This window comes from Erythrobacter sp. F6033 (assembly GCF_023016005.1).
Classification (GTDB): Bacteria; Pseudomonadota; Alphaproteobacteria; order Sphingomonadales; family Sphingomonadaceae; genus Erythrobacter.
The window spans coordinates 113,924-170,809 of the sequence record NZ_JALKAZ010000001.1; the positions used below are offsets into that span (position 1 = coordinate 113,924).

Consider the following 56,886-nt stretch of genomic DNA (forward strand, 5'->3'; position numbering starts at 1 on the left):
CGGTGACGATCGAGCTGATTGTACCGAGGGTAAGGAACAGCGCAGCGCAAATGGCGAGCGATTGGGTCAGAGCATTGGTCATATCGAACTCCTTGATGTGTGATATTGTTTTTCGATAATCACGATCTATGAGCGATTCGGTTTATTGTCAATCAATAATATTGAAAAACAATATGCACCTTATCGTTTTTCAGTTTTCTGGCCGACTTTATGCATAACTCCTGAGGCCAGATTAACTGGTCGGGGTGAATTCGCCTGCTGTGCTTCGCCCTCCTGCGTTGACAAATCCAACATGGCTCTTAAATAGCCCTCACACACCGCCTTCGAGACAGGCCGATTCATACGCGGGGATCGGTTCCAGAATAGAAGCGGCGTTTTGCTACATTCGCGACGATAAAATCAGCTGCACCCTGGCTGCCTTGAAAGGCTGCGCCGAGGCATGCGGCTCTTTTTGCGTCTGAGTGGCAATCATGTTTCGCGTGACGTGAGTTTCATTTTGCACGCGGGCACCTCTGTCTCGTGTGCGTCCAACAAAGAGGCATATCTCTTCCATGGCGACCAAGGCGAAGGCCCTCCGAACCTCGAACAAGCTCCGCAGCCGTAAGGCGCAGGGCACCGCGAAAAAGCGTATCCGGAAAATTTTCGGCGATATCCACGAAGTTGTGGACATGCCGAATCTGATCGAAGTCCAGCGCGAGAGCTACGAACAGTTCCTGCGCTCTGATCCTTCGATCGATTACGTTTCTGGCCTGGAGAAGACGCTGCGCAGCGTCTTCCCGATCCGCGATTTCGCCGGGACCGCTGAACTCGATTTCGTGAATTACGAACTTGAACCGCCGAAATACGACACGACCGAATGTCGCCAGCGCGGTATCACCTATGCTGCTCCGATGAAGGTGACACTTCGTCTGATCGTTTTCGAAGTCGATCAGGAAACCGAAACCCGTTCGGTGCTCGATATTAAAGAGCAAGACGTTTACATGGGCGATATGCCGCTCATGACCGAGAACGGCACCTTCATCATCAACGGCACCGAGCGTGTGATCGTTTCGCAGATGCACCGTTCGCCTGGTGTTCTGTTTGATCACGATCGCGGCAAGACGCACTCGTCTGGCAAGCTTCTGTTTGCTGCACGCGTTATTCCGTATCGCGGTTCATGGCTCGATTTTGAATTTGACGCCAAAGACATCGTCAATGTGCGTATCGATCGTAAGCGTAAATTGCCGGTTACGGCGCTTCTGTACGCCCTTGGCCTCGATAGTGAAGAAATCCTCCACCACTTCTACGACACGGTCACTTGGGAGCGTGCGAAGGATGGTTGGAAAATTCCATTCAACGCCGAGAACTGGCGCGGTCAGAAGCCTGCATTCGCGCTTGTCGACGCAAAGACCGGCGAAGAGATCTTCGCGGCTGGTCAAAAAATCAGCCCGCGTGCCGCCAACAAGGCTGCCAAAGACGGTCTCACCGAGCTGCTGCTGCCGACAGAAGAAGTCGTCAGCCGCTATGCTTCGCGTGATATGATCGATGAAAGCACTGGCCGCATTTATGTTGAAGCTGGTGATGAGCTGACACTCGAGCACATCGAAACTCTCGACGGTGCCGGTATCGACAGCCTTGAGCTGCTCGACATCGACGAAATAAACACCGGTCCTTGGATCCGCAACACGCTGAAGGTCGACAAGGCTGAAAACCGTGATGAAGGTCTTGAGGCCATCTATAAGGTGATGCGTCCGGGCGAGCCGCCTACCAAGGAAACTGCTGACGCGCTGTTCGAAGGTCTGTTCTTCGATGGTGAGCGTTATGACCTTTCTGCGGTTGGCCGTGTAAAGCTCAATATGCGTCTGGAACTCGACGCTGAAGACACCGTGACCACGCTGCGCAAGGAAGACATCCTCGCAGTGGTCAAGGAACTCGTCGGCCTGAAAGACGGCAAAGGCGAAGTCGACGACATCGATAACCTCGGCAACCGCCGTGTCCGTTCGGTTGGTGAACTGCTGGAAAACCAGTACCGCGTCGGCCTGCTCCGCATGGAGCGTGCTGTTAAAGAGCGCATGTCGAGCGTCGATGTTTCGACCGTCATGCCTAACGACCTGATCAATGCGAAGCCGGCTGTTGCTGCTGTTCGTGAATTCTTCGGCTCTTCGCAGCTGTCGCAGTTCATGGACCAAACCAACCCGCTTTCCGAAGTCACCCACAAGCGCCGCGTCTCTGCGCTTGGCCCAGGTGGTCTGACCCGTGAGCGTGCCGGCTTTGAAGTCCGCGACGTTCACCCAACGCACTATGGCCGTATCTGCCCGATTGAAACGCCTGAAGGCCCGAACATCGGTCTGATCAACTCGCTGGCATCATTCAGCCGCGTGAACAAATACGGCTTTATTGAAACGCCGTATCGTAAGGTCGAGGGCAACAGCGTTACCGGCGATGTGATCTATCTTTCCGCAATGGAAGAGCAGAAACACACCGTCGCTCAGGCGTCTGCTGAACTGAACCCGGATGGCACCTTTGTTGAGGAGCTGATCTCGGCGCGTCAGGCTGGCGACAACCTTATGGCGCCAAGCGAAACGGTCACTTTGATGGACGTTTCACCGAAGCAGCTCGTTTCGGTTGCGGCTTCGCTGATCCCGTTCCTGGAAAACGATGATGCCAACCGCGCTCTTATGGGCTCGAACATGCAACGTCAGGCTGTGCCGCTTGTGAAAGCAGAGGCACCTTGGGTCGGAACCGGCATGGAAGAAACCGTGGCGCGCGATTCGGGTGCTGCGATTGCGGCCAAGCGCGGCGGTATCGTCGACCAAGTGGACGCGACCCGTATCGTTATCCGCGCAATCGGCGATGTCGAAGCGGGCCAATCCGGCGTCGACATCTACACCCTTCAGAAATTCCAGCGTTCGAACCAGAACACCTGCATCAACCAGCGTCCGCTGGTAAAAGTTGGTGAGACGATCGAAGCGGGTGACATCATTGCCGATGGTCCTTCGACCGATATCGGTGAACTCGCACTCGGCAAGAACAGCCTCGTCGCGTTTATGCCGTGGAATGGCTACAACTACGAAGATTCGATCCTGATCAGCGAGCGCATCGTGAAAGACGACGTGTTCACCTCGATCCACATCGATGAATTCGAAGTGATGGCTCGTGACACCAAGCTTGGTCCAGAGGACATCACCCGCGATATCCCGAATGTCGGCGAGGAAGCCCTGCGCAACCTCGATGAGGCGGGTATCGTTTATATCGGCGCGGAAGTGCATCCGGGTGATATTCTGGTCGGTAAGATCACGCCAAAGGGTGAAAGCCCGATGACGCCTGAAGAAAAGCTTCTGCGCGCCATCTTTGGTGAGAAAGCTTCGGATGTTCGCGATACGTCGCTGCGTTTGCCACCGGGTGTTGCCGGTACAATCGTCGAGGTTCGCGTGTTTAACCGCCACGGCATCGAGATCGACGATCGTACTCGCGCGATCCAGAACGAGGAAATCGAGCGTCTGCGCAAAGATAGCGCCGATGAACGCAACATCCTCAACCGTGCGACATACAACCGTCTGCGCGACATGTTGCTGGGTCAAACCGCTTCTGCAGCACCTAAGGGTGTCAAGAAGGGCACAGACATCACTGCGGAACTCCTTGAAGGCGTTGAGCGTCACGAATGGTTCAAATTCGCGGTTGCTGACGATGGTCGTCAGGCTCAGCTTGAAGCGATCAAGACGCAGTATGACGAAGCTGTTGCGATGATCGATGCCAAGTTCGCCGACCGTAAGGAAAAGCTCGAGCGTGGTGATGAACTCGCCCCGGGTGTTCTGAAGATGGTCAAAGTCTTTGTCGCCGTGAAGCGCAAGCTTCAGCCTGGCGACAAGATGGCTGGCCGTCACGGCAACAAGGGTGTCATTTCGCGCATTCTGCCCGTCGAAGACATGCCGTTCCTCGAAGATGGCACCGCGGTTGACCTCGTACTCAATCCGCTGGGCGTCCCTTCGCGTATGAACGTCGGCCAGATTTTCGAAACGCACCTTGGCTTCGCTGCGCGTGGTCTCGGTATGGATATCGCGGACAAGCTCGAAGAGTGGAAGCGTGCCAATCCGAATGCCGCCGAAGACTACAAGAACGTAAAGCCACCCGAAGCGGTCGTTGAGCGTCTTAAGGATGTCTATGGAGAGCAGTATTTCGAAGATCTCGAAAGCCGCTCGGCGGAACAGATCGTTGAGCTTGCTGGCAACCTGTCAGCTGGCGTTCCGATGGGTACGCCAGTGTTTGATGGTGCGCGTGAGCCGGATGTGTCGGACATGCTGGTGAAGGCCGGCATCGACAGTTCGGGTCAGTCTACCCTGTTCGACGGCCGCACTGGTGAAGCGTTTGACCGTAAGGTCACTGTGGGCATCATCTACATGCTCAAATTGCACCACCTTGTTGATGACAAAATCCACGCCCGTTCGATCGGTCCATACTCGCTTGTCACTCAGCAGCCGCTGGGTGGTAAAGCGCAGTTCGGTGGACAGCGCTTCGGTGAGATGGAAGTCTGGGCATTGCAGGCATATGGCGCCGCCTACACCTTGCAGGAAATGCTCACCGTCAAATCGGATGACGTTATCGGCCGGACCAAGGTCTACGAAGCGATCGTCAAAGGCGATGACACCTTCGAAGCGGGCATTCCGGAGAGCTTCAATGTTCTCGTGAAGGAAATGCGCTCGCTCGGCATGAACGTCGAACTCAAGTCGTTGTCTGACGGCGAAGAGGGCGACGACGAGTGGCCGGAGGCAGCGGAATAAGGGGAGCGGGCTGAAAAGCCCCTCCCACTTCGCTCCAAGAGATATCACCCCCTGAGGGAACCAAGTCATGAATGAACTGACCAAATTCACCAACCAGCTGGCCAAGCCGGAAACATTCGACCAGATCCAGATCGGTATCGCCTCGCCAGAGCGCATCCGTTCGTGGTCGTTCGGCGAAATCAAAAAGCCGGAAACCATCAACTACCGTACGTTCAAGCCTGAGCGTGACGGCCTGTTCTGTGCCCGCATCTTCGGCCCGGTAAAAGACTACGAATGCCTGTGCGGTAAGTACAAGCGGATGAAGTATAAGGGCGTCGTCTGCGAGAAGTGCGGCGTTGAAGTCACCGTTACCAAAGTGCGCCGTGAGCGCATGGGCCACATCGAACTGGCCGCCCCGGTTGCGCACATCTGGTATCTGAAATCGCTGCCATCGCGCATCGGTCTGCTGCTCGACATTCAGCTGAAACAGCTTGAGCGCATCCTCTATTTCGAAAGCTATGTTGTGATCGAGCCGGGCCTTACCCCGCTTGAGAAATTCCAGCTGCTGACCGAAGACGAATTGCTCGAAGCGCAGGACGAGTATGGCGAAGACGCGTTCAGTGCCGATATCGGCGCTGAGGCGGTCAAAGTCATGCTGATGGACCTCGATCTCGAGCAAGAGCGCGACGATCTAATGGAAGAGCTGGCGACCACCAAGTCGACGCTCAAGCCCAAGAAGATCATCAAGCGCCTTAAGGTCGTTGAAAGCTTCATCGACTCGGGCAACCGCCCTGAGTGGATGATCCTTGAAGTGATCCCTGTGATCCCGCCAGAGCTGCGCCCACTGGTGCCGCTGGATGGTGGCCGTTTCGCGACGTCCGATCTCAACGATCTCTATCGCCGCGTGATCAACCGTAACAACCGTCTGAAGCGCCTGATCGAACTGCGCGCGCCAGACATCATCGTCCGCAACGAGAAGCGTATGCTTCAGGAAGCTGTCGATGCGTTGTTCGACAATGGCCGCCGCGGCCGTGTCATCACTGGTGCGAACAAGCGTCCGCTGAAATCGCTGAGCGACATGCTCAAAGGTAAGCAGGGCCGTTTCCGTCAGAACCTTCTTGGTAAGCGCGTCGACTATTCCGGTCGTTCGGTCATTGTGACCGGTCCGGAATTGAAACTGCACCAGTGCGGTCTTCCAAAGAAGATGGCTCTCGAGCTGTTCAAGCCGTTCATCTACGCCCGCCTCGATGCGAAGGGTCTTTCCATGACCCTCAAGCAGGCGAAAAAGTGGGTTGAGAAAGAGCGCAAGGAAGTCTGGGACATCCTTGACGAAGTGATCCGTGAGCATCCGGTTCTTCTGAACCGTGCGCCGACGCTTCACCGTCTTGGCATCCAGGCGTTCGAGCCGGTTTTGATCGAAGGTAAGGCGATCCAGCTTCACCCGCTCGTTTGTTCTGCGTTCAACGCTGACTTTGATGGCGACCAAATGGCCGTGCACGTTCCGCTGTCGCTCGAAGCGCAGCTGGAAGCGCGCGTTCTGATGATGTCGACCAACAACATTCTCTCGCCAGCCAACGGCAAACCGATCATCGTTCCTTCGCAGGATATGGTCTTGGGTCTCTATTACCTCTCGATGGAACGTCAGGAAAAGACGCCTGAATTCCTCGAGAATGAAGACGGCACCAAAGTCGAGAAACTGCCGCGCTTCGCCGATATGGCCGAAGTGCACCAGGCTCTCGAAACCAAAGCGGTTACGCTCCACACCAAAATCCTAGCCCGCGTTCCGCAGGCGAACGAGGATGGCAAAGTGGAAATGAAGCGCTTTGAAACCACGCCTGGCCGCATGCTGATCGGTGAATGTCTGCCGACTAACCACAAGGTTCCGTTCGACATCATCAACCGTCTGCTGACGAAGAAAGACATCGGTGACGTAATCGACGAAGTCTATCGTCATACTGGTCAGAAAGACACTGTGCTGTTTGCCGATGCCATCATGGTCCTCGGTTTCCGCCATGCGTTCAAGGCTGGTATCTCCTTTGGCAAGGATGACATGATCATTCCTGACTCGAAGGTCGGCATGGTTGAAGAGACCAAGGAACTGGTTGCTGGATATGAGCAGCAGTACCAAGACGGTCTCATCACGCAGCAGGAAAAGTACAACAAGGTCATCGATGCTTGGTCGAAGTGTGGTGATCTTGTTGCTGATGCAATGATGGCCGAGATTAAGTCACAGCCGATCGACAAGGAAGGCCGAGAGGCTGACATCAACTCGATCTACATGATGAGTCACTCCGGTGCGCGTGGTTCGCCAGCGCAGATGAAGCAGCTTGCCGGTATGCGCGGTCTGATGGCGAAACCTTCGGGCGAAATCATCGAAACGCCGATTATCTCGAACTTTAAGGAAGGCCTGTCCGTCCTTGAATACTTCAACTCGACCCACGGCGCGCGTAAAGGTCTTGCCGATACAGCGCTTAAAACGGCGAACTCGGGTTACCTGACCCGCCGCCTGGTTGACGTGTCGCAAGACTGCACCATCGTCATGAACGACTGTAAAACTGAAAACGCGCTGGAAATGCGCGCCATCGTTCAAGGTGGTTCGGTTATCGCATCGCTTGGTGAGCGTATTCTGGGCCGCACCGTGGCCGAGGATATCGTGAACGCTGCGACCGGCGAAGTGATCGTCAAAGCCGGCACGTTGATCGACGAGCCAATGGTGAAGGAAATCGAAGCGGCTGAAACCCAGTCTGCCAAAATCCGCTCACCACTTGTTTGTGAAGCCGACCAAGGCGTTTGTGGCACATGCTATGGCCGTGATCTTGCTCGCGGTACTCCGGTGAATATCGGTGAAGCTGTCGGCGTTATCGCTGCTCAGTCCATCGGTGAACCAGGCACCCAGCTTACGATGCGGACATTCCACATCGGCGGCGCGGCGCAGCTCAACGAAACATCTCACCTTGAGTCCATCTCGACGGGTAAGATCGAATTGCGCGGCATGCCGACCATCACCGATAAGAAGGGCCGCATTTTGTCGCTCGCACGTAGCGGTGAAATCGCCGTTATCGATGCCGAGGGACGTGAGCGTGAAATGCACAAAGTGCCGTATGGTACCGTGCTCATGTTCAAGGATGGCGATAAGGTCAAAGAAGGCGACCGTCTGGCTGAATGGGATCCGTTCACCCTGCCAATCATCACCGAGCAATCGGGTGTTGTGAAGTATCAGGACCTCGTCGAAGGCACTACGCTCGAAGAGCAAACCGATGATGCGACGGGCATTGCCCAGCGCGTCGTGACCGAGAACCGGGCAACCGGTCGCAAGAAGAAAGAGGAGCTGCGTCCGCGCATGACTCTTCTCGGCGAAGGTCAAAGCGAAGACGAAACCGAAGCGCAGCGTTACATGCTGGCTCCGGGTACGACGCTTTCGGTCGAAGACGGTCAAACTGTTGAAGCGGGTGACATTCTTGCGCGTGCATCGCGTGAAGCTGCGAAAACCCGTGACATCACCGGTGGTCTTCCACGTGTCGCCGAACTGTTTGAGGCGCGTCTGCCGAAGGACATGTCGGTCATCGCCAAGATTTCGGGTAAGATCGAATTCGTCCGTGAATACAAAGCGAAACGCAAGATTGCGATCGTTCCCGAGGAAGGTGATGCAGTCGAGTACCTGATCCCGAAAACCAAGGTGATCGACGTGCAGGAAGGCGACTTCGTGAAGAAGGGTGATACCCTGATTTCCGGTTCGCCAAACCCGCATGACATCCTCGAAGTTATGGGCGTCGAAGCTCTGGCAGAATATCTCGTCAACGAGATTCAGGAAGTCTACCGACTGCAGGGCGTGAAAATCAACGACAAGCACATCGAGGTGATTGTTCGCCAGATGCTGCAGAAAGTTGAGATCACCAAGGGCGGCGACACCACATTGCTTCCGGGCGAACAGGTCGATCTGGCTGAAATGCTCGAATACAATGCGAAGCTTGGCAAGGGTAAGGAGCCTGCTGAAGGCACTCCGATCCTGCTCGGCATCACCAAGGCGTCGCTGCAAACCCGCAGCTTTATCTCGGCGGCGTCGTTCCAGGAAACCACCCGCGTTCTTACGCAGGCTTCGGTCGAAGGTAAGAAGGACACTCTGATCGGTCTCAAAGAGAACGTGATCGTGGGCCGTCTTATCCCGGCTGGTACCGGTGCAGGCATGAACCGTATGCGGGTCACCGCATCGAGCCGTGACGCTGCATTGAAAGCTGCTTGGAAGAAGCAACAGGATAAGCTGGCCGCAGCCAATGCCGCTGCAGCTGCCGAACCTGAGCCTGCAGCCGATCCTGTATCGAGCGAAGAGGCTATGAAAGCAGCGATGGGCGGCGGAGACGCACCAGCTGCTGAGTAAGCTTAGCTGACAAACCAATTGGAAAGCCCCGCCGGTGCAGCATGCATCGGCGGGGCTTTTCTTTTGCCGTTCACCATTCAGTTTGCTGCGCGATCATAGTAGTCATTTCACTGAGATTGGGAGGAACTTATGAGAAAATTGATTTTAACTGTCGCGCTTGTTGCGGTTGCCCTGCCTATGCCTGCCATTGCGCAGGATACGATTGTGGTCACTGGATCGCGGCAAGATCGCTCGGTTGGCAATGCATATTTCACCGCCAATAACGGCCCTTCCGCAATAGGCGTGACGCGCAAAGCGGATTATTTTGTTACGCCGCTATATGTCAGTTCGGATTCACGGGATCGAGACGCGCGTTCCGAGGAACTGTTCGCGATGCTGTCAGCCACAATCGACCGTGCTGCCGCTCAGGGGATAACGCTCGTTGCCGGCAATTACGCACTTAAGCCGGTTACACGCGCCAATATGCGCGAACTTCCGGTGAGAGGCGGGAACCGGCCGGATACAAGCCGAGTCCAGATTTACGCGCGTATCCCGCTAAAGGGCGAAACGGCAAGTGTGCGTGCAACAGCCAAAGATATTGCCGAGTTCGTAAAAGGTATCGCCGCGACGGGGCGCTCCTTCATCGACGTTGGTACAACTGGCCTAGCGATTGACGACCCCGAGCAATATCGCGCGGACGTGGTGCGCCATATCGCCAAGGAATCGACCCGCTATGCCGAGATGTTCGGAAGCGGATACGGTGTCGAGATCAACGGCCTAGAAGGCGACCTGTATTGGCAGCAATCAAGCGAGACCGAAGTGTTCCTTTACATCGAGCATGATTTCGCAATTAGGCCGAAATAGTCGTGATCACCCTTCCGGCGGCGGTGTCGATTCTGATAATTCGATGCGTGAGAATGTCGCCTGAGCGTAGTCTCCGTTAGCTTTATCGACTTCCCAGTCACCTGTGCCAGCGCACGCCGCGTACCAATTGCCGCCACCTGATTTCGTGCTGCATTGGTTGTACACGCCGGCTTTGAAATAGAGCGCATCGCCGCCATAGGCGTAAGGGTTATCCTTGTCGTCGGCTCCACGGACGAGGCTTCGGGACTGGACAACTGTCCCGAGCCGCTCGTTGTGAAACGTCAAATACATCGTGTTGCGGTGAACATTGATTTCGTAGCTGAATTCTTCGCCCAACTTGATTCCGTTCTCACCGGGATCTTCCTTTGTTTCCCAGTTGCCGCCGAACACCGGAACGGAAAGGTCATTGCGGTCTGGATCGTCTTTCGCCAAATTTCTTTCGTAGTTCCAGAAAACGACGCCTGATTGATGGCCGGGCTGTTTTTTGAAGTAGATCTTGATCGGCTCATTGCCATAGCCAAAACCGCTGCTTGTACTTTTGAGTTTCGTTGCGTGAATTTGCCCTACCACAACTGAGTAAGCCGCTTTCGCCTCGGGTTCACCAGCATTGAGCGCGACATGATCCACCCTGAGCGTGGCATTCAATTTGCCACCAACGGCACCAAATTTGTCTGAGCCTTTGCGCGCTTCGACCGCGAAGTTGTTGCGCGGATCATGCGTGCCAATCCGCGTGTTCGTGCCTCTGATCATCTGTCGCAGCTCGCTGCGGGTATTGCTGGAATTGGCGGTGGTGGTCGCCTTGTTCGGTGCGGCAAAAACAAGGCGGCCATTCTCATTGAGATAGAAAAAGTCGGGATGATGATACGTTTTGAGTTCGGCAACGGTCTTTTCGTCGACCTTACCATCCTTGTTCGCATCCATAGGAAGTGTGATTTTCCATTGGCTCAAATCAAACTTGCTAGAGGGCGCCGGCACCTCCTCGGCAATCGCCGAGGCGGGCGTTAGCAAGAGCGCAGAAGAAATGAGGGCGAAGCTTGAAGGGAGGAATTTATTAAAAGCCATTGGTCTGCATCGTCTCCGTGAAATTGTCCTACATATTGGTAGGACAATTTCCCTGAACCGCAAATGTCTATCCGAGGATTTATCAAAAACCTTTATTGCTATTGAGACGTATTCGCAATTATAGTAATCTGAAGCTCAATCAGGGATGGAGAAGGTGAATGCGGGAAGAAGCGAGATCGGCGTCAGCGGCCGACTGGGTCGAACAGTTAAAGCGGCCCAAGACAGTTGTGTCCCTTTCTCCGATTGCGGCGCGCTTTGTGTATTCTCTGCGCCTGATTGCCCTCCATGATCGGGTAAGAAAGGATCCGCTGCCCGAACTCGTGGTGCGGCTGGGCAGTGTCGATATCGCGGCCAAGGCTTTGACATTGGCTCAAGTGATTTCTTCGACGTGGCCAGAGCCGATCCATATCTCACGGTTCTGTTGCCACCTTCTTTCGCACGATGAAACCGCGATTGGTCGACTGCTTGATGGTGCAGCGCATTGCGACAGAATTGCATTCGATTCTGCCGTGGAAGGGCTGGTTCGCCCTGACCGGATGCACCGATTGTGGGATCGAACATTGGCGCTCGTTGCGGCGGAATCCCGCACAATATAGGCCACTGAATAGCTTGCCGCCCTGCGCTTGGCTGGCTACCGCACGCGTCATGACAATCACCCGCTTCGCTCCGTCACCTACGGGCCGTCTCCATGTCGGCAATATCCGTACCGCCCTTCACAACTGGATGCTCGCCCAAAAGGCTGGCGGCGAGTTTATTCTGCGCATCGATGATACTGATGCGGCGCGCAGCAAAGAAGAATACGTCGAGGCGATCCGCGCGGACTTGGCGTGGCTTGGAATTGCTGCAGACCGTGAAGAACGACAGTCCCAGCGACTTGACCACTACGAGGCAGCTTTTCAGACATTGCGCGATGCAGGCCGCATCTATCCAGCGTATGAGACACAGCAAGAGCTTGAGTTGAAGCGCAAGGTGTTGCTCGGCCGCGGCCTGCCGCCGATCTATGATCGTGGCGCGCTCGAATTAAGCGATGACGAACGTGCTGCGAAAGAGGCGGATGGAATTGAACCACATTGGCGCTTCAAGCTTGATCATGACGAGCCGATTGAATGGGAAGACGGCGTTCGGGGAATAGCCAAATTCGATCCAAAACTGCTTTCTGACCCTGTAATCCGCCGCGCCGACGGATCGTGGCTTTATATGCTGCCGAGCACGGTCGACGATGTCGATATGGGTGTGACGCAGGTGCTGCGCGGCGAAGACCACGTGTCGAACACGGCGGTCCAAATCCAGATGTTTACTGCGATGGGCGCCGCAGTTCCTGCCTTTGCACATGAGGCATTGCTGGTTGGCAAAGAGGGCAAGCTATCGAAACGGCTTGGCTCACTTGGCTGCGACACATTCCGCGAAAAGGGTATCGAGCCTGAGGCAATTCTCGCGCTGCTCTCGCGTTTGGGCACTTCCTTGCCCGTCGAACCTATCACGGAACGCTCCGTCTTGCTCGACACCTTCGATCTGTCGACTTTTGGCCGTGCCCCGGCGAGGTTTGACGATGCAGATTTGGACCGTATCAACACAGCCATTGTGCATGCGATGCCCTATGACGCCGTGAAGGACAGGTTGCCCGAAGGGATCGACGAAGCTGGCTGGCATGCGGTTCAACCCAATATCGCGACTGTCAACGAAGTTGGCGAATGGTGGCGGTTAGTAACCGGCCCGATCGAGCAACCCGAGTTTTCGGATGAGGACAAAGCCTATCTGGCTGAAGCGGCCCAAACTCTGGTTTGGAGCGATGATCCATGGAGCACTCTGACCGCATCTCTTAAAGATAGCACTGGTCGCAAGGGTAAGGCTCTGTTCCTGCCGCTACGCCAGGCGTTGACGGGTATGAACCATGGCCCTGACATGGGTGAATTGCTCCCACTGATCGGGGAGGCAAGAGCCAAAGAGCGGCTCGACAAGGCTGCTGCATGAGCCACAGCGAACTTGCCCGACAGCTCTTTGATGCATTTCAAGCAGGCGATGCGAACGCTGCTAGAAAAGTCTGTTCAGCTGACATGATAGGCCGGCAGAATGGTGGCCAGAAAATGGATCTGGACACGATCCTGCATTTTGCGGTGGCCGTAAAGAATGCCGCACCGGATTTCCGGTATGAGGACATCGTCTGTTCTGAGACTGAAACCGGCTTCGTCGAGGAGCACCGCGTGCGAGCAAACTTCGGCACACATGGTGAACTTGATCTGCAAGTCTGCATTGTCGCCGACGTTCGCGAAGGCAAAATCGCGGCGATCCGCGAATACTTCGATCCCACTGGTGCAGCGGCTCTGAGCAAGGCGCTTGGTCGTAGCTAGAACTGATGACCGCGCTAGATCGTGATTGCGGTTTCAAACTTCATTCGCGAATAGACGACATGAGACGTGCATCTCTTCACCGCGGCATCACCGATTACATTTTCCCGAATCCAACTCTCAAAAGTTCGCATGTCTGGCATGTGGACGTGAAGTATCAAGTCGGCCTCACCAGTCACGGAATAACACTGCGTCACCTCTGGTGATCGCCGAGCGCGGCGTGCCAAGCGGTCATAGCCGTCAGAATGCTCTTCAATCATTGTGACAAGTACGATGATCTCGATACCATCAATAGCGGGTTCGACGATCGCCACCTCTTTCAGGATCACGCCGCTAGCTCTCAGTCTTTTCAGGCGCCGCCGATAGCTTGATACTGATACGCCTGCCGCTGCAGCGATTTCGTCTGGACTGCGCCGAAGGTTTGTCTGCACTTCGCGTAAGATCCGTCGATCTGTCGCATCCAAGGTTAAGTGAGCATTTCCAATCATTTCATAGATAATTTGACCGAAATCGATCATCAAGCAAGCGAAAAAGAGCGCATCTGATCGTGCTAACCGCCTATCTCTTTGGTCAACAAGGAGAGTGTATATGTTGGCATGGGTCTGGACAGTTTTCGCAGGAATGCTCGGGTTGGAGGCAGACAATCCGCAAGTTGTACCTTCGACGTATGCTGGACCTCAGTTGTTTGCGCCTACCGATTTGAAGCAAGCTGGCAGAATTACCTTTAGCCCAACGTTCAGCGCCGATGGCGAGGTGATCTATTTTCCGCAAGCTCGATGCAAACGGATTTGGCAGTGTCCGCAAGAGCTCATGCGTTCAAACCGAACGGACACTGGCTGGAGTGAGCCTGAATTTGTTGCCCAAACACGCGGTGACCGGGTCGAATGGCCGAGCTTTTCCCCGGACGGCAAGGAATTGTTATTCTCATGGGCGACCGACCGCCCGCGCCATAGAGGCGCAAACGTTGATGTCGACTTCGATCTCTATCGCCTGAACTTAGGCGATCCCAAGGCGATCCCGCAGCCAATCGATGATCCTGATATCAATCGCATTCGAGGAGGAAAGGTTCGTACGCTACGTTTCGTGCACAACGAAACCGGGCCAAGTCTGACCAAGGCGGGCGATTTGTACTTCTGGACCGAGCGTCTCGACGGTGTCGGTCGCCGTGACGTTTACCTAGCGAAGGCTGATGGGAACGGCGGGTTTATGAAAGCGCGCCCGTTATCAGCTCCGATCAACACCGAAGGGAATGACGCGCTCGGTTGGGTGCACCCTGAAGGGCGACTGATGCTTTTGAGTTATGGCGATCGCGGCGGCGAGGGCGGGGGAGACATCTTTGTCTCGACACTCGAAGCCGGCCAATGGAGCGAGCCCCGCAATCTTGGCACTCCTGTGAATTCTTCAGCAGAGGAATTTGCCGCACGTCTGACGCCGGACGGGCGGCATATTGTCTTCACCTCAAGCAGGTATGCTAGACCCGGGGATGATGGCGTTTTCCAAGTATGGCATACGCCAGTCAGCGAGGTGCCAGAGCTGGTTAAAGCACTGCAGCGCGTAGGGTACGACTGGCCCTAAGTCTCGTGCTCGTCCAACTCGTTGCCTGACAGAGTGACGATATGGAGCAAATTGGTGGAGCCGGGTGTTCCAAACGGCACGCCTGCAAGCACAATTTGCTTTGATCCAGCTTTGCCAAAACCGTGACGCAGCGCCATCCGTTTGCCCTTTGCAATCATCTCTTCAAAGCTGCCAATATCCTTCGTGGCGACTGCGTGTGTACCCCAAAGCAATGCTACGCGGCGTGCAGTGCGCATCGACGGGGTCAATACGAGTACAGGAGTGTCAGGTCGCTCTCTGGCTACTCGTCGTGCGGTTGAACCGGAATCGGTAAATACTGTGATTGCGCTAATCGAGACGGTGTCTGCAATTGTCATACAGCTATGCGCTAGCGCGTCAGAAGTCGTCGAATCCGGCGGCGTTTCAAGGAAACGCACGCGTTTCAAATAATCCTCGTCGCCTTCGACCTGGCGCGCAATGCTGTGCATCATCGCAACGGATTCTTGCGGCCAATCACCCGCTGCACTCTCCGCCGAAAGCATGACCGCATCGGCCCCGTCATAGACCGCATTGGCCACGTCGGAGACTTCAGCTCGGGTCGGCATCGGGCTTTCGATCATCGATTCAAGCATCTGTGTCGCGACGATCACCGGCTTACCTGCACGGCGTGATGCGTTGACGATCTTCTTTTGGAGCGGGGGAACTTCATGTGGTTCCAGTTCAACCCCCAGATCACCGCGCGCAACCATGATGCCATCTGACATTTCGATGATTTCGCTTAGACGATTGACCGCCATCGGCTTTTCAATCTTGGCGCACAATGCAACCGATTTCCCGCCATGAGCGGTTACGAGCTTGCGCGCTTCCGCCATATCATCCGGACGCTGAACGAAGCTGAGTGCAATCCAGTCTGCGCCATGCTCGACCGCGAAGGCCAAGTCTTTGCGATCTTTTTCTGTCAATGCGGGAATAGGGACCTCGGCATCGGGCACATTGACGCCCTTACGATCCGAAATGACCCCACCTACTTCTGCCGTGCAGAAAATGCGGTTCTCATCGGCCTCTTTGACTTTCAAACGGATCTTTCCGTCATTGATCAGCAAACGCTGTCCGCGCTCCATGATACCAAAAAGCTCAGGGTGGGGCAGGCATACGCGGTTTTCATCGCCTGGTGTTGGATCACGATCGAGTGTGAAATGCGCCGAGTGTTTGATGACCGCTTTGCCATCCTTGAAAGTCCCGACACGCAATTTTGGACCTTGAAGATCAGCAAGAATAGCAATGGGGCGGAAAAATTCCTTTTCCAACGCCCGGATAGCGGTGATCGCTTTTTCATGATCGGCGTGATCGCCGTGGCTCATGTTTACGCGGAACGCATCGGCACCAGCCTTGAACAACCTTCGCAGCATTTCTGGAGATCGGCTCGCAGGGCCGATCGTAGCCAGAATTTTGACCTTGCGCCCGCGGGGGTCGATCCGTGTATGATCGCTTTTCGTCATTGATCCCGTGTCCCTCTTTGCTGTGATGCTATGACACGGAACTATTGCAACTCAAGGGATAGTCTTATGCAAAGTGATATTGCGGATACGAATGCATCCGATCCACTCGAAGAATTGGACGATGCTGTCGCCGCAGCGGCTTTCCGCCGGTTGGTCCGTCATCTTCGGCATCGCCACGATGCGCAGAACATTGAATTGATGGGGCTCGCAGGGTTTTGTCGGAACTGTCTCGCGGACTGGATTCGTGACGGGGGGTTCGATGGCGACAAATCTGCGGCGAGAGAACTGATTCACGGAATGCCTGCGGATAAATGGAAATCAACGAAGCAATCGCCAGCAACCCAAGCGCAGATTGAGGCGATGGAGGCCAGTTTGGCAAAGAATAAGGCTGGCCTCCTATAATCTTCGATCAATGTGGATTGCACCCTTTCGCAGTCCCGCTGCTGCGCGTATCCGGTGCCCAACTGATTCTCAATTCACCGGAGATTGAATACAATGGCTGAAGCCACCGATGATCGCCTGCGCCTGCTGATTGAGCGCATCGAACGCCTCGAAGAAGAGAAGAAAGGCATCGCTGATGATATTCGCGATGTTTATGCCGAAGCAAAAGCAGTCGGTTATGATGCCAAGATTATGCGCCAGATCGTGCGTCTGCGCAAAATGAAACCCGACGATCGTAGCGAACAAGAGATCATTCTTGAGACCTACAAGGCTGCACTTGGCATGGGCTAACGTCGATTCATATTGAAATTTTCTTTCTGTGTATTATGTTGATAATACAGTAATATAGGGAGAAAATTGATGGCCGGACCTTGGAAAGATTCACGTGGAGTAATTGTTAGCACCACACCGACGCTCGAAGGCATGCCGATTCAGGAATATCTCGGTGTTATCACGGGCGAGGTGATCGTTGGCGCGAACGTGTTCCGCGATTTATTCGCCAGTGTTCGCGACATCGTTGGCGGTCGATCGGGCAGTTACGAGCGCATTCTGGCGGATGCCCGCAATCAGGCAATCGAAGAATTGCAAGCCGAAGCGGCCAGTCGCGGTGGCAATGCGGTTGTCGGGATTGACCTAGATTACGAAGTGATCGGCGCTAACGGTTCGATGCTTATGGTTTCGGCAAGCGGGACTGCAGTGCGAGTTTAACCGCCGTTTTCCGCTGCCATAGCCAGAAACGCGACGCCAATCGCTATCCCGTTATGGATGGCGTGCAGCGCAATAGCGGTCCAAAAACCATAATGCACCCGCAGATAAGCGGCGATGGAACCCAGCACGAATTGCGGCAGGACGAGTGGCAATAGGACCAGAAATGATCCTTCGGTGTAGTTTGCAAAGTGGACCAGTGCGAACGCAACGCTGCTGATCCAGAAGGCGACGGGGAAAATCGTCTTGAACCATCCGGGGGACGTTCGCTTCCACAGCACGATCATCGCAATCGTTGAGGCTAGGACCCCGCCCACCACTGCGAGGCCGACACCAATTTCGGCGGCTTCACCCGTACGCGTGACTCCCATCACCCCTGCTACCGTCCCCGCTATAAGCATTATCGGAATCACGATGAGATAGCGCGGCCGACCGGATAGCCAACTGCGGAAGATTAGCTCTTCGATCAAAGGCGCGGCGATCACGACCAGTATTACCGTGCCTACGTTCATTTCGAGCGAACTGTTCAGGTTTTCGGGCAGCTCGATTCCGATGGCCACCAAGACCAACAACGTGGAAATGAAGAGCAGCAGAAAGATCAGATCGAGGCTGAGCATGCGCAGGGTGGCATGCAGGCCATTGCCAGATCGCGCGGTTTGATCGGGCAGATGGGGACGTTTTAGAAAGCTGAGAAAGGCGCGCCATTCCTCACGTGCGGAATCCGCACTGACAACCTGTGTGCCTGATGCTGAGGTTGGACTTGTGATTTCACCTGTCATGCGGTTAATGGGCCCCTGTTGATTCAACACCGCTATATTCCATAACGGCTTACAAAGAGTTCCCATGGCAGGCCATTCCAAATTTAAGAACATCATGCATCGTAAAGGTGCGCAGGATAAAAAGCGTTCGAACCTCTTTTCGAAGCTATCGCGCGAAATTACTGTCGCAGCGAAAATGGGCACGCCCGACCCGGACATGAATCCGCGCCTCCGGCTCGCGGTGAACACTGCCAAAGGGCAGTCCATGCCAAAGGACAACATCCAGCGCGCTATCGACAAGGCTAGCGCAGGTGATGACGAAAATTACGAAGAAGTTCGCTATGAAGGCTATGGCCCGGGCGGCAGTGCAATCATCGTTGAAACGCTGACGGACAACCGCAATCGCACGGCCACAGCTGTGCGCACCGCATTTAGCAAACATGGCGGCAATCTCGGCACCGAAGGATCGGTTCAGCACGGTTTTGAAAGGCTTGGCTTGATCGAATACTCGGCTGAGGCTGGTGATGAAGACACAGTCCTTGAGGCGGCGATGGAAGCCGGTGCAGAGGATATTGAAAGCTCCGAAGACGGCCACACAATCTGGACCGCAGCTGACGATCTTCATCAAGTCGCTGGCGATCTCGAAAAGTCGCTTGGCGAAGCGTCCAATGTGAAGCTCGCATGGAAGCCCAACATCACTGTTGAAATGGATGAGAAAGGCGCAGGCACTCTTCTCAAGCTTATCGACGTCCTTGATGACGATGACGATGTGCAGACGGTGTGGGGCAACTACGAGATCAGCGACGAAGTGATGGAAAAACTGGACGCGTGAGCTGGCGCGAGTGGCTGTTTGCGGCTGCTCTAGGCCTCGCGTTTCTGACCGCGGCCGTTTGGCGATTGGGGTTTAGGATCGGTTTATGATTATCCTAGGTCTTGATCCTTCGCTTTCCTGCACGGGTTGGGGCCTGATCCGCAGCGAAGGTTCCCGCATCACTCACATTGCGAATGGGCAGATTAAGACCGATGCCAAAGCGCCTATGGCGGATCGTTTGCACCATATTCACGACGCGGTATGCGCGGTGATAGGCGCGAATTCACCAGATAGAGCCGCTTGTGAAGAAGTTTTCGTCAACAAGAACCCGCAATCCACACTGAAACTCGCGCAGGCTCGTGGAGTTGTGCTTGCGGGTTGCGGAGCGGCTGGTTTGACTGTGAACGAGCATTCCGCTCGATTGGTAAAAAAGGCGGCGGTTGGAACTGGTGCGGCTGACAAAGCGCAAGTGCAGGCCATGCTCAAAGTCCTACTACCTGGAGCCGATATCGCAGGCGCTGATGCAGCTGATGCGTTGGCGGTTGCAATCGCAGATGCTCATCTTAGCAAACGGTTTTAAGACCAGATCAAAGGGTTCAAGACGTGATCCAACTTTACGGCATTCCCAATTGCGACACTGTCAAAAAAGCGCGGAAGTGGCTCGATGCGAACGGCATCGACTACGCATTCCATGACTACAAGAAAGAAGGCGCCGAGGCATCCAAACTCAAAGGATGGATCGATGAAAAGGGCGTCGAAGTCATTCTGAACAAGCGCGGCACGACTTACCGCAAATTATCCGATGCCGAAAAAGCGGATGCTGAAGACGGTAATAAAGCCGTAGCGCTTTTGGTTCAGCACACTTCAATGATCAAACGGCCAGTGGTCGAGCATCCGCAAGGCGTTCTTGTGGGTTTTAAGGAAGACGAATGGTCCGCAGTATTGTCCTAAGCGCATGCGCGTTTGCTCTCACACTTCCGGGAACTGTTATGGCCGCTGATGATCTGCTTGTTATTGCGCATCGCGGCGCAAGCGGCGAAAGGCCCGAACACACGCTCGCGGCATATGAGCTCGCGATCGAGCTTGGCGCGGATTACATCGAACCCGATTTGGTTGTGACCAAAGATCTCGTCCTGGTTTCAAGGCACGAGAATGAACTGTCGGGGACAACGGATGTCGCCAGCCGTGAGGAGTTTGAAGATCGCCGCCGCGACAAGACTATTGATGGACAGCGCGTCGCAGGCTGGTTCGCAGAGGATTTCACTCTCGAGGAATTACGCACGCTCCGCGCGAAGGAGCGTGTGCCGGGCTCGCGGCCCGATAACACGCGTTATGATGGCTTGTATCAGGTTCCGACGTTCGCTGAGATCGTTCAGCTCGTTCGTGCGAAAGAGGAGGAGACCGGGCGCCGGATTGGTCTCTATCCGGAATTAAAGCATCCTACCTTTTTGCTGGAAGATGCGGGCATCGACATTGTTGATCTTGTGCTCATCGAACTGCGCAACCTCGATCTTGATGCCGACGATCCGATCTATATCCAAAGCTTTGAGGTTGGCGTGCTTCAGCGTCTAAACAAACGCAGCGATTACAAGCTCGTGCAACTGCTTCATCCCGAAGGCGGGCCAGCTGACGAGCCGGATATGCGATATTCGGAAATGGTGAGCGCGACCGGCCTATCTGAAATTGCTTTGTATGCGGACGGCGTTGGTCCTTGGCTTGGCTACGTCCTTGATCCGGCGACTATGAATGAAACCACCTTCGTCTCGGACGCTCATGCTCTTGGCCTAAAGGTTCATCCTTGGACCCTGCGCAAAGAAAACGGTTTTCTTCCCGCTGCACTTCAAAACGAAGGCGGTCCTTCAGCCAATGGCAAGTTCGAAGAGATTTGGACGAAGGCCATTGCTAGCGGAGCCGATGGTTTTTTCACGGACAATGTTCGTGAATTTGTCGAGCTAAAGGGCGAATGAGCAAAGCCGAAGTCGATCAGGAGCACCCCATCCCGGACGTTCCGGTGATAGTGTTTGATGGCATGTGCGTTCTATGTTCGGCTAACGCACAATTTGTGCTCAAATTTGATCGCAACCGCGTTTTTCATCTCGCGGCGATGCAGGATAGCGTTGGCGCTGATTTGATGCGCCGCGCGGGGCTTGATCCGTCCGATCCCATGAGCCTGGTTGTGTTTGACGATGGCCGGATTTGGCGCGACAGCGATGCTGTCATTCGCATTTATGACCAGATGGGCTGGCCCTGGCGTATTGCTAGTGTCGGTCGTCTTATCCCGCGTGCGCTGCGCGATCCGCTTTATCATCTCATTGCGCGAAATCGGTACCGGATATTCGGCAAGCGCGAGACGTGCTGGGTGCCGACCCCTGAGCAGGCGAGCCGCATACTCTAATCCTTGCGCCGTGCGCTTAGAATGTAGTTCAGTGCTTCATTGTCCGACAGGTGGAGGCCTTTTCCGATGCCGTAGGCAATGCCGCGACGCTGAGTGACTTCTAGTCCGACATCTGTGAGCAGGTCTTCAAACTCTTCCGGCGTGATAAAATCACTCCAATGATGCGTGCCTTTGGGGACATAACCAACCGCTTCGGCTGCACCGACCAAAAGTACTCGGCTGGCAGCCGTTTTGTTGGGAGTCGACATGACAAGAAGAGCGCCGGGCGCGAGGCGGGCGGCAACATCAGCCAGAAACGCGCGCTTGTCTGCGACGTGCTCTATCACTTCAAGGCATGTGACCAGATCGAATTGGCCGATATCAAGGCCACCGACTTCGCCAGCCATGTACCGGATATCCAAACCGCTTGCCTCTGCATGCGTCGCGGCGACGGAGACGTTTTCTGCCGATGCATCGACACCGGTTACATCCGCGCCTAGCCGAGCAAGCGGTTCGCAAACCAGCCCGGCACCGCAACCGATATCGAGCGCTGTCTTTCCGGATAGCGCCTTGATTGAGCGCGAATCGCCGCCCCAGTGGTCATCAATAGCGGCGCGGATGAACTCCATCCTCACTGGGTTCACCTGATGCAAAGAGGCCATCTTGCCTTTGGGATTCCACCAGTCGCGAGCCAAACCAGAGAAGAATTCTGCCTCTTCCGGACGGATAGTAACATTTGATACGTTTGCGTTTCCCATTGAGGCTCCTTAACAGCGCGCGGACGCACTAACCAGCGGGAGCTTGGGCTTTGGCCAAGGGCAAACAACGTATTGTGATGAAGTTTGGTGGCACCTCGATGGCCGGGACGGAGCGAATCCGCCGGGTGGCCAACATCGTGCGCGCGCAAGCAGCCGAGAATGCAGACGGCATTTCAAGCGAAGTCGCGGTCGTCGTTAGCGCGATGGCTGGCGAAACTGATCGGCTCATCAACTTTTGTCGCGAAGCAAATGCGCTTTACGATCCGGCGGAATATGATGCCGTCGTCGCGAGTGGTGAGCAAGTCACCAGCGGTTTGTTGTCCCTGACGCTGCAATCTTTGGGCTGTAAAGCCCGCAGCTGGCTCGGCTGGCAAATACCGGTCAAGACCGTCGGAGCGCACGCGAAAGCGCGGATCGAAACAATCGACGCGCCAGAAATGGTTGCGAGTATGGAAGCCGGTGAAGTCGCAGTAGTGCCCGGTTTCCAAGGCGTATCTGATGAAGGGCGCATTGCAACGCTGGGGCGGGGTGGCTCTGACACATCTGCCGTTGCTGTTGCCGCTGCTGTTGGCGCGGATCGCTGCGACATCTACACCGATGTCGACGGAGTCTATACAACCGACCCCCGCATCGTCGCCAAGGCGCGAAAGCTAAAGGCGGTCACTTATGAAGAGATGCTCGAACTGGCGAGCGTCGGTGCAAAAGTGCTGCAAACCCGTTCGGTCGGCCTCGCGATGAAAGAAGGAGTGCGCTTGCAAGTGCTTTCCAGCTTTGTCGGTGATGACGCCGTGTCAGCGGATGAACTGCCCGGGACGATGATCGTGTCGGACGAAGAAATGGATGAATTGGTGGAGAAGGGCCTGATGGAACGCCAGCTTGTAACCGGGATCGCTCACGACAAGAACGAAGCGAAAATCATCCTGACCCGCGTGCCTGATAAGCCAGGTGCGGTGGCGCATATTTTTGAACCGCTCGCCGATGCCAGCATCAATGTTGATATGATCATTCAAAACGTCGGCCGCGACAAAGGCGAGACTGACGTCACGTTTACCGTGCCACAAGCGGACCTAGCACGCGCTCAGGCCTTGCTTGAAGACAAAGCGGACCTGATCGGATTTAACCGGATTATCACGGACAGCCATATCGCAAAGATTAGCGTTGTCGGTGTCGGTATGAAGAGTCATGCTGGTGTCGCCAGCACAATGTTCCGCGCGCTGTCAGATCGCGGTATCAACATTCAGGCTATTTCGACATCCGAAATCAAGGTCAGCGTGCTGATCGACGAGGACGAGACCGAATTGGCCGTGCGTGTCCTACACACCGCCTACGGGCTGGATGCCAACGACTAAATGCGTCATTGTCCTCCTAACGATGGGAGAGATTATGAAACGCTTTTGTACCGTATTGGCCGGCGCGACTATCGTGGCCGCGTGCCAGCCGCAAGCTGACACCGCAGAACCAGCGCCTGAACACGAAGCGGTCGACTTGCCCGATCCGGCTGAAGTTACGCTTGGCAATGGCGACGAAAATTCGATCGCCGTTGCAGGGATCACGCGTACAGGTTCGACCTTTACCGTGCCAGAAGTGGTTATCGAGCGCGCTGGTTGGTTGGTCATGCACCCCTTTCGCGATGGTGCACCTGTGCGGAATGAGTATGTTGGAGCAACACTGCTGCCAGCGGGCGCAAACACTGATGTAGTGATTGATGTTGGCGACGTGCCAGCTGCAGGCGATATGTTCATTATCATGTTGCACGGTGATATGAATGAGGATGGGATCTTCGATTTCGGCGATGGCGAAACGGTCCCTGATGCTCCGATCTTCGAAGGCAATTTGATGATCGCGCATCCAATTCCTGCGCCTGCGGAAGCTTGATCGGTTAATAGCGGGCAACTCGTCGCTTTATCAGCGACGTTTGGTCGCCATTAACCATAATCGGTAGCATCTGTTTAAGACTGCTAACCGGACTTTATGCGCTCTTTTCAGGAGTCGCATGAATATGGTTCTCAAAGCTCACCTTGATCCAGTCGCAGCCGTGTTTGACGAACGGCGCGATGCTCGTCGCGCAATGCAGTTGGAAACCAGCGGGGTTCTACCAAGCGGCGGCGAAGCCAATGTCACAGTTCACAACCTTTCCGCCGTTGGGCTCTTGCTTGAAACCGATCTGGCTTTGAATGTCGGCGAGGTGCTTTCCATCGAGTTGCCAGACATTGGTCCTGTCGATGCAGCAATCGTTTGGCAGAGTGAGCATCTGTTTGGGTGCGCCTTTACCGATGCGCTGTCTGAAGGCGCGCTGGCTGCTGTGCAGCTGCAGAGCTTGATGGATCACAACGAACCAGCTGGCCGCTCTCCGCTCATATCGCCGCCTTCGGAGCCCTTCGGCGTGCGGCTCAATCGATTGCGGCGGGAGCGCGGTCTGACGCTCGCCAATGTCGCAGACTCTCTTGAAGTGAGTAAGCCAACGGTCTGGGCTTGGGAAAAGGGCAAGGCGAGGCCGCTGCCCGAACGGATTGAAGCAATCGCTGCGGCCTTAGGCGTTTCAATAGACGAGCTTTCGGAAAGCCGTGATGGCGATAAAGGGCGCAGCGTAATTGAGGATGCCCGACTGCGTATCGCCACAGCTTATGGAGCAGACCCTAGCAGCATTCGCATCATGATCGAGGTTTAGAGCATTCTGTTTCAGGGTTTTACAATTAGAAAAAGTAGAAAAATCGGATTTTATGGTAAACAAAATTCATCGCTGATTCGTTTTTTAGTCAATAAGATTCAATAAACTAACAGACAATATTGAAATTGTGAGAAAATAGGGGGTTTCACAATTTGAATAAGTCAAGTGTTAGCTAATTTGTTATTTGACGATTGATGAAGATGCGCGAGTTTGGTCGCTAACGCCGGGGGCATTTCGGCATGAAATTTGGTTTGAGTGATGTGGAGGGCCGTGTGCTGCACGGTCTGGTTGAAGAGGTCTCGGGCGACATAGTCGTCAGACTGGATGCCAATGGCTTCATTGTATTTGCGTCAGAGAATGTGGCTCATCTGGGCCATGATCTTTCGGCAATGCTGGTGATGCCGCACGTATCCGATCTTGCAGAGGGAGAGGATGGGTCTGCGCTTTCAGTGTTTGTGCAGCAGGTTATGATTGGAGAGGCGCCGCGTGGATGGTTTGAATTCCCGGTTGCCGTGCGGGATACCGAATTTGATCTTGGCGCGGTCGACTATCGCCGCTGGTATGCGCTGAGCCTGCGCCGGATCGATAATGACCAGGGAGAAGCCCAAGGCGCTCTCGGATTAATTCGTTCGGTACAACACAAGCGGATTTTGGAAGGTGAACTGCACAGCCGTGCAGTCACTGACCCTCTAACGGGGTTATCCAATCGGCATGCGTTTTGTGAAAGCTTGCGCCGACGGCTTGCAGTGGGTGGAGCCGAAAATGTGGTTGTGTTTGCTGTGGATCGGATGCGGTCCATATTTATGCAATACGGTCAGCGTACGGCGGATGAAATAATGTGGGGCTTTGCCAAGTTCCTAGAGGCAATGACTCTGCCTGATTACGAGATTGCTCAACTTGATAATGAACGGCTGGCGGTAGTCGTCCCAGAAATGTGCACGGCATCTACCCGTCTTTGGGCGAACGATGTCCTCAAGACATTTGGAGAACTTGCTCTACCGGCTTCCTCTCGCGCTCCTAAGCTCTCTGCCAGTGCCGGGCTCGCCCGACTTGAATGTACGGTCGATTGGACTTTGCGTCAGGCAGAATTGGCGTTGGTCATGGCGCGGGCCGGAGGTGGTATGCAAGTTGGCGAATGTGGCTACCGGGGGAACAGCGGTTATCATGGAGCCAGCAACGATAGGGCAAGTAGCGTAAGCCCTGTTGGAGTTGCCGCTGCGTCACGCTAAGCAACCGCGCCATGGCGCATATTGCAACGATTCTTCTGCTTGGCTCCGGTGAACTGGGCCGCGAATTTGTGATTTCCGCGAAACGGCTCGGCGCGCGAGTGATCGCTTGCGATGCATATGACGATGCTCCGGCGATGCAGATGGCGGACAAGCGCGAAGTGTTTTCGATGCTCGATGGGGATGCTCTCCGCGCTGCTGTGCTTAAGCACCAACCGGATTACATTGTCCCTGAGGTCGAGGCCATTCGCACCGAAGTTCTGGCCGAACTGGAAGCGGATGGGTTCAACATTGTCCCTTCGGCGCGGGCCACACAGCTCACTATGAATCGCGACGCGATCCGCGATCTCGCTGCGAAAGAGCTTGGCTTGGTTACTTCGCGGTATCGCTATGCGGAAAGCCTTGATGAAGTGCGTGATGGCGCAAAGCACACGGGCTTTCCATGCGTGATCAAGCCGGTCATGTCGTCTTCCGGCAAAGGCCAAAGCAAAGTGGAAGACGCAGGCGGCCTTGAGGCTGCTTGGAATTACGCGGTCGATAATATGCGCGGTGACAGGGCGCGTGTGATCGTGGAAGAATTCATCGCCTTCAACTACGAAATCACGTTGCTGACGGTCCGGCATAAGAATGGGATCAATTTTTGCCCGCCGATTGGCCACCGACAAGAACGCGGCGACTATCGAGAAAGCTGGCAACCTGCTGCGATGAGCGCCGGGGCACTCAGCAAAGCAAAGGATATGGCCACAACAGTTGTGGAGGCGTTGCAAGGCGGCGGCCGCGGCTGGGGGCTTTACGGTGTTGAATTTTTTGTTCGAGGCGACGATGTAATCTTTTCAGAGCTCTCACCGCGCCCGCATGATACCGGCATGGTGACGCTAACCTCCCAAGACCTCTCAGAATTTGATCTTCATGCCCGCGCCATTCTGGGGCTTCCTTTGTTTGGCGATGAGCAAGCGATCCCGGCTGCTTCCGCAGTCATTTTGGCTGACCGGGACGGCGATGATTTTGGTTTTGAAGGCGTTTCAGATGCGCTTGGACTTGGCCCCAATGTCGATGTCCGCATTTTCGGAAAACCGGTCACGCGGCCCTATCGGCGAATGGGTGTGACGCTCGCTATTGGGGAAGACACAGACGATGCGCGCGATTTGGCGGCAGAGGCGGCGAGCAAAGTGCGCATTGCCTATCGCGACTGAGCAGACTAATCGCAGTCGTCATGACTAGCTTCCCAAAGAGCGCGGCCATGATGCAGCGCGGTATCGATTTTCTTGGCTGCGAAACTGCAATCCTTTGTGGTGCGATGAGTTGGGTTTCCGAGCGCAATCTTGTTTCGGCAATCTCCAATGCCGGTGGATTTGGTGTGATCGCTTGCGGAGCGATGACGCCTGAGTTGCTCGATGGTGAGATCGCCGCGACCAAGGCCATGACTGATAAGCCGTTCGGTGTGAATCTGATCACGATGCATCCGCAGATTTTCGATCTTATCGAGGTTTGCAAGAAGCACGGTATTGCTCATGTTGTGCTGGCTGGCGGGATCCCGCCAAAGGGTAGCGTTGAGGCGATCAAGGAATTCGGCGCAAAGGTAATTGTCTTTGCTCCCACACTGGCTTTGGCCAAAAAGCTTTTGCGATCCGGCGGCGACGCGCTGGTTATCGAAGGTATGGAGGCGGGCGGCCATATCGGGCCTGTATCGACCAGCGTTCTGGCGCAAGAATTTCTTCCCGAGCTTGCCAAAGATCATATCGTCTTCGTTGCCGGTGGGATTGGCCGGGGCGAGGCGATTGCAAGCTATCTCGAAATGGGCGCTTGCGGCGTTCAGCTTGGCACTCGGTTCGCCTGTGCCTCCGAAAGCATTGCTCATGAGAATTTCAAAAAGGCGTTCTTCCGCGCCAAAGCACGCGACGCCGAAGCAAGCGTTCAAGTCGATCCTCGTCTGCCCGTGATCCCGGTGCGTGCACTGAAGAACAAAGGCACTGAAGAGTTTACCGCAAAACAGATCGAGGTCGCAGGACTGCTTGACCGCGAAGAGGTCGATATGGGCGAAGCCCAGCTGCAGATCGAGCACTACTGGGCCGGTGCATTGCGCCGCGCAGTGATCGACGGCGATGTGGAAAATGGCTCTCTTATGGCTGGCCAGAGCGTCGGCATGGTCAAGACCGAAGAGCCGGTCGCTGACATTATCGCCGAACTCATGCAGCAATGCGAAGCAGCTCTAACTGGCCGTTAGCATGGCCAGCACTTTGATCCTTACCCTCAGCTGCGAAGATCGACCTGGAATTACCGCTCGGGTCACGGGATTCTTGTTTGAGCGCGGCTGCAATATACTGGACGCGCAGCAGTTCAACGATCGGTCAGATGCCGGTTCGATTGACCGTTTCTTCATGCGCGTAGCATTCGATCCGACTGGTACGAGTGCGGATAGTCTTCGCGCTGCTTTCACGAAATTTGCAGCCGAATACGCAATGGTTTGGAAGATCGCGGCACAGGATCGTCCTCGAAGAACGATTATCATGGTGAGCAAATTCGATCATTGTCTGGTCGATCTTTTGTATCGCTGGCGGACTGGCGAGCTGAGTATCGATCCTGTCGCGATCATTTCCAACCATCCGCTAGACGCGATCACCGATATCGATCTAAGCGGCATTCCTTTTCATCATCTCCCGGTCACCAGAGAGACTAAGGCAGATCAGGAAGCGCAAGTGCGCCGGATTGCGGAAGACACCAATGCCGAGCTCGTTGTGCTTGCGCGCTACATGCAGATTTTCTCGGATGAACAATCGACGCACTTTTCCGGTCGATGCATCAATATTCATCACAGCTTTTTGCCTGGTTTCAAGGGGGCGAAGCCATACCACCAAGCACACGAGCGCGGCGTCAAGATCATCGGCGCGACTGCCCATTTCGTGACGTGCGATCTTGATGAGGGGCCTATCATCCATCAGGACGTTGAGCGGATTACTCATGCTGACAGTGCCGGAGATCTGGTGCGCAAAGGACGCGATATCGAACGCCGTGTCCTCGCCGAAGCGGTGCGGCTCTTTGTCGAAGAGCGTGTGCTCATGAACGGCAATCGAACTGTGATTTTCCGCGACTAGGGATAGAGCCATGATTGTCGAACGACTTGACCATGTGAACATCATCACTGACCGTCTGTCGGAGACGGCCACCTTTTACGCCGACTTGCTCGATTTAGAGGAACGAGACGGTCCGCCACATATGAAGCCGGATCAGGTGCGTTGGATGTATGATCAGAACGGGATTGCCATTCTGCATCTCAATTCAGTCGATTTCCCGCGCAAGTATGATCGGAATGTTGATTCCGGAGCAGAGACTGGCGCGATCCATCATGTCGCTCTGCGCTGCACCGGATTTGAGGAAGTGACATCGCGGCTGGATGCGCGCGGCGCCGACTACAAGATCAACGACATGCCATCGTCGGGTCTGAGGCAAATATTCACTTCAGACCCAAACAATGTCCTGCTCGAGCTCAATTTCTTTGGCGAGTAACCCTGCTGATTATCGCCGGGCTACCTTTTCGGGCTCTTCCATCACTTTGTCCTGATTGGCGCGGAAGATGACATATTCGCGGATCGCCTGAATCTCTTCCTTGCTGAGCGATTCAGCGAAAGAGACCATGCCGTTATCTTTCAGGATACCGCCATGGACGACCGCCTCCCATGCGCCTGCATTGCCAAGCGAACCCGCGCGTCGCAGATCAGGCAGCACGGTCGAGCCGACTGCCGCTGGCGCATGGCACACAGCGCAATAGCGGGCGTATTTCTCGGCCCCGAGAGCAATCGTTTCTGCGCTTGCACGGCTAGGCGGTGGATCAAGCGGCAGTTTGGCCAGCTCTACTTCGGCAGGCAGTTCACCGTCCGCTCCAAGCTTGAACACCAACAGACGGCTCACATTGCGCACAGGCGCTTTCGTGTTCAGCAATTCACCATCGACGGTAATCGCATAGGCGCCGCCCCAGCCGGCCAGAACAGCCACATATTGCTCGCCATCGACCGTATAGGTGATGGGTGGTGCAACAACGCCGGTTTGCGCGCCAAAGCTCCAGAGTTTTTCACCTGAGCCCGCGGCGTAGGCGTTAAACTCGCTGCCTGCGGTGCCTTGGAACACAAGGCCTCCTCCGGTTGCCAGCAAGCCGCCGTTCCATGGGCCGGGATGCTCGACAGTCCATTTTGCTTCTTGAGCGACCGGGTCCCAAGCGACCAGCATTCCTCGCAGCGTTCCTGCAACTTCGCGGCGTATGCCCATGTCAGGGGGAAGATCGCCCGCGCCCAGATTGAAGCCGACATTGAAGCCGCGTGCACGGTCTGGCTTCCAGTTTTCTTCCGGAGCATAAACCATGCCTGCTTCGAAAGCGGGAATGTAGACGAGGTTTTCGTCAGGATGATACGCCATCGGGTGCCAGTTGTGGCCGCCCAATGCGCCCGGTGTCACGATGGCGGGCTGACCAGTCTTATCGATCCGGGTTTCCGGATTTTCGATCGGCCGTCCATTCTCATCAATGCCAGTCGCCCAATTGACGGCCACATATGGCTCGCCGCTGATGAATTCTCCGGTTGCCCGGTCGATCACATAAAAGAACCCGTTCTTCGGTGCCTGCATCAATACCTGACGCTCTTCGCCGTCGACCTCCATGTCTGCGAGCACGATGTGTTGGGTCGCTGTGTAGTCCCACGTCTCGCCTGGAGTTGTCTGATAATGCCAGACATACTCGCCGGTATCGGGACGGATCGCCACTATGCTCGAGAGATAGAGGTTGTCCCCTTCACCGGTGCCGTCTTCACCCGGAGAGCGGTATGCACGGTTCCAAGGTGACCCGTTGCCAACGCCAATATACAGCAGATTGAGATCAGGGTCGTAAGCCATGGAATCCCAAACCGTGCCGCCGCCGCCAATCGCGTCATTTCCGGCCAGCACTTCGGTGTTCCATGTCTCGGCCGCGTCTTGAAGGTATTGCGGGCTTTCCCCGCCTTCATTGCCATCCGGCACAGTGTAGAAACGCCAGAGTTCGCTGCCATCATTGGCGTCATAGGCCGCGATATAGCCGCGCACGCCAAACTCAGCGCCGCCATTGCCGATGATGACTTTGCCATCGATAACGCGCGGCGCTCCTGTCACTGTGTAGCTTTGGGTCTGGTCGACGGTGACGGTTTCCCATTTTACCGCTCCTGTATCACGATCAAGCGCAACCAAGCGTCCGTCCAGTGTCCCGAGGAACAGGCTGTCACCCCATGCGGCAAGACCGCGATTGACGGTGTCACAGCATGCCTTGACGGCAGTCTCTCCGGGCACCTCTGGGTCATAGTCCCATAGCGGCTCACCCGTGGCCGCGTTGAAGGCTTTCACCTTGCTCCACGCGGTCGTCACATACAGCTTACCATCCATGACGAGCGGAGTGGCTTCCTGACCACGCGCCGTATCCATATCGGAGAACCAGGCCAGACCAAGATCGCCAACATTTTCGGCGTTGATCTGATCGAGCGGGGAAAATCTTTGTTCGGAATAATTGCGGCCATGCGTGATCCAGTTTGCATGATCACTATCCGCACCAACCAACATTGCAGCTGTGATACCGCCTTCGGTCTCTGCCTCGAAAATTTCGTTGCAAGCGGCCACAGACAGCGCGCCAAGCGCGAGTACAGGCAGCGCCCATTTCCTCATCGACATGTGATTGTTCTCCCTCTCGGCACGCATGGTGCCGCTTCAGTCACCACTTGTCCATCGGTAAGCGCGCAGCCTATGCTGACATCCAAAGCAAACTGCAGGAGCGACGAGCATGTGTGATGAGGCGAAACTCAAAAATTGGGCAAAAGACACTCTCAGCCGGAGACAATTCGGAGCGCTTGCCGGAGCCGCCGCCGTCGTGGCTTGCACGCCAGCAACCGGCGGAGAAGGCGAAGAGCTTCCTAGCCAACTTTCTATGTTCAGCGACGCAGTCTCTTTCCCGACCGAAGACGGCACGATGGATGGGTTTCTGATCTATCCCGAAGAGGGCGAAGAATATCCGGCGGCGATCCTTTGGCCTGATATCGCAGGCGTCAGACAATCCAAGGTTGAAATGGCAATGCGCCTCGCAAGCGAAGGCTATGCGGTGCTGGTGGTGAACCCGTATTACCGTGATGTTGCAGGTGAGCAATTTGCCGACTTCGCAAGCTTCATCGCAGCAGAAGGTTTTTCCAAAGTGCGTCCGTGGCGTGAAAAGCTGGATGCAGAAGCCATTCAGCGTGATGCCAAGAGCATAGTTGCATGGCTCGATGCTCAGGAGCAGGTCGACACATCACGAGGCATCGGTACACAAGGCTATTGCATGGGCGGGCCATTCACTGTGTGGAGCGCAGCCGCGGTGCCAAGCCGTATCAAAGCGGCAGCGAGCTTCCATGGCGGAGGATTAGTGCGCCAAGACTATCCGTTTAGCCCGCATAGAGTGCTGAGCAATGCGGAGGCGGCTTTCCTTATTGCGGTCGCACAAGATGACGATGCTGAAGCGCCAACTGAGAAAACAGAATTCGCGAGTGCTGCCGAAGCGGCTGGCCGAACTGCCAAAGTCGAAGTCTATGCTGGGGATCACGGCTGGACTGTGCCAGACAGCCCGGCATATGCAGAACCGGCCGCTGAGAAGGCTTACGCCGACCTGCTGACGCTCTATTCGGAAAATCTCTGAGGCGTTGACCGCGCCGACTTAACCAGCCGCGCGGTTTTTCGCGCGCTCGTTGCTTCGTCCGAAACGGCCAAATTTGCGGTAGCGGGTCATCCACTTGTCGAGGAACAGGCCGAGCGGACGCGGCTCAATGCCAAGGTCCGCGAAAGTCCGGTGCTCGCCGGAAACTGTGCTGCCCGGTTTTAGCAATGCCCATTGGTCCTTGCTCATTGGCGTGCCCGGCAGACTGGCGAACAGCGAGGACATTCCATCGGGCATGGCGATAAAGCGGCGGCTGCGCCCTTGTGCTTCGGCAATCCGCTCGTTGATTTGCATCATCGTAAGCGCTTCGGGGCCGCCCAGTTCATAGATGGCACCGCCATACTTTTCCGGGTCTTCCAAAGCGACCGCAATGGCTTCTGCAACATCATCTGCAAAAACCAGCTGTAGTTTCGCATCGGGGCCGAACACCGGAAGAACCGGCATCATCTCGATCATTTGGCCAAACATGTTGAGGAAGTTATCGTCTTTGCCGAAGACAATTGAGGGACGCATGATTGTCGCATTGGAGAAGGCAGCAAAGACGTTGGTCTCGCCTTTGGCTTTGCCGCGTGCATAGGCCGCGCTCGAGTTCTCATCTGGACCAATCGAACTGACATGGACGAAGCCTTTTACGCCATTCTCAGCAGCGATCTTGGCCATGTCTCCGGGCGCTTCACCCATCAATTTTTCAAGATCACCGGTAAAATCACCGACGAGGTTGACCACATAGTCTGCACCGTGGAGCGCCGCTGCTACGCTTTCCTCGTTCGTGATATCGCACCGCGCGAATTGCAACTGGCCAAGATTGGCGAGCGGTTGCAGCGAATGCGCCTTTTCCGGATTGCGGCTGGCAATCCGCAAGCGCGCGCCGCGCTCTAGCAGGCTTTGCGCGACGTAGTTTCCGATATAGCCGCTGCCACCAAAGACAGTGACGAGCTTTTCAGCGAGAGGCGAAGTGTTGGTCATGATCGTATGATCCCGTGCGTTCATGCAATTCGTATCGAAGTGCCAATGCTTCAATGTGGCTCGGCTAGCAAGCGTTCCCGCGCTCAAATCGCAAAATGTCGATTTGATTGTCTGAGTAACAGCGACGCTGCTGCTGCGCTTGTCTCTCTAACAGGCTTCATCAGTAAAGGTGACCCATTGCGCTGCGGCGTCTTGATTTCGCGATGCTAGCACCGGAGTTACATCATTGAGAGTCCTACAAGAGAATTCGGCTCCGCGTGCTTCTGCATCGCGGGTGATCGCAACAAATGCCGCTGCCGGCAAAACTCTAGCCCCCCGTCTCAGGAAAGTATCGGGCCAGCGGTCGCTGCCACTCAATATCTCTATAAGAGTTTGCGCCGCAGGATCCGCCACGCTCTCAAACAAAGTGCTGCCAATCTCTATCAGCAGCTCATCCTTTGTCCCGCTTTGCAGGAACAGCGCTGTGTATCGTTTCGCGGCCTCCGCTTCGTCACCGGCGGCAATCGCGAGGCGAAGCATTGCCTCTTGAGCAACCGGATCCCGCCAGCCACGCTTGGCTGCAATCTGAATTGTCAGGAAACCTTGCTCGTTCTGACCTGCTGCGAATTGCGCCTGAGCCAACAATCGTAACGATTCTGCTGGTATCGGTCGGCTTCGCACAAGGAATCCAGCTTCTTCAACCGCACGTTGAGGATCGCTGGATTGCAGCGCGCTCGCCGCTAGTTGTGACTGAGCAAAACCGCGTGCGGGAGCAGGGACCGTTCCTGCCAATTGCGGCGCAAGCGCAGATTGCCTGTCCAGCTGCAGGGCAAATGTCGCGATGCCGATTGCCAGCAGGCAGACGTACCAGATCAACCTGCCAATCATGGTTTGCCCTCTGCGGATCTGCTCCCGATTCTCGCAAGCAAAAGGAAGGCAAAGCTTGCGACAGCCAGCATGGATTGATTGCGGAGAGGATAGTCGGTGATAGACTGCAAAGCGACAGCGATTAGGATTGCGCCTCCGGCCCAAGCAGCCCAACGCGTTTTTGAAAATTGAGCCTGCCATGCGAACCAAAGCACGGCGAGCAGCCAGAAGGCGATTAGGGCAATGCCTGCAATTCCTGCTTCAATAGCTACTTCGAGAAAATCGTTATGCGCACGTCCGGCGCGCCTTTCTGTCGCATTCTCTAACGATTCATCGACCTGAATAACTTCGTCAAAAGCACCCATGCCCGCGCCAACTGGCCAATACCTCGATGCGGCATAGCCTGAATCCTCCCAGATATGTGTCCGCGCATCGCTGGTCGCATCGAAACGCTCGATGGTGTCACCAACTCTGCCCGGCGCAACCACGACAATTGCGGCCATGACCCCTAGGCCGAGTGCTAGTGGTCCAAAGACAACGAGACTGGTTTGGATTGATGGACTTGCTCGGTTTTGCTTGTTTCTATGATGCCACCAAAGAGCGCGGAACGTTGTAAGTAGGGCCGGAATTGCAACGAGCACCAGCGCGGTGCGAGAACGCGTCAGAAGGATGGCGACAAACAACAACGCGCATATCGCCAAGCGAATTGGCAATGCGGCAGAATGCGGCTTCGGCGTTGGCAGGATCGCTGCGAAGGAAAGCGCTGCGACCAGAAAAAGGCCGGTCGAATTCCGGTTTGCGAAAGTGCCGTAAAGGATACCGTCTGGCCCGGGCTCTGGAAATATTTCGAAGCTAAGTCCGCCTTGCAGTGCTTGCGGTATTCCAATCACAACATTGATCATACCGAGCGCGACTATCAGCCAACCCAGTTTCAATAGCTGAGCGCGCGTCAAAGCCCAGCCGACCATGATTACCGTGAGAGGTACGATCATGCCTGTGAGGGCCACCGCCGTGCGGACGGGGTCGACGCTCATTGGAGCCCAACCGCTTTTCCCGGTCAGCGCGAACGATTGCTGTACGAGGTCGCGCCCTGGCAGACTCTTCCAAAGACTTTCAGGCAGCGGTACGAGCTGAACGGTCGGAAGCAAGACCGAAATCGTAATTAGAATTCTTAGCGACAACGGTGCGGTTTTCCAGAAATCGGTGACCGCTGCCGTGTTCAATGCCAGTATAATGAGGGCGCCAATCTGGACCACCAGATTGGCGAGCCCATACCTTACACCGCCGCCGCCGAATGCCACCGCAAGGCAGATTAGAACGCCAACAGCAATTAGAGGTGATCGGTCTTTGCGGTTGTCCCGGGCCATATCAGGATAGCCGTCGGCAAAACGTAAGAGAATTCGCCGAAAGCAACGCGAAGCTGTGTTTATGCGCCGCGGGACTGATTGGGGGCTCTATCGGTTCCAGATCCACCGGACAGCAACACAAGGACCAAAGACGCGGCGAGAATACCGCCAATAATCTCAACCCAAGCGCCAGCGATCTTCTCTTCATCATCATAGACGGCGCCGAAAATCGCACCAGCAGTCGAAGCTTCGGCTCCGTAAACGGTTCCATTATCTCCGGCACGCGTATTGGCTTGGGCGGCAACCGGCGCGACCGCTAGGCTTGCGGTGGCAACGATCAAGGCAAGGCGAGATGCTGTTTTGATCATGGTGTGTGTCCATCTGGCGTAAGGTCTGCAAAGATAGAGTAGTATCTCGAATAACTCAACGGAACCATAACGGTGCGGGATTTGCCGCTCGGGGTATCAGGGCTTATTTCGGTGTAGTGGCGACTTCAGACCTCAATGTGAAGGAACGGGCGAAAACAGCATGACTGGTATTGCAGCCATCTTTGCAGAAGCTCCTTCGACCGCGAAGTTGGGATCAATGATCCAGGTTTTGGCGCACAATCCGCACGACACGTCTGACAATTGGTCGAGCGGCAAGATGGCGCTCGCGGCGTGCAGATTGCCGACTAGTGCCGAAGCATTGGAAGCCAGTCAGCCCTATCGTTCGACAGCCCCCGGATTGGGTTTGGTGTTTGATGGTTTTTTGACGAACTGTGAGGAATTGCGACGCGATCTAAAGAGCCGCGGTGTTCAATTGCGAAACCGTTCTGACGAAGAATTGGTGATACGATCCTATGAGCAATGGGGGGAGGAATGCGCATCACGAATAGAGGGTGAATTCGCTTTTGTTGTCGCCGATTGTCGCCGCCAGACCATGTTCTGCGCGCGCGATCATCAGGGGTTGCGTCCGTTGTTCTACAGCATGCAGGATGGTGGCTTCATCGCCGGCTCAAGCGTCGCCGTTGTATTAGCCGCGCTCGGTAAACAACCGGACTACGACTACGATTTCCTAGCCGAGGCTATGGTTGGTGAAATCCATTCCGTTGATCGCACACCATGGGATGGGATCAAACGCGTCCCATCTGCCCATTCTTTGTCATTCTCCCCTGAACGCACCAGAATACAGCGATACTATTCCCTCCCGGCATCGCCCGTTATTCGTGCGCGATCGGATAGAGATTTTATCGAAGAATATCGGGAGGTTTTGCGTGATGCTGTACGCCGGACGTCTCGGACAAATTTGCCGCTCGCAATCGAAGTCAGCGGCGGCCTTGATTCCTCTGCGGTCTATTGCCTCGCCGTAGAAATGGCGCGCGACCACAAGCTCCTAGCACCGGAGATCAGGGCGTTCACATTGCGCGGTGAAGCACGATCTGTGTCAGACGAAGTCCGTTATGCGAGGGCGGTCACGGAATTCACAAACACCGACCTCCGCGAATATGAATTGTTTCGGCCTGACCTCGATTGGTTCGAGGCAGAGGGTGAAAAAGCCGAGGACCTCCCAACCTATACTAATGCAGCGCAATCGATCCTAATGGCGCAGTCTATGGTCGCGAATGGCTCGCGGGTATTCCTCAATGGAGTGGGAGGGGATCAGTGGCTGGACGGCAGCCACAGATACTTTGCCCAAGCCATCCAGTCGCGCGATGCAAAGCGATTTCTGAGCCATTTGCGGCGAGATATTGAGGCCTATGGCGTTCGCTGGTCGGTACCCTTTGCTCTTAAGGAATTGTTGTTCGCGGCTCTGCCAACGTCTGCTCGTTTGTCGCTAAAGAAACGGCGCGGCGACTTTGGAAAGCTAGTGGCCGATCCTGTGCAATTTCTAGATGCTGGGTTTGCCGATAGAGTGGGGGCGGCAAAGCTCGATTATTTTTCATCCCTGCCAAACGATGACACGGGCAATGCGAATGCCAGAAAGCTTGATGCTTGCGTCAGTCAAAGTGCCTTTGATCTGATGGCTCGGCAACATGCGCGCCTTGGGCTGGAATCGCGCAGTCCGATGCTTACTCGGCAATTTATCGAGTTTACAGCAAGTGTGCCTGAAGATTTGAAGCTTCGAGGTGGTCAGACAAAGTGGCTGCACCGCGAAGCAATGCGCGGACTTATGCCAGATTGTGTTGTGGACCGTGAGGACAAGGCTTCTTTTCCCGAAAGGAAGCATGACCGCGAAATACGTATCATGTGCGAGCCGGAGCGGAATGGCGTCTTACAACCGCTAGTTGATCCGGACGCCTTCCGTGCATTTTGCGCGCAGCGTGAGGAGGACGACATTGATGATCTGTGGGGCTGGCAGTATTGGGGGATATTCCGCACAGTAAGCTTTTTGCGAAATGCGGGCGTAACCTTGGATGCAGGTCGGAACTGAATTGAACGATTTTTTACGCTGTAGGGTTGCAGATCTTGCGCAAAAGCCATTGCGGCTTGGGCCGAACGCAGGATGAGCGATGCCCTGTTTGAACATGTCAGCTATTTGAGTCTGCCGAACCGCAGCGACCTTTATCGTTCTGCCATTTCGACGTGCGTTGCCTCTGGCAGTTCGGTTGCTGATCTAGGGTGCGGTGTCGGAGTTCTAGGCATTTTTTGCCTTGAGGCTGGAGCCAGTCATGTCTGGGGCATCGACAACAGCGACGCGATTCATCTGGCGAACGAGACTATCAAGAACAACGGATTGGAGGCCGAATACACCTGCATAGCTAGCAGTACGTTCCACGCTCAGTTGCCCGATCCAGTCGACGCTCTAATTTGTGATCATGTGGGTTATTTCGGGATCGATTACGGCATCATCGATATGATCCGCGATGCGGCAAAACGGATGTTGAAGCCCGGCGGAACCATCATTCCCGAAAGCCTTACATTGCATGTTGCCGGAGTGAATTCTGACCATTGCCGCGACAAAGCAAGCGCGTGGTCGAAAGATATCATACCTGAGCGTTTTCGTTGGATTGATGAGCAAGCCCGCAACACGACATATTCGCACGATTTTTCACCGGAAGAACTATGCAGTTCTCCAGCAAAATTGGGTTCGGTCAAGTTGGATGCAGACACGCCCGACTACTTTTCATTCGAAGCGGAAATTCTCGTTACGGAAACCGGTCGTTTCGATGGTTTCGCGGGTTGGTTCAACGCTCACCTCGGCGGCGGTGTCTGGATGACCAATTCGCCGCTGGATCCGGAAAGCATAAAGCGCTCGCAAGCCTTTTTCCCGGTTGTTGAGCCTTTCGAAGTGAACGAAGGTGACGTGGTCGCAGTTACCCTGCGAATAAGGCCCGATGGCAATCTGTATGCATGGAATGTTGCGCCTCCGGATGGAGCAACAACACTCAAACAATCGAACTGGGGCAGCACGATATTGACGGAGGGAGATCGCGCTATTGGTGGAAGTGACCCTGTAGTTCTCAATGATCGTGTGAAGGCGCAGCTCTATATCCTTTCCCTTGTCGACGGGAAACGGTCGGGCAAAGAGATTGAAGAGATCGTGGTCCGCGAAAACCCGGATCTATTGCCCAGCCTTGAAGCAACGCGCGATCTAGTCAGGGACGTTCTTCGGCGCAGCGCTGTGTCCTGATGAAGTTGATTGTTCATGAAGTCAGGCACCAAGAGCCGCTCTTAACCGATCCGTATGATCGCTGGCTGGCACCTACTGGTGAGTGCGTGTGTGAATTTCATCGCACACTGTCCGAGTTCGTTCTCAGATTTCCGGACCAAGTCGACTTTCTCGTCAATCTTCAAGCGAGTTCTGTTCAGGCTTGGCCCGCATCCGGCGGTAGCGTTGAAATCGCGAGAAAGTTGTTCGAGAATTCCATTCTTCCGTTGATCGGCAACCACGACGGTGGCTTATTTCTCCATGGGAGCGCTGTCCGGGCCCAGTCGGGCGCTATCGGTTTCTTAGGCTACTCGCGCAGCGGCAAGACGACTTTGGCGGGGGCATTCGCGAAGGCTGGCTGGCCATACATGTCAGAGGACGTGGTTGATCTTCAATCGACGGACGAAGGCTTTTTACTCCGCCCAAAGCGCTCTGCTTTGCGGCTCTTCAAAGACAGTGCCAGCCACCTGCTTGGCCTTGCTCTGGATGGAGTCCAGGGCGATGGAAAACAGAGCGTTGATAGCTCGGATGCAATCCCGTTTTCCGACAAACCCGCCCGCCTTGCTGCGCTCTTCATTTTGGGAGAGGACCATGAAGCTGCGTTATCGATTGAACCGCTGCATGCGTCGGCTGCCTTGCCTCTCTTGATGAAGCATTGTTTCGTGCTGGATGTAGAAGACCGAGGACGCCTGAAATCGCATTTTGGCCGCCTCGCCGATCTTGCAGACAAGGTTCCTGTGTTCCAGCTACACTACCCACGCGAATATCCGATTTTGCCTGAGGTCTGCAATGCAGTGGCTCGTATCGAACAAGGATTGGACCGAGATGAAGCTGAATGATCGATATGCCGCATCTGAAGATGTCGTTGCCCGAGAAGTGAGCGGTGAGACAGTGCTGCTCGATTTGAAAAGCGGCCAGTACTTCGGATTGGATGCGGTCGGCGGCCGGATTTGGGCGCTCCTCACTGATAGGCCGCACAAGCTGGTTGAGTTGTGCGATGCTATCGAGACGGAATTCGAGGCCGCGCGCGATGTGATCGAAAAAGATATGCTCGCGCTCGCGAAAGATCTCGCCCACCGCGAGCTGATTATCGCTCAGTCAGATTGATCCCGTCACGTCGGTCACCGTGTTCGCAGAAACCTTCAAGACGCGATCGGCCAGTGCGAGGCTAGCGGGGCGGTGTGTGATGAGGATGACTGTACGATCTTTCAAAGCATCGATGCAGTCTTCGACAAATGCCGCCTCACTATCGAGATCGTACATGCTTGTCGCTTCATCCAGGATGTAGATCGGCGGATCACGGAACAAGGCGCGCGCTAAAGCCACACGTTGGCCTTGCCCGCCCGATAGGCGGACGCCGTTATCGCCAATTTCGGTTTCAAGCCCTCTAGGCAGTTCAGCGATGAAGCTCTCTGCTTGGGCCAATCCAGCGGCCCGCGCGATCGCGTCTCGGGATTGATCGCTCTCGACCGTCGATTGGCCGAACGCGATGTTGCTTGCGATTGTCCCGTTGAACAGCAGCGGGCGTTGGGGAACATATCCGAATTGGCGGCGCAATTCTTGGACCTGAAACTGTGCGATGTCCTTTCCATCTAACGTTATCTGGCCAGCATCGGGCTGATAATAACGGAGCAACAGTTTCACGAGGGTGGATTTACCGACGCCGTTATCGCCGGTTAGGGCTACGATTTCTCCACGCCTGATCGAGAGGTCAATGCCAGACAGAACTTGTGGCCTAGCAGGGTAAGCAAATTGGACATTCTTGAATTCGATGTCGCCATCCGCTCGCGCCAATCGCTCCCCTTGATCATGACCGGGCTCTGGCTCCATTTCGAGCACAGCTTCCAGCCTTGCCAGTGTTCCCCGAGAGATTTGATAGCTGCCATAGATGTCAGCCAATCCTCCGACCGGCCGCGTTAGCAATGCGGCGTAGAGCAGGAATGCAAACAGTTCGCCCGGTGTCTGGTTGCCGCTATTCAAAGCATCGCTGCCCAGGATGAGGACTGCAATCGCAGCGAGTGCAGCAATCAGCGCGACAAGCGGGGCAATGAAAGCACGTATTCGGACCTGCCGGAATGCGACCTGCTGCGATCGACCAACGGCGTCAGAATAGAAATCACGATGATATTGCTCGACTGCGAAGGACTTTATCGCAGGAACCAACGCAAGATCGTTTTCAGCTGCTGCAAAGACCTCAACTTCGGCCCTTCGCGCTTTGCGGGCTAGTACTCTCAACCTTCTCCCGACCAGTTTCATTGCGATAAAGAATGCAGGGATCAGGATTGGCATCAAGATCGCGACTGTCGGGTCGATAAGGAACAGGAGGATCACTGCACCCGCAGCGGTAACAAGCATTGAAGGAACATTGGTGATCGTTGAGGCAAGAAAGCTGCTTAGATTGCCGACTTCGTAGGTCATCAATGCGAGCACATCACCGCTGCGACGTTTGTCATGAAACGACATCGGCATAAGGTTGACGTGATTGTAGACCTCTTGGCGCAGTTGCGCGAGAATTCTGAGTGAAGCCGCCGACGACGCAATCGTCGCGGCGATGTTCAGCGCAGTAGTCGCGACCAGCGCAGCAACCAACAGAACGATGATGGTCTGCAAGTCTTGCTGAGCGCCCGAGACTATGCTGCCAAGCAATTGACCAGCGAGCCAAGGAATCGCGAGTGTCGCAAGCGCGCTCAACAGCGCCAGACCGCTAATTGTAAGCAACTCTCCGCGAAATTGCTTTGCGCGCTGCCATAGGAATGCAAGCTTCATAGTCGGCGGCCCAGCAACATTTTGAACGTTCCGTCAAGCAAACGGCGAATTTGCAGCGCAAACAATGGCCAATGTCCGTGATCGGGATACCGGCTTTGCATGAAGTGGCGACCGGGCAGAATGTGTTCTGACACAATGCTCAACTTTGAATGCCAATTCTGCGCGGCATGAAGGTCTTGCGACAGGCGTTCTAGCGCGGGCGCGCCATAATAGGATGAAATACGATCGAAACTGCCTTGGCCCATCTCCAATGCTTGCCTTGTTTCCGCAGATATCTGCAAACCCACAGCGCTTTTCGCAAAATCTATAGCTGAGAGCACAGGCTTCGTCGCACTCCAATCATCCGCGATTGCTATCAATGTTCGCCAGTCATGGTCGGAAAAACCAGCCGCCAAATTATGCAGGTCGAGCGCCCAAATAAGCCTGTTGCCGTCGTGAATTTTCTCGCCCTCGACCAGATAGCCGAATGCCTCGTGCCCGTTACGGTTGATGCAAATCTGGATAAAACTATCAAGCGGACCAGCAGCGCGGGCGTTTGGAGACAGTGCAGGCAAATCAATCGCTCGGTCTCGGGGATGATTGCACGAAATCTCCTTGGCGACGGCCATGCTGGAGCTGGTAGCCCAGTGCAGGTCGATCTGGTGTGCAAAACCAGCTTGTGATTGCAGCACCCACGCTTCCTGCAGAAAACGGCGATCAGTGCTCGGTTGGAAACCACTTTGGCGCAGAACTTGGCGAACGAGGTCACGATTGCTGGTTTCGACAAGCAAATCGGTATCCCCTCGTCGTCTCATACCGGGTTCGGAATATACGGAGTAGGCGAGCGCCGTGCCTTTCATCACTAGCGATGGAATTTCAGCTTGATGGAGCCGCTCAATCAGAAGAGCTGTGGCTTTCGCATGATCGGCCTCCCAAACGGCTTGAAGCCTCGCCTCGGTCTTTAGCGCTTCTGCCAACTCTGGCGGCCATCCGTCCAACGTCGCAGCGCTATGGGCAAGAAAAGATGCAATTCCGTGAAACTCTAGGCGGCGGATCGCGCCCGGCACACTTTCGCCCAATTCTTCGGGCCATTGGGGCGCAGTCATCGACCTGAGAATGCTGCGAACACTTTCAGAAAGAAATCGGTCTATGGCTTCGGTGTCTTTCATAGTCTGCCATGTTGCTGCGCGGTCCGAAGCGGAGCATCCAACTATGCGGGACTAAGCTCAATTTGGCCAGCGCAGGCTTTGGCGGCTCTCTGCCGGGATATAACTGTGACAGACCTTGACCGCCCATTCGCCTGCTGCAATGAAATTTGCCTGAAAGTGGCGATCTCTGAAGGGACCAATTGGGATGACATCCGGCCGCAAAGGCATCATTCTGGCGGGTGGTTCCGGCACACGCTTGTATCCGCTGACGCGCGGTGTCTCGAAGCAATTGATGCCGATCTATGACAAGCCAATGATCTACTATCCCCTAAGCACACTGATGCTTGCGGGAATTCAGGACATCCTGATCATCACGACACCTGAAGATGCCGATCAGTTTCAGCGCGTGTTGGGCGATGGCTCAGATTTCGGTGTGGCTCTAAGCTATGCGGTGCAACCCAAGCCGGAAGGGCTTGCTCAAGCATTCCATATCGGCGCTGACTTTGTTTCCGGTCGGCCAAGCGCTCTGATCCTTGGTGACAACATATTCTACGGTCATGGCCTGCCGGATTTGCTGAACGCAGCCGACATGCGGTCAAGCGGTGCAAGCGTGTTTGCGTATCGCGTTACCGATCCAGAAAGCTTCGGCGTGGTCGAGTTTGATAGCGAAGGCAGAGCGATCTCGATTGAGGAAAAGCCGAAAGAGCCGAAGTCGAACTATGCTCTGACGGGCCTCTATTTCTACGATGATACAGTCGCCGAGCGCGCCAGAGGCCTAAAGCCTTCGAAGCGCGGGGAATTGGAAATCACCGATCTCAACCGGCTCTATCTCGATGACGAGGCACTTGCGGTTGAAATAATGGGCCGGGGTTTTGCATGGCTTGATACAGGGACGCATTCGTCTCTGCTTGATGCAGCAAGCTATGTGAGGATCACCGAAGAACGACAGGGTCTCAAGATCGCTTGTCCGGAAGAAATCGCCTGGCGCAAAGGCTTCATCAATGATGCAGAGCTTGCACGGATCGCAGAGCCGCTGCGCAAATCAGGCTATGGCGAGTATTTGCTCCGGCTCTTGGAAGAACCGGTGTTTTTGTGATTTTCCGATCCTGCGACATACCCGGTCCGCTGATCATTGAGCCGCGCGTTTTTGGAGATGAACGCGGTTTCTTTATGGAGACATGGAGCGAAAGCCAGTTTGCGGATGCTGGGCTCGATTTGAAGTTCGTACAGGACAACCACTCCCGTTCGCAAAAAGGCGTGCTGCGAGGCCTCCATTTTCAGAACCCTGGTGCACAGGGTAAACTGGTTCGCGTGACGAGCGGTTCGGTGTTCGACGTCGTCGTCGATCTTCGACGATCATCGGCGCATTTTGGCAAATGGATTGGAGCCGAACTTTCTGCTTCAAACAAACGGATGATCTGGGTGCCAGAAGGTTTTGCTCATGGGTTTTTGACCCTCGAAGATGACACCGATTTTCTATACAAATGCACCGCGCCATACCGTCCTGAAGCAGAGCATACGCTTGCTTGGGATGATAGCACTGTTGCAGTGGATTGGCCGCTGAACGGTATCACGCCAATCATTTCGGACAAAGATCGCCGGGGTCAAACTCTGAGCGATGTTGCGGTATTCCCATGAAAGTCCTGATCACGGGAGCCTCTGGCCAGGTGGGCGGTGCGTTACAGCGCACTGCCCCTGAAGGAGTCCGGATCAGCGCAATTGACGCGGCCCACTGTGATCTGGCCGACCGCGAAGCGCTTCGAACGGTCATTGCCTCTGAACGACCCGATATATTGATCAACGCTGCTGCCTACACTGCGGTCGACAAGGCGGAAAGCGAAGAGGTTTTGGCCCGCGCCGTTAACGCCGATGCAGTCGGAGTGATGGTTGAAGAATTGGGCAGGGTTGGCGGAAAGCTGGTCCACATCTCAACCGACTTCGTTTTTGATGGCTCGTCATCGCGTGCATACCGACCGGAAGATAAGCGGGCACCGGTTTCGGCATATGGACGGACAAAAGCGGAAGGCGAGGACCATCTTCGCGCATCAGATCTGCTGGTGCGAACGGCATGGGTTTATGAGGCCGGCGGCGCAAACTTTGTGCGCAGCATGATCCGATTGATGAATGAGCGGGATGAGCTTGGGATAGTTGCTGATCAAATCGGATCTCCAACTCTTGCCACCGGATTGGCGCGGACAATTTGGGCGCTTGTCGAGCGCGATGCCGATGGCGTGTTTCATCACAGTGATGCCGGTGTGGCGAGCTGGTATGACTTCGCGGTCGCGATCAGCGAGGAGGCGCACGCGCTCGGGGTGATCCAAACCCAGCCGCGCGTGAAGCCAATTACCACTTCAGAATATCCAACCCCCGCACGCAGGCCTGCTTTTTCGCTGCTTGATTGCAGCAAGACACGTGAATTTTTGGCGGATAATCCTGTACACTGGCGGACCAACCTTCGCGTCATGCTCAAAGAGGAAAAAGCTCTTGGCTAATTTGCTTGTTACTGGCGGTGCTGGATTTATCGGCGGCAATTTCGTTCACTATTGGAACGCCAAGCACCCAGATGATGCAATTATTGTCTTGGATGCACTGACCTATGCGGGGAATCGCTCCACGCTCGAGGGTGCCCCGCATTGCGATCTTGTAGTTGGTGACATTCGTGACACGGCGCTCGTGGAGAAAATCCTGCGTGAGCGAGACTGCGATACGATTGTCCACTTTGCAGCAGAGAGTCATGTAGACCGCTCAATCGAAGGACCAGATGCCTTCATCGACACCAACATTCTTGGCACCAATAGCTTGCTTAAGGCTGCTCGTGCGGTTTGGTTGGGCGGTTCTGGCAAAGACCATCGGTTCCATCACATATCAACCGACGAGGTCTTCGGATCTTTGGAGATGAATGATCCTGCGTTCAGTGAGACAACCCAATACGCACCTAACTCACCCTATTCTGCGTCAAAGGCAGCATCAGATCACCTCGTCAGGGCATACCATCACACTTACGAGCTTGAAGTCACCACCAGCAATTGTTCCAACAATTACGGCCCATTCCAGCATCCGGAAAAGTTGATCCCGCTATTCCTGCTCAACGCGCTTTTCGGCAAAAACCTTCCAATCTACGGTGACGGCATGAATGTGCGTGATTGGCTGCACGTGGAAGACCATTGCCGTGGGATTGAGGCGTGCCTTCAAAACGGGAAGCCGGGCGAGACTTACAACATCGGCGGAGGTGCAGAGCTTGCCAATATGGCGGTGATTGATGCGATTTGCCGCGAGGTTGATCTCGCGTTTCAAGAGGTTGAAAGTCTGGATAGTCGATATCCCGACGCACCTGCTGCTAAGGGCGGAAAAAGTAATAGCCTCAAGTCGTTCGTGAAAGACAGGGCAGGGCACGATCGTCGATATGCTATCGATGAGACAAAGGCCCGCCGCGATCTTAGCTATCAGGCGCAACATGGTTTTGATGAAGGTTTGCGCCAAACACTGCGTTGGTATCTTGAGCATGAAAGCTGGTGGGAACCGCTTCTAGCCCGCTAGGAAGATGAAAATCAGCGGCTGATCGCGGATGCAGGGTGTGAAAAGGAAAGGAGACAAAAGATGAGCTTTAGCCTCAGCAGGCTCTCTTTCTTGCGCCGACTTCTCACTGGAGCTCGGCTCAAATTCTTTCGATCGGTCATGAAGATGGACATTCATCCGAGCGTGGAAATGTCGCTGAGCGCGAAGCCTGACGCGACCTTTCCGCGCGGCGTTCACATCGATGAGTGCACCTATGTTGCGTTCAATGCGCGTATTATGACCCACGACCGGACTAGAGGGCTCTATGTCCATACCAGGATTGGAAAGAACTGCTTCATCGGCGGAGAGAGTTTGATCTTGCCCGGTGTTGTGATTGGCGACAATTGCGTGGTTGGCGCCGGAAGTGTGGTTACGAGAAATGTTCCTGAACGCTCCATTGTCGCGGGCAATCCAGCAAAGATCATCCAGAGCGATATCGAAGTCGGCGCTTACGGTCGCTTTATCGCTGCGGATGTTACCGAACGAGAATTGCGTGAAAGCGACCCCGCAGCTGGCGCCTTGCCTGATCGAATGAAGCGTTAAGGATCTTATGCAGCGAAAGCCGCTTCATATCGGTTTGCTTTGGCACTCCTGTTTCAATGAAAACCTCGGTGTTGGCGCACTTACCGTAGCCAATGCCAACCTCATTGGCGCAGCGGTTGAAAAGGCCGGAATGCAACCTGTTTTTCATTGCCTCGGTGTGCGCGGGACATTCGATTACAGCCATGAGGTCGGATACCAATGTGACTTCACCAATGTCGGCTACAAGGCGCTGGCGAACCCGTTTTCGGACCTGCATCGAGCTATTCGGCGATGCGACATCGTTTTCGATATTGGGGGCGGAGATAGTTTCTCGGATATCTATTCTGCGCGCCGGTTCCAGCTGATAATCGCGTCAAAGTTTGCGGTAAGACTACACGGTGTCCCGTTGGTGCTTAGCCCGCAAACGATCGGGCCATTTCACACACGGACCGCCCGGCTAGAGTCTGCTTTGGCTCTAAAGCCTGCCAAGCATGTGTTCGCCCGCGACGAACCATCTTTTCGAGTTTTAGCTGAACTGGGGCTAAAGGACCGGGCGTCTATCACTACCGATGTGGCGTTCGCACTGCCTTTTGAGGCCTCTCTGCAAAAGGGTGAGCGCGACCTAGCGGATGGACCGATCAAAGTCGGCCTCAATGTGTCCGCGTTGCTCTACCGCCGCGACATCGCGAAAGGTGACCGGATCAGCCTCTCGGCCGACTATCCAGCTCTTATTGATGCGATGATCGACCGGATTCTGCGTGCCCCGCGTATCGAGTTGCACTTGGTCCCACATGTCCTGGCTGAAGCAGCCCCGCACGAAGATGACTATGCGCTAGCCGAGGCGCTGGCGGAGCGTTTCCCGCAGGCTATTTTGCCGCCGCGCTTTTCCGGCCCATCCGAGGCGAAATCGTATATTGCTGCGCTCGACCTTTTCGCGGGTAGCCGCATGCACGCGACGATCGCGGCTCTATCTTCAAACACAGCAGTATTGCCTCTGGGGTATAGCCGGAAGTTTAGCGGACTATTTGGTTCGCTCGGCTATGATTGGAATTCGGACCTGACCACCGAGGCCAACGAGACCGTTTTGTCACGGCTGGATGGCGCACTTTCCGACCTCCCATCCTTACGCAATGAAGCGATGGTGGCGAATTTGGAGGCCCATCGGAGGCTGAAGTCGTACACCGGATACCTCGACAAGGTGTTTACCGAGCTGGCGGCAGAGCGTGTTTGATATTGAGCAGATCAAAGCATCGGGGTTGTGCTCAGGGTGCGGTTTATGCGCCGGGATTGGTAATCAGGATCAACCCGGCATCGAGATGGGCCTTTCAGAGCAGGGGTATCGGCGTCCAAAACGCATCGGGGATGTCAGCGCGGATCACGCAAGGAAGATCGATCAAGTTTGCCCGGGTGTAAACATCCGACATGAACCCGAAAGCTTCGAGGCGACATACAGTCCGACTTGGGGGCCTGTGATCAAGGCGCGGCTTGGTTGGAGCAGCGATGAAGCTCTGCGGTATAAAGCGTCTTCGGGAGGAGGGCTTTCGGCAATCCTGCTTCATCTGATTGAATCAGGTGAGATCGACTATGTTCTGCAGACCTCCGTTGCTGCTGATTCTCCGATCCGCAACGCCATCACAGTTAGCTCGGACCGAGAAGGCGTTATGCTTGCGGCGGGTTCGCGATATGCACCGTCTTCACCTTTGGAAGACATCGGATCAAGGCTGGATGAGCCAAGGCGCTTCGCATTTGTGGGCAAACCGTGCGACGTCGCGGGCCTCCGGCAGCTTGCGAGGCACGATCCTCGCGTCGATGAAAAAGTGCCCTTCATGATTTCATTCATGTGCGCAGGCGTGCCAAGCTACAGTGGTACATCCGATTTGCTTGAGCAGATGGGCGTATCGGATGAAAGCGAAGTCGAAGCTTTCCGTTATCGCGGAGAGGGCTGGCCAGGCAATGCGACTGCAAAGATGAAGGATGGCAGCACGCGGTCGATGGATTACGACACGAGCTGGGGGCGCATCCTGAACCGCCATCTTCAATTCCGCTGCAAGATATGCGCGGACGGGATCGGAGAATTTGCCGATATCGTGTGCGCTGATGGCTGGTATTGCGATGCGGATGGCAATCCGATGTTCGACGAAAACCATGGACGCAGCATCGTGTTGACGCGCACCAACCGCGGCGAAGCGCTGGTTGCGCGTGCTATCAAGGCTGGCAAGTTAGTCGCGGAGCCTGTCGAGTTGGAAGAAATCATCAAGATGCAACCATACCAGTCCCTCAGAAAGGGATTGGTCTTCTTTCGATTGGCAGCGTTGGCTCTATTGAGAAAACCGCGCCCGCGTTATGAGAAACTTGAGATGCTGTCAGGCGCGCGCGCGTTTGGAGTGGTGGCAGGGCTACGCAATTTCTTTGGTATGCTGCGCAGATCGCTTAGTGATCGTGGGCCGGCCAAATGATCAAAGCGGCGGGCTTGGCACCGCCACTATGCCGAATGGCTTCACAGGACCGGGCTCTTCCAAACGCTTATCTTTGAGCAACTGCGTGGACGTCCTGTGCGTATGCTGGTTGCGGCACTGACAGGCTCTAGTTGCCGGCAAAACCCCTCAAGATGAGCAGAAGTGGATCTCCGATAAGCCCGCATGCAGCTCTGAAAGCTGGCCATAGATGCCTGAGACTATCGAATACAAATCAGGACGATGGAAAGACCATCCTGGTTTCTTTCGGATGCCGTCGTTTTGGAAAAGGGCTGCGATCAAGCCTTGGCCACCCCGAGACCAATTCCCAGCCTCCATCGGACCAGGCAAAACGCCGCAACATATCGTCCGACCAGAGCCACAGCGATGCAGATCGTCAACCCGATCAAGCCGCCGTACAGAGCCGAGAGCGGTGCCGCGATGAGCAACAGACCTGTGGCTACTATCGAGAGTGCGAGATTGGCTCGCTCGTTCCCTGACATGGCAAGTACAATTCCATATGGCCCGATCAACACGGCGAGAAGGTTCGCAACGACCATGATCGAGATGACCCGCTGAGCGGCAACAAATTCTGGCCCTATCTGCGCCAGAATGAACTCGCCGCCAAAGAGAATGAGAATGGTCATTGGAACAGCGACAACAGCTCCAGCCTTGACCGATGAGCGAGCAAGGCGTGCCACTTCTTTGGTGTCATCCGCATGAAAGGCCGCGCTGATCTGAGTGGAATACACCGACCAGATTGTGGCTGACATCATCAGCAGGATACCAGAGAGCTGAAAGCTTACCCGATACAAGCCAGCATCGGCTGCGCTCAACACCCGTGCCGCAACAGCGAGGCCGTACCATTCAGACATTGCCAGCGCGAGACCTGCCCCCCATAGCGGCAGCGCGGAAGTGATGATTGAACGCATCGGCACCGAAGTCGCATTTGCGGCACGCGAAACATTCATCCGCAAAAGCGCAAGCCCTGTTCCAACAGACATGAGCCCCCCAATAGCTGCAGCCCAAAGGGCTGTCTTGATGCTATCCGCAAGTCCAGTCGCAAGAGCAACGGCGCTGGCTGCGGGGACAAATACTGTTGCTACTGCAAGGCCGAGAGTGAACTGGTGCTGTGAACGCAATAGCCCTCCAAGCAATTGGCCTCCGCCCCTTCCGATCAACAGCAGGCAGAGGACGAGCAGGAAGTCTGCGGTCAGCACATCCCCGAAAAAGAACTTCCAGTTGCTCGATGCTCCGACTGCGAAGACCAACGTCAGCAGGAATATCATTCCAAAGCCAAGGGAGAGAAACCGAAGCATGAATGAGAGCGCCAGCGGCTTGTTGTCGGAGGCTGTCCTAGAAGCATGGCGCACTATGCTGACGTCCAAACCCAAGAGGCCTGCGGTAGCGAGAAGCATCGCCGTTTGAGTCGCGAGCGCGTATCGCCCTGTTGCAGCCGCTCCGAAATTGTTGCCGATCAAATATGTTACGGCAAAGCCAGCGAGCACGCCCGCACCGCGAACAGCAAGAGCGCCGAAAAGCGAGCGTCGTTGGCTAACGGTTCCGCCAAAAAATGCGGAAAGCTTGGCGGCAAAGCCCGTATTCGGATTTCTTGGAGTGCCTTGCCCGGTCATCGCGGCAGCTTGCAACAAAACCCTCAACAGTGCGACCGATTTGTACCTTTGCTCATATTCATGGATGCGATTGATTGGCCGCTCTTCAGCCTAAAAAGGTCCGCCTCTGTGCCACGGATCGTTGTTTGAATTCGTGGCAATATTGCCGATGGATTTATGGAGAGTATCGTCAAAGTCGACTTCCAAATCGGCGATCTCAGTTGCGCTGGGTACAGCGTTTCCGCCTGCGCTTGTTGCCAGGAAAGACACCTCTCTCGTAGCTTGAAACACGCCATTGCCTTTTGATGCAAATGGAGTGATCGTAGCCGAACCATTGACGGTCACGGTCGTTTGTTTGGTAACCTGGTTCACGTCACACTCGATATCGAGCCATTCGCCGGCAATGATCGTCGCAAGAGGTGCTACCTCAGCATTGTTGAGCATTTTAGCTCCGGTGCCGTCTTCGATCACAGCATTGATACTGCCGTCAGATTGCAGCACGAAATCGCATGCGGTGCTCTCCTGCGCGAAGAGCTTGGCCCCCGCCAGTGAAGCGCCAGCGGGAAACTTGAATTTTCCTCGGAATGTGATGCGCGTCGTTTGAGGTGGGACATTGGCCGGATCGACAAAGTATCCGGCAGGTTCGCCCTGAGTGAGGTATTCGCCAGGTGTGGCCGCTACAGTCGGCGCGGAATATGCTTCCCGTGCTACGGGCCATTCGGAAGCAAACGGCCCAACTCCTGGGTTCGCGGGGTCCCATACCTTGCCATTTGCGTCACGGCGGAGGTTCTCAGCTGGAAACCAGCTCTCAAGCGTAGAGATGATCGCAGTGACGTTTTCGCCAACGGCGGTGTTCAGAGGCGATCCAACTCGAGAGCGCCAGTCGAAATTCGGAGCATTTGCATGTACTGCGTTTTCGCCATCCGCCTTGGCCAGCACTTCGCTGGCATCGCCAACTGTGCTCGAATTGGTGAGGATATTGCCTTTGCGTTCAACAATTCCGCCCGTGTTGACGATGGCGGGCGTGACGCAATTGTATATGGCCCATGGCATAATATCGCGACCAACCGTGATGCCGCCATTGCCCGTTGCTCCGCGCCTATCGGGCATGTCAGGGATCCAGCAGTTTATAAGGCCCCCGCCTTCACCGATATTGGGTTGATCGGTGCCACCGGAATTGGATTGGTCAACGTATCCGCGCCCGTCAGTCGCCGGGCTGAAGGTGCTGTGCAGAAAGTAAATGTTCGAGGATCGTTGATTGGTACCGTACCCTTCATAAAGGCGGTCGCGAGCACGCACGCCTCCTTGAAAATTGAGCACCACGCATTTGTCGCAACCGTTATAGAAATTGATCGCATTCGCGTGCCCACCGCCGCTTGTTCGCAGCGCGCGAATATCTGTCATTACGCAGTTACGCACTCCAAACATGCGGAAACCTGTTTGTGACAGGTCCTGCGCCAGACAGTTGCGAACACGATAGTCAAAGAGGGGCTTGTCGGTGGCTGCGATCGTTTGCAGCCCAAATCCAACTCCGTCGCGGAACGTGACATTCTCGATCTCGACGCCTTGTTCCTGAAATTTCAGCTCCAACCCTTTTTCGCCTGCAAACAAACGGATTTGGCAGTGTTTGATCGTTGCTGTGTTGCCGGTGAGATCGCTCAGGCCGTCGATTCCAAGGGGAAGGCCGCCATTCTCCTCTCCGGCGAACATCTCAAAGTTGATCCCTTCGATAGTGCATAGAGTGTTTGAAAGGGCGCGATAGATACGCATGCCGCGTGTTCGCACGGCAATTTCCATGCGATCTATCAGGTTCTGTGGGTCGCGCGGCCACGCATAGAAAGTGACAGTACCGTCACCATTTTCACGGTAGCCCCATTGGCCTTTTTGCATTGATGGTAAGACATTGAGCAATGCATAGGCGCCATTTACGCCCGTAGAATTGGGACGGTAGTCGCGGGGTTCGAGTTGCAGGACTTGGCCCGATACATCCGTGATTTCCTGGAAATACGCGATATTGGGAAACGCATAGAGCACTGCGGTGGTTTGGCGCAGTTGAGCGTCGGTGAATGGACCAAGCATCGAAGGGTGCGTGATCGTGTCGTAATACGTCGCATCGCGAAGACCGAATGCCAAGTCAGCGTGATCTGCTTCGCTAACGGTCTGATCGATATTGTCGAAAAAGAAATCAGGAATAGAGCGCTCGCCTCGGCGCAGTCCGCAAATGTTCAATGCTGAACCAGCTTCCGACAATAGCGTCCGCCAATATTTCGGTGCTGGAAAGTCGGCGGAATTCACAGTGACTTTGTGAATCTCCGACCAATTGGCGCCCACTGCGTCGGCGTCACTAATGTCGCAGTTCGTCCAGCCTGTCAGCCGCTCCGCTCCGGATATGACTGGTCGGTCCGTTCCAAATGCTTTGATTGCAAGGCTCGACGGCCCTGTACCATTCCAGATGTAGTCGACCTCTTCGCGATAGCGGACACCGTGTCCCATGATGTGGATCGTTTGATCCCCACCCGATGCGTCAGCGGCGGAAAGGGCGGCTCCAATTGTGGCGAAGGGCGCGCTGCTCGACATGCCTGAATTGGTATCCTTGCCACTCACTCCATTGACAAACCAGTCGCCATCAATGCCGGCATCAAAGCTTGCTGATTGGCCATAGGATATGCCGGAAAACAAAGTGCCAAGACTGCCCGCACGGGCGTTTTTGTGGGCTTGTTGAACAAGAGAGCGGCCAATCATTACGCGCAGGCTACGATGTCTGTTGCAGTTGTTCCGCTTGCGCGGACAAATTGCGCTCGCACATACAGGTAACCGCCATCAGGAACATTGATGAATGTGACGTCAGACGAGGCATCCATCGTCCGCAGCGCGACCGCGCCGCCTGTGCCAACGTAAAGATATTTGGGCACTGATTGTAGGGCGGTGAGGTCATCTGGCACGACAGCAAACGCGTGCTCGCTAGGGGTCAGAGACGATTGAGCGAGGGAATCGAATTCATCAGACATGGAGGATCCTTTGGTTGAAAGATTTCAAGCCGATGAACCATATTGGTTAGTTGTAGGAAAATGGTTTTTCTGAAATTTGCTCGAGACCGCTTAGGTCGAGAAGGTGCTTTAAACTCGTTCAAAAGGCGATTACTCTCGCAGCGTGCAGCCCACGTCCCGATCAGTGGCTTTTAAGCCCCCTTCAGTGCTTTTAGAGCGCTGGAAGGCTGCCGAATTGCTACCGGTTACGTTGCTTTCGGTGCTGGTTTACACGCTCCTCATCCCGGCGCAGTTCAACGTCACAATCAGTAGTATCTATCTCTCGCCATTCCGGATTTTCCTTATTGCGTCGACGGGGGTTTTGATCGTTCGTGCAGCGCAGGGACGTATCCAATTCGCGCTTCCTGATCTGTTCATTATTCTTGCCGCGGCTTGGATTTGGATTGCTTCCTATATGACGAGCGGCTCGATGCTTACATCAGCGGTGCAAGGCGGTGCGCATACCGTTGATATGGCGGTTGCCTACTTTCTCGCACGAACGAGTATTCAATCGCCGCGCGACTTCAGGATCTTTTTGATCCTAATTGCTCCCGGAATTGCGTTCACAAGTGCAATCGTTGTCGCAGAATCGATCACGCATACGCGAATTTTGCAGCCACTCGCCTCTGCGTTGACGGGCGTTCCTAACACGCTACGAGATGAAGTGCGTTTGGGCCTGATGCGCGGCGCGGCGTCGTTTCCTCATCCCATTTTGGCTGGGATTTTTCTGGCCAGCTTCCTGCCGCTTTACCTGATGGCCGGGCTGCGTGGTTGGCCAAAATATGTAGGAATTGGAGCCTCGCTGGGCGGGATATTCACGATGAGTTCGGCGGCTCTTCTCGGCCTTATTGTCGGTGGATTTCTGAGGGCATATGATTGGCTGTCGACCAAGATTTTGAATTTCAGCTGGCAGGTATTCCTGTTCTTTGCTGGTCTGGCCTATGCCATCGTTGAGTTGACCAGCAACACCGGATTTTTCGGCCTGTTGGTGCGCTATGCGTCGCTCAACACCGTTTCAGCTTACAACCGCGTCTTGATCTGGGAGTACGGCACAGACAACATAGCGCGCAATCCATGGTTCGGGATCGGTTATGGCGATTGGGACCGCCCATCTTGGATGCATTCTGATTCTTTCGATCACTTTTGGCTGATCATGGCATTGCGGTTCGGATTGCCCGAGGCGATCTTGTTGATTTGCGCGACGCTGATCGCGATAATTATGGTCGCGTTGAGATCACGGAATATGGCCCCAGGAGACGCGCAATTGATGCGCGGGATGGCGATCTCTCTTGCGGTACTTGCCTTGGGCGTGAACTCGGTTTCACTGTGGCTTTCAGCGCTTGTTTGGTTTTTCGTCTTGTTGGGCATCGCCGTGACGTTAGGCCAATATTCGCCAAATCGCAGGTAACCAGAGTACGGACTGCCGACTAGACACTTGATGCGACAATCTGCTTGAGCTTTCTGAAGACGCGGCCTGGGTTCATCAACGCCAGTTTCGCTCGGTGAACGTGATCGCGAAAATCGCCAAATTGGTTAATGGGAATATCGAGCAATTCCGGCCATTGGCGGAGAATCAGGGTTTCGATGATCCCATCCTTCCTTTTCAATGCGGGCGCGACCGAAAGCAATCGAGCGTATTGACGGTACGAGATCAGAGGATGGATTGAGCGCGGCGAGGATTTTGCCCGCGGTTGGGCAAAGGCCCATGGCCCCATTCTTAACTCTAGATATGCAAGATCTAGAGTCTGAAATGCGTCCAGCCCATCAGGCAGACCTTCAATCCAGCGCGTCGTCGCTTCCATATTTGCTTGATTTCGAGGCAGCTTTAGCCGCGCCAGCACAAACCCTGCGTCGATATGGCTTTCAGCGACGAGATCATCGGGCCAGAGAAATCCTCGCCCAAATTCTCCACCAAGTCCGCCGATAAGGTACTTTTCAGAAAGCGAGAGGATCGATGGGAAAAAGTCTTTGTTGGCACCTGCCATGGCGTGTCCTGCGCCGATCAGCCAAGTTTGTTTGTCCTGATGATTGGCCTCAACTCTTGGGATGATTGCATGCTCAAGGTTGGCGGTCGCGGCGAGTTTCGCAGCGAGATGACCGTCCAGCGAATTCGGATAGTCGATCGTAACGAATGTGTGCGCGCCTGCCGATGTCTTTAGGGCGGCCAAAAGTGCGCGCGTTTCCTTTCCT

General features: G+C 55.1%; 53 protein-coding genes (2 of these 53 only partly in view). 36 read left to right on the plus strand and 17 right to left on the minus strand.

Annotation, left to right across the window (positions count from 1 at the left end; translation table 11 throughout):
* A protein-coding gene (locus MWU39_RS00570; protein WP_247158037.1) for a hypothetical protein crosses the window boundary here: on the minus strand, nt 1–82 show its 5' portion. It extends 59 nt beyond the left edge of the window; only the first 82 of its 141 coding nucleotides appear in the window; the start codon lies at nt 80–82; its stop codon lies beyond the left edge, outside the window.
* Between the two features lie 469 nt (nt 83–551).
* Here MWU39_RS00570 and rpoB point away from each other — a divergent pair, with 469 nt between their 5' ends.
* From rpoB to MWU39_RS00585, 3 genes are all read left to right on the plus strand, one after another.
* Nucleotides 552–4,757 (plus strand): DNA-directed RNA polymerase subunit beta, encoded by a 4,206-nt coding sequence (gene rpoB / locus MWU39_RS00575; RefSeq protein ID WP_247158038.1) that lies wholly within the window; start codon nt 552–554, stop codon nt 4,755–4,757.
* 67 nt (nt 4,758–4,824) lie between these two features.
* Complete coding sequence (gene rpoC / locus MWU39_RS00580) at nt 4,825–9,111, plus strand: DNA-directed RNA polymerase subunit beta' (protein ID WP_247158039.1); 4,287 nt, start codon at nt 4,825–4,827, stop codon at nt 9,109–9,111.
* Between the two features lie 129 nt (nt 9,112–9,240).
* Nucleotides 9,241–9,954: a hypothetical protein gene (locus tag MWU39_RS00585; RefSeq protein ID WP_247158040.1), complete on the plus strand. Its 714-nt coding sequence runs from the start codon at nt 9,241–9,243 to the stop codon at nt 9,952–9,954.
* A gap of 6 nt (nt 9,955–9,960) precedes the next feature.
* Here the strand turns inward: MWU39_RS00585 and MWU39_RS00590 are convergent, their stop codons facing one another.
* Nucleotides 9,961–10,902 (minus strand): polysaccharide lyase family 7 protein, encoded by a 942-nt coding sequence (locus tag MWU39_RS00590; protein WP_247158041.1) that lies wholly within the window; start codon nt 10,900–10,902, stop codon nt 9,961–9,963.
* 272 nt (nt 10,903–11,174) lie between these two features.
* Between MWU39_RS00590 and MWU39_RS00595 the strand changes: the two genes are divergently transcribed.
* The 3 genes from MWU39_RS00595 to MWU39_RS00605 are packed head-to-tail and all read left to right on the plus strand — an operon-like array spanning nt 11,175 to nt 13,364.
* Nucleotides 11,175–11,612, plus strand: coding sequence for a DNA-directed RNA polymerase subunit beta' (locus MWU39_RS00595; RefSeq protein ID WP_247158042.1), 438 nt, complete (start codon nt 11,175–11,177; stop codon nt 11,610–11,612).
* A 49-nt stretch (nt 11,613–11,661) separates the two neighbouring features.
* Entirely contained in the window at nt 11,662–12,987 is a 1,326-nt protein-coding gene (gltX, locus tag MWU39_RS00600) for a glutamate--tRNA ligase (protein ID WP_247158043.1), read from the plus strand.
* Nucleotides 12,984–13,364: a nuclear transport factor 2 family protein gene (locus MWU39_RS00605; RefSeq protein WP_247158044.1), complete on the plus strand. Its 381-nt coding sequence runs from the start codon at nt 12,984–12,986 to the stop codon at nt 13,362–13,364. The genes gltX and MWU39_RS00605 overlap by 4 nt, the downstream gene beginning before the upstream one ends.
* Nucleotides 13,365–13,378: 14 nt before the next feature.
* On the opposite strand, the gene MWU39_RS00610 is transcribed toward MWU39_RS00605, so the two are convergent.
* Nucleotides 13,379–13,879, minus strand: coding sequence for an Lrp/AsnC family transcriptional regulator (locus MWU39_RS00610; protein WP_247158045.1), 501 nt, complete (start codon nt 13,877–13,879; stop codon nt 13,379–13,381).
* A gap of 70 nt (nt 13,880–13,949) precedes the next feature.
* On the opposite strand from MWU39_RS00610, the gene MWU39_RS00615 reads away from it, so the two are divergent.
* Complete coding sequence (locus tag MWU39_RS00615; protein WP_247158046.1) at nt 13,950–14,936, plus strand: hypothetical protein; 987 nt, start codon at nt 13,950–13,952, stop codon at nt 14,934–14,936.
* Here the strand turns inward: MWU39_RS00615 and pyk are convergent.
* Complete coding sequence (gene pyk / locus MWU39_RS00620; RefSeq protein ID WP_247158047.1) at nt 14,933–16,414, minus strand: pyruvate kinase; 1,482 nt, start codon at nt 16,412–16,414, stop codon at nt 14,933–14,935. The two genes, MWU39_RS00615 and pyk, sit on opposite strands and share 4 nt — an antisense overlap.
* Nucleotides 16,415–16,480: 66 nt before the next feature.
* Here pyk and MWU39_RS00625 point away from each other — a divergent pair, with 66 nt between their 5' ends.
* From MWU39_RS00625 to MWU39_RS00635, 3 genes are all read left to right on the plus strand, one after another.
* The gene (locus tag MWU39_RS00625) at nt 16,481–16,816 is read left to right on the plus strand and encodes a DUF1244 domain-containing protein (protein WP_247158048.1); all 336 of its coding nucleotides are present in this window, start codon (nt 16,481–16,483) and stop codon (nt 16,814–16,816) included.
* 93 nt (nt 16,817–16,909) lie between these two features.
* Nucleotides 16,910–17,146: a DUF2312 domain-containing protein gene (locus MWU39_RS00630; RefSeq protein ID WP_142787856.1), complete on the plus strand. Its 237-nt coding sequence runs from the start codon at nt 16,910–16,912 to the stop codon at nt 17,144–17,146.
* A 69-nt stretch (nt 17,147–17,215) separates the two neighbouring features.
* A complete protein-coding gene (locus MWU39_RS00635; RefSeq protein WP_247158049.1) occupies nt 17,216–17,563 on the plus strand; it encodes a heavy metal-binding domain-containing protein in 348 nt (115 codons plus the stop codon).
* Here MWU39_RS00635 and MWU39_RS00640 read toward each other — a convergent pair.
* Nucleotides 17,560–18,339, minus strand: a complete 780-nt coding sequence (locus MWU39_RS00640) for a CPBP family intramembrane glutamic endopeptidase (protein ID WP_247158050.1) — start codon at nt 18,337–18,339, stop codon at nt 17,560–17,562. The genes MWU39_RS00635 and MWU39_RS00640 overlap by 4 nt on opposite strands.
* A gap of 64 nt (nt 18,340–18,403) precedes the next feature.
* Here MWU39_RS00640 and MWU39_RS00645 point away from each other — a divergent pair, with 64 nt between their 5' ends.
* The 5 genes from MWU39_RS00645 (at nt 18,404) to MWU39_RS00665 (ending at nt 21,524) form a co-directional block, all read left to right on the plus strand.
* Nucleotides 18,404–19,150, plus strand: a complete 747-nt coding sequence (locus MWU39_RS00645; RefSeq protein WP_247158051.1) for a YebC/PmpR family DNA-binding transcriptional regulator — start codon at nt 18,404–18,406, stop codon at nt 19,148–19,150.
* A gap of 85 nt (nt 19,151–19,235) precedes the next feature.
* On the plus strand, nt 19,236–19,709 hold the full coding sequence (gene ruvC, locus MWU39_RS00650; protein WP_247158052.1) for a crossover junction endodeoxyribonuclease RuvC: 474 nt from the start codon (nt 19,236–19,238) through the stop codon (nt 19,707–19,709).
* Between the two features lie 23 nt (nt 19,710–19,732).
* Complete coding sequence (locus MWU39_RS00655; protein ID WP_247158053.1) at nt 19,733–20,080, plus strand: ArsC family reductase; 348 nt, start codon at nt 19,733–19,735, stop codon at nt 20,078–20,080.
* A gap of 38 nt (nt 20,081–20,118) precedes the next feature.
* A complete protein-coding gene (locus tag MWU39_RS00660) occupies nt 20,119–21,096 on the plus strand; it encodes a glycerophosphodiester phosphodiesterase family protein (RefSeq protein WP_247160270.1) in 978 nt (325 codons plus the stop codon).
* Nucleotides 21,093–21,524, plus strand: a complete 432-nt coding sequence (locus MWU39_RS00665; RefSeq protein ID WP_247158054.1) for a thiol-disulfide oxidoreductase DCC family protein — start codon at nt 21,093–21,095, stop codon at nt 21,522–21,524. Before MWU39_RS00660 ends, MWU39_RS00665 begins: the two co-directional genes overlap by 4 nt.
* Here MWU39_RS00665 and ubiG read toward each other — a convergent pair.
* On the minus strand, nt 21,521–22,261 hold the full coding sequence (gene ubiG, locus MWU39_RS00670) for a bifunctional 2-polyprenyl-6-hydroxyphenol methylase/3-demethylubiquinol 3-O-methyltransferase UbiG (RefSeq protein ID WP_247158055.1): 741 nt from the start codon (nt 22,259–22,261) through the stop codon (nt 21,521–21,523). The genes MWU39_RS00665 and ubiG overlap by 4 nt on opposite strands.
* Before the next feature lie 77 nt (nt 22,262–22,338).
* Here ubiG and MWU39_RS00675 point away from each other — a divergent pair, with 77 nt between their 5' ends.
* The 8 genes from MWU39_RS00675 (at nt 22,339) to MWU39_RS00710 (ending at nt 29,659) form a co-directional block, all read left to right on the plus strand.
* Nucleotides 22,339–23,610, plus strand: a complete 1,272-nt coding sequence (locus MWU39_RS00675; protein ID WP_247160271.1) for an aspartate kinase — start codon at nt 22,339–22,341, stop codon at nt 23,608–23,610.
* A gap of 34 nt (nt 23,611–23,644) precedes the next feature.
* Nucleotides 23,645–24,136, plus strand: a complete 492-nt coding sequence (locus MWU39_RS00680) for a hypothetical protein (protein ID WP_247158056.1) — start codon at nt 23,645–23,647, stop codon at nt 24,134–24,136.
* Nucleotides 24,137–24,254: 118 nt separating this feature from the next.
* Entirely contained in the window at nt 24,255–24,929 is a 675-nt protein-coding gene (locus tag MWU39_RS00685; protein ID WP_247158057.1) for a helix-turn-helix domain-containing protein, read from the plus strand.
* Between the two features lie 239 nt (nt 24,930–25,168).
* A complete protein-coding gene (locus tag MWU39_RS00690) occupies nt 25,169–26,158 on the plus strand; it encodes a diguanylate cyclase (RefSeq protein WP_247158058.1) in 990 nt (329 codons plus the stop codon).
* A gap of 11 nt (nt 26,159–26,169) precedes the next feature.
* Nucleotides 26,170–27,348 carry a formate-dependent phosphoribosylglycinamide formyltransferase gene (gene purT, locus MWU39_RS00695; RefSeq protein WP_247158059.1) on the plus strand — a complete coding sequence of 393 codons (1,179 nt, stop codon included), beginning with the start codon at nt 26,170–26,172 and terminating at the stop codon, nt 27,346–27,348.
* A 20-nt stretch (nt 27,349–27,368) separates the two neighbouring features.
* Nucleotides 27,369–28,379, plus strand: coding sequence for a nitronate monooxygenase (locus MWU39_RS00700; protein ID WP_247158060.1), 1,011 nt, complete (start codon nt 27,369–27,371; stop codon nt 28,377–28,379).
* Nucleotide 28,380: 1 nt separating this feature from the next.
* Nucleotides 28,381–29,247, plus strand: coding sequence for a formyltetrahydrofolate deformylase (purU, locus tag MWU39_RS00705; protein ID WP_247158061.1), 867 nt, complete (start codon nt 28,381–28,383; stop codon nt 29,245–29,247).
* 10 nt (nt 29,248–29,257) lie between these two features.
* A complete protein-coding gene (locus MWU39_RS00710; RefSeq protein ID WP_247158062.1) occupies nt 29,258–29,659 on the plus strand; it encodes a VOC family protein in 402 nt (133 codons plus the stop codon).
* Between the two features lie 9 nt (nt 29,660–29,668).
* Here the strand turns inward: MWU39_RS00710 and MWU39_RS00715 are convergent, their stop codons facing one another.
* Nucleotides 29,669–31,828 (minus strand): PQQ-dependent dehydrogenase, methanol/ethanol family, encoded by a 2,160-nt coding sequence (locus tag MWU39_RS00715; RefSeq protein WP_247160272.1) that lies wholly within the window; start codon nt 31,826–31,828, stop codon nt 29,669–29,671.
* Between the two features lie 115 nt (nt 31,829–31,943).
* Here MWU39_RS00715 and MWU39_RS00720 point away from each other — a divergent pair, with 115 nt between their 5' ends.
* Nucleotides 31,944–32,828, plus strand: a complete 885-nt coding sequence (locus MWU39_RS00720; protein WP_247158063.1) for a dienelactone hydrolase family protein — start codon at nt 31,944–31,946, stop codon at nt 32,826–32,828.
* Nucleotides 32,829–32,846: 18 nt separating this feature from the next.
* Here MWU39_RS00720 and MWU39_RS00725 read toward each other — a convergent pair whose 3' ends face one another.
* The 4 genes from MWU39_RS00725 to MWU39_RS00740 all read right to left on the minus strand — a co-directional run bounded on the left by MWU39_RS00725 (nt 32,847) and on the right by MWU39_RS00740 (nt 36,372).
* Nucleotides 32,847–33,836 (minus strand): complex I NDUFA9 subunit family protein, encoded by a 990-nt coding sequence (locus MWU39_RS00725; protein WP_247158064.1) that lies wholly within the window; start codon nt 33,834–33,836, stop codon nt 32,847–32,849.
* 123 nt (nt 33,837–33,959) lie between these two features.
* On the minus strand, nt 33,960–34,679 hold the full coding sequence (locus MWU39_RS00730) for a hypothetical protein (RefSeq protein ID WP_247158065.1): 720 nt from the start codon (nt 34,677–34,679) through the stop codon (nt 33,960–33,962).
* Entirely contained in the window at nt 34,676–36,025 is a 1,350-nt protein-coding gene (locus MWU39_RS00735; protein WP_247158066.1) for an O-antigen ligase family protein, read from the minus strand. Before MWU39_RS00735 ends, MWU39_RS00730 begins: the two co-directional genes overlap by 4 nt.
* A 59-nt stretch (nt 36,026–36,084) precedes the next feature.
* Nucleotides 36,085–36,372 carry a hypothetical protein gene (locus tag MWU39_RS00740; protein WP_247158067.1) on the minus strand — a complete coding sequence of 96 codons (288 nt, stop codon included), beginning with the start codon at nt 36,370–36,372 and terminating at the stop codon, nt 36,085–36,087.
* A gap of 160 nt (nt 36,373–36,532) precedes the next feature.
* Here MWU39_RS00740 and MWU39_RS00745 point away from each other — a divergent pair, with 160 nt between their 5' ends.
* The 4 genes from MWU39_RS00745 to MWU39_RS00760 all read left to right on the plus strand — a co-directional run bounded on the left by MWU39_RS00745 (nt 36,533) and on the right by MWU39_RS00760 (nt 40,741).
* On the plus strand, nt 36,533–38,416 hold the full coding sequence (locus MWU39_RS00745; RefSeq protein WP_247158068.1) for an asparagine synthase-related protein: 1,884 nt from the start codon (nt 36,533–36,535) through the stop codon (nt 38,414–38,416).
* 72 nt (nt 38,417–38,488) lie between these two features.
* A complete protein-coding gene (locus MWU39_RS00750) occupies nt 38,489–39,616 on the plus strand; it encodes a methyltransferase (RefSeq protein ID WP_247158069.1) in 1,128 nt (375 codons plus the stop codon).
* A complete protein-coding gene (locus MWU39_RS00755) occupies nt 39,616–40,473 on the plus strand; it encodes a hypothetical protein (RefSeq protein WP_247158070.1) in 858 nt (285 codons plus the stop codon). Before MWU39_RS00750 ends, MWU39_RS00755 begins: the two co-directional genes overlap by 1 nt.
* Nucleotides 40,460–40,741, plus strand: a complete 282-nt coding sequence (locus MWU39_RS00760; RefSeq protein ID WP_247158071.1) for a PqqD family protein — start codon at nt 40,460–40,462, stop codon at nt 40,739–40,741. The genes MWU39_RS00755 and MWU39_RS00760 overlap by 14 nt, the downstream gene beginning before the upstream one ends.
* Here MWU39_RS00760 and MWU39_RS00765 read toward each other — a convergent pair.
* Both MWU39_RS00765 and MWU39_RS00770 read right to left on the minus strand, forming a co-directional pair.
* Nucleotides 40,733–42,400: an ABC transporter ATP-binding protein gene (locus MWU39_RS00765; RefSeq protein ID WP_247158072.1), complete on the minus strand. Its 1,668-nt coding sequence runs from the start codon at nt 42,398–42,400 to the stop codon at nt 40,733–40,735. The genes MWU39_RS00760 and MWU39_RS00765 overlap by 9 nt on opposite strands.
* A complete protein-coding gene (locus MWU39_RS00770; RefSeq protein WP_247158073.1) occupies nt 42,397–43,548 on the minus strand; it encodes a nucleotidyltransferase family protein in 1,152 nt (383 codons plus the stop codon). The genes MWU39_RS00765 and MWU39_RS00770 overlap by 4 nt, the downstream gene beginning before the upstream one ends.
* 184 nt (nt 43,549–43,732) lie before the next feature.
* On the opposite strand from MWU39_RS00770, the gene rfbA reads away from it, so the two are divergent.
* The 7 genes from rfbA to MWU39_RS00805 all read left to right on the plus strand — a co-directional run bounded on the left by rfbA (nt 43,733) and on the right by MWU39_RS00805 (nt 50,060).
* Nucleotides 43,733–44,623: a glucose-1-phosphate thymidylyltransferase RfbA gene (gene rfbA / locus MWU39_RS00775; protein ID WP_247158074.1), complete on the plus strand. Its 891-nt coding sequence runs from the start codon at nt 43,733–43,735 to the stop codon at nt 44,621–44,623.
* Nucleotides 44,620–45,165, plus strand: a complete 546-nt coding sequence (rfbC, locus tag MWU39_RS00780; RefSeq protein WP_247158075.1) for a dTDP-4-dehydrorhamnose 3,5-epimerase — start codon at nt 44,620–44,622, stop codon at nt 45,163–45,165. Before rfbA ends, rfbC begins: the two co-directional genes overlap by 4 nt.
* Nucleotides 45,162–46,019: a dTDP-4-dehydrorhamnose reductase gene (gene rfbD / locus MWU39_RS00785; RefSeq protein WP_247158076.1), complete on the plus strand. Its 858-nt coding sequence runs from the start codon at nt 45,162–45,164 to the stop codon at nt 46,017–46,019. Before rfbC ends, rfbD begins: the two co-directional genes overlap by 4 nt.
* Nucleotides 46,012–47,064 (plus strand): dTDP-glucose 4,6-dehydratase, encoded by a 1,053-nt coding sequence (gene rfbB / locus MWU39_RS00790; RefSeq protein ID WP_247158077.1) that lies wholly within the window; start codon nt 46,012–46,014, stop codon nt 47,062–47,064. The genes rfbD and rfbB overlap by 8 nt, the downstream gene beginning before the upstream one ends.
* A gap of 168 nt (nt 47,065–47,232) precedes the next feature.
* Nucleotides 47,233–47,625, plus strand: coding sequence for an acyltransferase (locus MWU39_RS14510; protein ID WP_281501111.1), 393 nt, complete (start codon nt 47,233–47,235; stop codon nt 47,623–47,625).
* A 7-nt stretch (nt 47,626–47,632) separates the two neighbouring features.
* The gene (locus tag MWU39_RS00800; RefSeq protein ID WP_247158078.1) at nt 47,633–48,835 is read left to right on the plus strand and encodes a polysaccharide pyruvyl transferase family protein; all 1,203 of its coding nucleotides are present in this window, start codon (nt 47,633–47,635) and stop codon (nt 48,833–48,835) included.
* Nucleotides 48,828–50,060, plus strand: coding sequence for a Coenzyme F420 hydrogenase/dehydrogenase, beta subunit C-terminal domain (locus MWU39_RS00805; RefSeq protein WP_247158079.1), 1,233 nt, complete (start codon nt 48,828–48,830; stop codon nt 50,058–50,060). The genes MWU39_RS00800 and MWU39_RS00805 overlap by 8 nt, the downstream gene beginning before the upstream one ends.
* A gap of 296 nt (nt 50,061–50,356) precedes the next feature.
* Here the strand turns inward: MWU39_RS00805 and MWU39_RS00810 are convergent, their stop codons facing one another.
* The 3 genes from MWU39_RS00810 to MWU39_RS00820 all read right to left on the minus strand — a co-directional run bounded on the left by MWU39_RS00810 (nt 50,357) and on the right by MWU39_RS00820 (nt 54,678).
* Complete coding sequence (locus MWU39_RS00810) at nt 50,357–51,691, minus strand: hypothetical protein (protein WP_247158080.1); 1,335 nt, start codon at nt 51,689–51,691, stop codon at nt 50,357–50,359.
* Nucleotides 51,692–51,781: 90 nt separating this feature from the next.
* Complete coding sequence (locus MWU39_RS00815; RefSeq protein ID WP_247158081.1) at nt 51,782–54,412, minus strand: hypothetical protein; 2,631 nt, start codon at nt 54,410–54,412, stop codon at nt 51,782–51,784.
* On the minus strand, nt 54,412–54,678 hold the full coding sequence (locus MWU39_RS00820) for a hypothetical protein (RefSeq protein ID WP_247158082.1): 267 nt from the start codon (nt 54,676–54,678) through the stop codon (nt 54,412–54,414). The genes MWU39_RS00815 and MWU39_RS00820 overlap by 1 nt, the downstream gene beginning before the upstream one ends.
* 163 nt (nt 54,679–54,841) lie before the next feature.
* Here MWU39_RS00820 and MWU39_RS00825 point away from each other — a divergent pair, with 163 nt between their 5' ends.
* The gene (locus MWU39_RS00825) at nt 54,842–56,104 is read left to right on the plus strand and encodes a hypothetical protein (RefSeq protein WP_247158083.1); all 1,263 of its coding nucleotides are present in this window, start codon (nt 54,842–54,844) and stop codon (nt 56,102–56,104) included.
* A 19-nt stretch (nt 56,105–56,123) separates the two neighbouring features.
* On the opposite strand, the gene MWU39_RS00830 is transcribed toward MWU39_RS00825, so the two are convergent.
* Nucleotides 56,124–56,886, minus strand: partial view of a hypothetical protein gene (locus MWU39_RS00830; protein ID WP_247158084.1) — the 3' portion only. 695 nt of this gene lie beyond the right edge of the window; only the last 763 of its 1,458 coding nucleotides appear in the window; its start codon lies beyond the right edge, outside the window — the gene reads right to left on this strand; it ends in the stop codon at nt 56,124–56,126.

What these genes read in the sequence shown, in the direction of transcription:
- rfbA (WP_247158074.1), top strand. Translation starts at nt 43,733, where the DNA reads ATGACATCCGGCCGCAAAGGCATCATTCTGGCGGGTGGTTCCGGCACA.
- ruvC (WP_247158052.1), top strand. Translation starts at nt 19,236, where the DNA reads ATGATTATCCTAGGTCTTGATCCTTCGCTTTCCTGCACGGGTTGGGGC.
- MWU39_RS00595 (WP_247158042.1), top strand. Translation starts at nt 11,175, where the DNA reads ATGCGGGAAGAAGCGAGATCGGCGTCAGCGGCCGACTGGGTCGAACAG.
- pyk (WP_247158047.1), bottom strand. Translation starts at nt 16,414, where the DNA reads ATGACGAAAAGCGATCATACACGGATCGACCCCCGCGGGCGCAAGGTC.
- MWU39_RS00710 (WP_247158062.1), top strand. Translation starts at nt 29,258, where the DNA reads ATGATTGTCGAACGACTTGACCATGTGAACATCATCACTGACCGTCTG.
- MWU39_RS00735 (WP_247158066.1), bottom strand. Translation starts at nt 36,025, where the DNA reads ATGGCCCGGGACAACCGCAAAGACCGATCACCTCTAATTGCTGTTGGC.
- MWU39_RS00725 (WP_247158064.1), bottom strand. Translation starts at nt 33,836, where the DNA reads ATGAACGCACGGGATCATACGATCATGACCAACACTTCGCCTCTCGCT.
- MWU39_RS00630 (WP_142787856.1), top strand. Translation starts at nt 16,910, where the DNA reads ATGGCTGAAGCCACCGATGATCGCCTGCGCCTGCTGATTGAGCGCATC.
- MWU39_RS00660 (WP_247160270.1), top strand. Translation starts at nt 20,119, where the DNA reads ATGGCCGCTGATGATCTGCTTGTTATTGCGCATCGCGGCGCAAGCGGC.
- MWU39_RS00675 (WP_247160271.1), top strand. Translation starts at nt 22,339, where the DNA reads ATGAAGTTTGGTGGCACCTCGATGGCCGGGACGGAGCGAATCCGCCGG.
- MWU39_RS00645 (WP_247158051.1), top strand. Translation starts at nt 18,404, where the DNA reads ATGGCAGGCCATTCCAAATTTAAGAACATCATGCATCGTAAAGGTGCG.
- rpoB (WP_247158038.1), top strand. Translation starts at nt 552, where the DNA reads ATGGCGACCAAGGCGAAGGCCCTCCGAACCTCGAACAAGCTCCGCAGC.
- MWU39_RS00720 (WP_247158063.1), top strand. Translation starts at nt 31,944, where the DNA reads ATGTGTGATGAGGCGAAACTCAAAAATTGGGCAAAAGACACTCTCAGC.
- MWU39_RS00625 (WP_247158048.1), top strand. Translation starts at nt 16,481, where the DNA reads ATGCAAAGTGATATTGCGGATACGAATGCATCCGATCCACTCGAAGAA.
- MWU39_RS00815 (WP_247158081.1), bottom strand. Translation starts at nt 54,412, where the DNA reads ATGATTGGCCGCTCTCTTGTTCAACAAGCCCACAAAAACGCCCGTGCG.
- purT (WP_247158059.1), top strand. Translation starts at nt 26,170, where the DNA reads ATGGCGCATATTGCAACGATTCTTCTGCTTGGCTCCGGTGAACTGGGC.
- MWU39_RS00740 (WP_247158067.1), bottom strand. Translation starts at nt 36,372, where the DNA reads ATGATCAAAACAGCATCTCGCCTTGCCTTGATCGTTGCCACCGCAAGC.
- MWU39_RS00640 (WP_247158050.1), bottom strand. Translation starts at nt 18,339, where the DNA reads ATGACAGGTGAAATCACAAGTCCAACCTCAGCATCAGGCACACAGGTT.
- MWU39_RS00635 (WP_247158049.1), top strand. Translation starts at nt 17,216, where the DNA reads ATGGCCGGACCTTGGAAAGATTCACGTGGAGTAATTGTTAGCACCACA.
- MWU39_RS00800 (WP_247158078.1), top strand. Translation starts at nt 47,633, where the DNA reads ATGCAGCGAAAGCCGCTTCATATCGGTTTGCTTTGGCACTCCTGTTTC.
- MWU39_RS00685 (WP_247158057.1), top strand. Translation starts at nt 24,255, where the DNA reads ATGAATATGGTTCTCAAAGCTCACCTTGATCCAGTCGCAGCCGTGTTT.
- MWU39_RS00765 (WP_247158072.1), bottom strand. Translation starts at nt 42,400, where the DNA reads ATGAAGCTTGCATTCCTATGGCAGCGCGCAAAGCAATTTCGCGGAGAG.
- MWU39_RS00700 (WP_247158060.1), top strand. Translation starts at nt 27,369, where the DNA reads ATGACTAGCTTCCCAAAGAGCGCGGCCATGATGCAGCGCGGTATCGAT.
- MWU39_RS00755 (WP_247158070.1), top strand. Translation starts at nt 39,616, where the DNA reads ATGAAGTTGATTGTTCATGAAGTCAGGCACCAAGAGCCGCTCTTAACC.
- MWU39_RS00665 (WP_247158054.1), top strand. Translation starts at nt 21,093, where the DNA reads ATGAGCAAAGCCGAAGTCGATCAGGAGCACCCCATCCCGGACGTTCCG.
- MWU39_RS00605 (WP_247158044.1), top strand. Translation starts at nt 12,984, where the DNA reads ATGAGCCACAGCGAACTTGCCCGACAGCTCTTTGATGCATTTCAAGCA.
- MWU39_RS00690 (WP_247158058.1), top strand. Translation starts at nt 25,169, where the DNA reads ATGAAATTTGGTTTGAGTGATGTGGAGGGCCGTGTGCTGCACGGTCTG.
- MWU39_RS00610 (WP_247158045.1), bottom strand. Translation starts at nt 13,879, where the DNA reads ATGATCGATTTCGGTCAAATTATCTATGAAATGATTGGAAATGCTCAC.
- MWU39_RS00750 (WP_247158069.1), top strand. Translation starts at nt 38,489, where the DNA reads ATGAGCGATGCCCTGTTTGAACATGTCAGCTATTTGAGTCTGCCGAAC.
- MWU39_RS00715 (WP_247160272.1), bottom strand. Translation starts at nt 31,828, where the DNA reads ATGAGGAAATGGGCGCTGCCTGTACTCGCGCTTGGCGCGCTGTCTGTG.
- MWU39_RS14510 (WP_281501111.1), top strand. Translation starts at nt 47,233, where the DNA reads ATGTCGCTGAGCGCGAAGCCTGACGCGACCTTTCCGCGCGGCGTTCAC.
- MWU39_RS00810 (WP_247158080.1), bottom strand. Translation starts at nt 51,691, where the DNA reads ATGACCGGGCAAGGCACTCCAAGAAATCCGAATACGGGCTTTGCCGCC.
- MWU39_RS00585 (WP_247158040.1), top strand. Translation starts at nt 9,241, where the DNA reads ATGAGAAAATTGATTTTAACTGTCGCGCTTGTTGCGGTTGCCCTGCCT.
- MWU39_RS00770 (WP_247158073.1), bottom strand. Translation starts at nt 43,548, where the DNA reads ATGAAAGACACCGAAGCCATAGACCGATTTCTTTCTGAAAGTGTTCGC.
- MWU39_RS00745 (WP_247158068.1), top strand. Translation starts at nt 36,533, where the DNA reads ATGACTGGTATTGCAGCCATCTTTGCAGAAGCTCCTTCGACCGCGAAG.
- rpoC (WP_247158039.1), top strand. Translation starts at nt 4,825, where the DNA reads ATGAATGAACTGACCAAATTCACCAACCAGCTGGCCAAGCCGGAAACA.
- MWU39_RS00730 (WP_247158065.1), bottom strand. Translation starts at nt 34,679, where the DNA reads ATGATTGGCAGGTTGATCTGGTACGTCTGCCTGCTGGCAATCGGCATC.
- rfbD (WP_247158076.1), top strand. Translation starts at nt 45,162, where the DNA reads ATGAAAGTCCTGATCACGGGAGCCTCTGGCCAGGTGGGCGGTGCGTTA.
- ubiG (WP_247158055.1), bottom strand. Translation starts at nt 22,261, where the DNA reads ATGGGAAACGCAAACGTATCAAATGTTACTATCCGTCCGGAAGAGGCA.
- gltX (WP_247158043.1), top strand. Translation starts at nt 11,662, where the DNA reads ATGACAATCACCCGCTTCGCTCCGTCACCTACGGGCCGTCTCCATGTC.
- purU (WP_247158061.1), top strand. Translation starts at nt 28,381, where the DNA reads ATGGCCAGCACTTTGATCCTTACCCTCAGCTGCGAAGATCGACCTGGA.
- MWU39_RS00820 (WP_247158082.1), bottom strand. Translation starts at nt 54,678, where the DNA reads ATGTCTGATGAATTCGATTCCCTCGCTCAATCGTCTCTGACCCCTAGC.
- MWU39_RS00760 (WP_247158071.1), top strand. Translation starts at nt 40,460, where the DNA reads ATGAAGCTGAATGATCGATATGCCGCATCTGAAGATGTCGTTGCCCGA.
- MWU39_RS00680 (WP_247158056.1), top strand. Translation starts at nt 23,645, where the DNA reads ATGAAACGCTTTTGTACCGTATTGGCCGGCGCGACTATCGTGGCCGCG.
- MWU39_RS00615 (WP_247158046.1), top strand. Translation starts at nt 13,950, where the DNA reads ATGTTGGCATGGGTCTGGACAGTTTTCGCAGGAATGCTCGGGTTGGAG.